The sequence below is a fragment of the Acidovorax sp. SRB_14 genome (genome assembly GCF_012932145.1).
GTDB lineage: Bacteria > Pseudomonadota > Gammaproteobacteria > Burkholderiales > Burkholderiaceae_C > Simplicispira.
On sequence record NZ_MWOK01000004.1, the window covers coordinates 111831 to 167678 of the forward strand.

50 protein-coding genes, 1 pseudogene and 1 riboswitch (1 of these 52 cut by a window edge) are annotated in these 55848 nt (G+C 68.6%); of the genes and pseudogenes, 20 read left to right on the plus strand and 31 right to left on the minus strand.

The annotated features are described in order from the left end of the window. Positions 1–165 (minus strand): annotated as a pseudogene (locus B2J86_RS04710) (hypothetical protein) (its annotated part extends 147 nt beyond the left edge of the window); the annotation flags it as partial. A 259-nt stretch (positions 166–424) separates the two neighbouring features. Between B2J86_RS04710 and B2J86_RS04715 the strand changes: the two are divergent. Beyond that, the gene (locus B2J86_RS04715) at positions 425–1681 is read left to right on the plus strand and encodes a multifunctional CCA addition/repair protein (RefSeq protein WP_169634214.1); all 1257 of its coding nucleotides are present in this window, start codon (positions 425–427) and stop codon (positions 1679–1681) included. A 22-nt stretch (positions 1682–1703) separates the two neighbouring features. On the opposite strand, the gene trxC is transcribed toward B2J86_RS04715, so the two are convergent. The 4 genes from trxC to B2J86_RS04735 form a co-directional block, all read right to left on the minus strand. Beyond that, positions 1704–2138: a thioredoxin TrxC gene (gene trxC, locus B2J86_RS04720; protein ID WP_169634215.1), complete on the minus strand. Its 435-nt coding sequence runs from the start codon at positions 2136–2138 to the stop codon at positions 1704–1706. A 75-nt stretch (positions 2139–2213) separates the two neighbouring features. After that, on the minus strand, positions 2214–2990 hold the full coding sequence (locus tag B2J86_RS04725; RefSeq protein ID WP_169634216.1) for an ATP-binding protein: 777 nt from the start codon (positions 2988–2990) through the stop codon (positions 2214–2216). After that, positions 2987–4426: a bifunctional UDP-N-acetylglucosamine diphosphorylase/glucosamine-1-phosphate N-acetyltransferase GlmU gene (gene glmU / locus B2J86_RS04730; protein ID WP_169634217.1), complete on the minus strand. Its 1440-nt coding sequence runs from the start codon at positions 4424–4426 to the stop codon at positions 2987–2989. The genes B2J86_RS04725 and glmU overlap by 4 nt, the downstream gene beginning before the upstream one ends. Positions 4427–4516: 90 nt before the next feature. Then, positions 4517–5275: a Crp/Fnr family transcriptional regulator gene (locus tag B2J86_RS04735; RefSeq protein WP_169634218.1), complete on the minus strand. Its 759-nt coding sequence runs from the start codon at positions 5273–5275 to the stop codon at positions 4517–4519. 124 nt (positions 5276–5399) lie between these two features. Here B2J86_RS04735 and B2J86_RS04740 point away from each other — a divergent pair, with 124 nt between their 5' ends. Beyond that, on the plus strand, positions 5400–5801 hold the full coding sequence (locus tag B2J86_RS04740) for a BLUF domain-containing protein (RefSeq protein ID WP_169169555.1): 402 nt from the start codon (positions 5400–5402) through the stop codon (positions 5799–5801). 106 nt (positions 5802–5907) lie between these two features. On the opposite strand, the gene B2J86_RS04745 is transcribed toward B2J86_RS04740, so the two are convergent. After that, positions 5908–6306, minus strand: coding sequence for a DUF2917 domain-containing protein (locus B2J86_RS04745; protein WP_169169556.1), 399 nt, complete (start codon positions 6304–6306; stop codon positions 5908–5910). A gap of 87 nt (positions 6307–6393) precedes the next feature. Here B2J86_RS04745 and B2J86_RS04750 point away from each other — a divergent pair, with 87 nt between their 5' ends. Further along, on the plus strand, positions 6394–7410 hold the full coding sequence (locus B2J86_RS04750) for a LysR substrate-binding domain-containing protein (RefSeq protein WP_169169557.1): 1017 nt from the start codon (positions 6394–6396) through the stop codon (positions 7408–7410). Positions 7411–7482: 72 nt separating this feature from the next. Here B2J86_RS04750 and tyrS read toward each other — a convergent pair whose 3' ends face one another. Then, positions 7483–8715: a tyrosine--tRNA ligase gene (gene tyrS / locus B2J86_RS04755; protein WP_173024837.1), complete on the minus strand. Its 1233-nt coding sequence runs from the start codon at positions 8713–8715 to the stop codon at positions 7483–7485. A gap of 191 nt (positions 8716–8906) precedes the next feature. Between tyrS and B2J86_RS04760 the strand changes: the two genes are divergently transcribed. Together B2J86_RS04760 and B2J86_RS04765 are read left to right on the plus strand one after the other, a co-directional pair. Continuing rightward, complete coding sequence (locus tag B2J86_RS04760; RefSeq protein ID WP_169169559.1) at positions 8907–10268, plus strand: M23 family metallopeptidase; 1362 nt, start codon at positions 8907–8909, stop codon at positions 10266–10268. A gap of 61 nt (positions 10269–10329) precedes the next feature. Further along, positions 10330–11439, plus strand: coding sequence for an anhydro-N-acetylmuramic acid kinase (locus tag B2J86_RS04765; RefSeq protein ID WP_173024838.1), 1110 nt, complete (start codon positions 10330–10332; stop codon positions 11437–11439). Positions 11440–11525: 86 nt separating this feature from the next. On the opposite strand, the gene erpA is transcribed toward B2J86_RS04765, so the two are convergent. The 4 genes from erpA to B2J86_RS04785 all read right to left on the minus strand — a co-directional run bounded on the left by erpA (position 11526) and on the right by B2J86_RS04785 (position 14992). Beyond that, entirely contained in the window at positions 11526–11888 is a 363-nt protein-coding gene (erpA, locus tag B2J86_RS04770; RefSeq protein ID WP_169169561.1) for an iron-sulfur cluster insertion protein ErpA, read from the minus strand. Between the two features lie 239 nt (positions 11889–12127). After that, positions 12128–12520, minus strand: a complete 393-nt coding sequence (gene rpsI / locus B2J86_RS04775) for a 30S ribosomal protein S9 (protein ID WP_169169562.1) — start codon at positions 12518–12520, stop codon at positions 12128–12130. A gap of 11 nt (positions 12521–12531) precedes the next feature. Beyond that, a complete protein-coding gene (rplM, locus tag B2J86_RS04780; protein ID WP_169169563.1) occupies positions 12532–12960 on the minus strand; it encodes a 50S ribosomal protein L13 in 429 nt (142 codons plus the stop codon). A 229-nt stretch (positions 12961–13189) separates the two neighbouring features. Next, on the minus strand, positions 13190–14992 hold the full coding sequence (locus B2J86_RS04785; protein ID WP_173024839.1) for a serine/threonine-protein kinase: 1803 nt from the start codon (positions 14990–14992) through the stop codon (positions 13190–13192). Between the two features lie 238 nt (positions 14993–15230). Between B2J86_RS04785 and B2J86_RS04790 the strand changes: the two genes are divergently transcribed. Continuing rightward, a complete protein-coding gene (locus B2J86_RS04790; protein WP_173024840.1) occupies positions 15231–16127 on the plus strand; it encodes a 23S rRNA (adenine(2030)-N(6))-methyltransferase RlmJ in 897 nt (298 codons plus the stop codon). Positions 16128–16142: 15 nt separating this feature from the next. Here the strand turns inward: B2J86_RS04790 and B2J86_RS18355 are convergent, their stop codons facing one another. The 5 genes from B2J86_RS18355 to ahcY all read right to left on the minus strand — a co-directional run bounded on the left by B2J86_RS18355 (position 16143) and on the right by ahcY (position 20994). After that, on the minus strand, positions 16143–16481 hold the full coding sequence (locus B2J86_RS18355) for a septal ring lytic transglycosylase RlpA family protein (RefSeq protein ID WP_206041737.1): 339 nt from the start codon (positions 16479–16481) through the stop codon (positions 16143–16145). 358 nt (positions 16482–16839) lie between these two features. Further along, complete coding sequence (locus B2J86_RS04800) at positions 16840–17436, minus strand: OmpW family protein (RefSeq protein WP_169169567.1); 597 nt, start codon at positions 17434–17436, stop codon at positions 16840–16842. Between the two features lie 125 nt (positions 17437–17561). Next, positions 17562–18458: a methylenetetrahydrofolate reductase [NAD(P)H] gene (gene metF / locus B2J86_RS04805; protein ID WP_169169568.1), complete on the minus strand. Its 897-nt coding sequence runs from the start codon at positions 18456–18458 to the stop codon at positions 17562–17564. Then, positions 18455–19453, minus strand: coding sequence for a TlyA family RNA methyltransferase (locus tag B2J86_RS04810; protein WP_169634224.1), 999 nt, complete (start codon positions 19451–19453; stop codon positions 18455–18457). The genes metF and B2J86_RS04810 overlap by 4 nt, the downstream gene beginning before the upstream one ends. A 107-nt stretch (positions 19454–19560) precedes the next feature. Further along, entirely contained in the window at positions 19561–20994 is a 1434-nt protein-coding gene (gene ahcY, locus B2J86_RS04815) for an adenosylhomocysteinase (RefSeq protein WP_173024842.1), read from the minus strand. Between the two features lie 74 nt (positions 20995–21068). Continuing rightward, positions 21069–21153, minus strand: a riboswitch (S-adenosyl-L-homocysteine riboswitch). A 194-nt stretch (positions 21154–21347) separates the two neighbouring features. Here ahcY and B2J86_RS04820 point away from each other — a divergent pair. The 3 genes from B2J86_RS04820 (at position 21348) to B2J86_RS04830 (ending at position 24147) form a co-directional block, all read left to right on the plus strand. Beyond that, positions 21348–21581 carry a hypothetical protein gene (locus B2J86_RS04820; RefSeq protein WP_173024843.1) on the plus strand — a complete coding sequence of 78 codons (234 nt, stop codon included), beginning with the start codon at positions 21348–21350 and terminating at the stop codon, positions 21579–21581. Between the two features lie 120 nt (positions 21582–21701). Further along, entirely contained in the window at positions 21702–23336 is a 1635-nt protein-coding gene (locus B2J86_RS04825; protein ID WP_173024844.1) for a peptide chain release factor 3, read from the plus strand. Between the two features lie 10 nt (positions 23337–23346). Then, a complete protein-coding gene (locus tag B2J86_RS04830; protein ID WP_173024845.1) occupies positions 23347–24147 on the plus strand; it encodes an HAD-IIB family hydrolase in 801 nt (266 codons plus the stop codon). Positions 24148–24303: 156 nt separating this feature from the next. Here the strand turns inward: B2J86_RS04830 and B2J86_RS04835 are convergent, their stop codons facing one another. Continuing rightward, on the minus strand, positions 24304–25593 hold the full coding sequence (locus B2J86_RS04835; RefSeq protein WP_254067973.1) for a hypothetical protein: 1290 nt from the start codon (positions 25591–25593) through the stop codon (positions 24304–24306). A gap of 94 nt (positions 25594–25687) precedes the next feature. Then, complete coding sequence (locus B2J86_RS04840; RefSeq protein ID WP_173024847.1) at positions 25688–26674, minus strand: tripartite tricarboxylate transporter substrate binding protein; 987 nt, start codon at positions 26672–26674, stop codon at positions 25688–25690. A 148-nt stretch (positions 26675–26822) separates the two neighbouring features. On the opposite strand from B2J86_RS04840, the gene B2J86_RS04845 reads away from it, so the two are divergent. Beyond that, positions 26823–27731: a LysR substrate-binding domain-containing protein gene (locus tag B2J86_RS04845; protein ID WP_173024848.1), complete on the plus strand. Its 909-nt coding sequence runs from the start codon at positions 26823–26825 to the stop codon at positions 27729–27731. 21 nt (positions 27732–27752) lie between these two features. Here B2J86_RS04845 and B2J86_RS04850 read toward each other — a convergent pair whose 3' ends face one another. After that, positions 27753–28721, minus strand: coding sequence for a tripartite tricarboxylate transporter substrate binding protein (locus B2J86_RS04850; protein ID WP_169169577.1), 969 nt, complete (start codon positions 28719–28721; stop codon positions 27753–27755). Between the two features lie 128 nt (positions 28722–28849). Next, positions 28850–29281 (minus strand): Lrp/AsnC family transcriptional regulator, encoded by a 432-nt coding sequence (locus B2J86_RS04855; protein WP_173024849.1) that lies wholly within the window; start codon positions 29279–29281, stop codon positions 28850–28852. A 114-nt stretch (positions 29282–29395) separates the two neighbouring features. On the opposite strand from B2J86_RS04855, the gene B2J86_RS04860 reads away from it, so the two are divergent. After that, positions 29396–30460 carry an ornithine cyclodeaminase gene (locus B2J86_RS04860; RefSeq protein WP_173024850.1) on the plus strand — a complete coding sequence of 355 codons (1065 nt, stop codon included), beginning with the start codon at positions 29396–29398 and terminating at the stop codon, positions 30458–30460. Positions 30461–30640: 180 nt separating this feature from the next. Here the strand turns inward: B2J86_RS04860 and B2J86_RS04865 are convergent, their stop codons facing one another. The 7 genes from B2J86_RS04865 to B2J86_RS04895 all read right to left on the minus strand — a co-directional run bounded on the left by B2J86_RS04865 (position 30641) and on the right by B2J86_RS04895 (position 36081). Then, a complete protein-coding gene (locus tag B2J86_RS04865) occupies positions 30641–31315 on the minus strand; it encodes a hypothetical protein (protein ID WP_371736151.1) in 675 nt (224 codons plus the stop codon). Continuing rightward, a complete protein-coding gene (locus B2J86_RS04870; protein ID WP_173024851.1) occupies positions 31312–32025 on the minus strand; it encodes an SCO family protein in 714 nt (237 codons plus the stop codon). The genes B2J86_RS04865 and B2J86_RS04870 overlap by 4 nt, the downstream gene beginning before the upstream one ends. 9 nt (positions 32026–32034) lie before the next feature. After that, positions 32035–32646: a cytochrome c gene (locus B2J86_RS04875; RefSeq protein WP_169634233.1), complete on the minus strand. Its 612-nt coding sequence runs from the start codon at positions 32644–32646 to the stop codon at positions 32035–32037. A 16-nt stretch (positions 32647–32662) separates the two neighbouring features. Beyond that, positions 32663–33307: a cbb3-type cytochrome c oxidase subunit II gene (locus B2J86_RS04880; protein ID WP_169634234.1), complete on the minus strand. Its 645-nt coding sequence runs from the start codon at positions 33305–33307 to the stop codon at positions 32663–32665. Next, positions 33297–34949 (minus strand): cbb3-type cytochrome c oxidase subunit I, encoded by a 1653-nt coding sequence (locus tag B2J86_RS04885; protein WP_169169643.1) that lies wholly within the window; start codon positions 34947–34949, stop codon positions 33297–33299. The genes B2J86_RS04880 and B2J86_RS04885 overlap by 11 nt, the downstream gene beginning before the upstream one ends. Positions 34950–35162: 213 nt before the next feature. Further along, a complete protein-coding gene (locus B2J86_RS04890; RefSeq protein ID WP_169169642.1) occupies positions 35163–35483 on the minus strand; it encodes a cytochrome C oxidase subunit IV family protein in 321 nt (106 codons plus the stop codon). 25 nt (positions 35484–35508) lie between these two features. After that, positions 35509–36081 (minus strand): cytochrome c oxidase subunit 3, encoded by a 573-nt coding sequence (locus B2J86_RS04895; RefSeq protein WP_371736154.1) that lies wholly within the window; start codon positions 36079–36081, stop codon positions 35509–35511. 249 nt (positions 36082–36330) lie between these two features. On the opposite strand from B2J86_RS04895, the gene B2J86_RS04900 reads away from it, so the two are divergent. From B2J86_RS04900 to B2J86_RS04935, 8 genes are all read left to right on the plus strand, one after another. Beyond that, positions 36331–36756, plus strand: coding sequence for a cytochrome c (locus B2J86_RS04900; protein ID WP_169169640.1), 426 nt, complete (start codon positions 36331–36333; stop codon positions 36754–36756). Positions 36757–36801: 45 nt separating this feature from the next. Further along, a complete protein-coding gene (locus B2J86_RS04905; RefSeq protein WP_169169639.1) occupies positions 36802–38235 on the plus strand; it encodes a cbb3-type cytochrome c oxidase subunit I in 1434 nt (477 codons plus the stop codon). A 3-nt stretch (positions 38236–38238) separates the two neighbouring features. Beyond that, a complete protein-coding gene (locus B2J86_RS04910; protein WP_169169638.1) occupies positions 38239–39075 on the plus strand; it encodes a CbbQ/NirQ/NorQ/GpvN family protein in 837 nt (278 codons plus the stop codon). Then, on the plus strand, positions 39068–40081 hold the full coding sequence (locus tag B2J86_RS04915; protein WP_169169637.1) for a 4Fe-4S binding protein: 1014 nt from the start codon (positions 39068–39070) through the stop codon (positions 40079–40081). The genes B2J86_RS04910 and B2J86_RS04915 overlap by 8 nt, the downstream gene beginning before the upstream one ends. Further along, complete coding sequence (locus B2J86_RS04920; protein ID WP_173024853.1) at positions 40081–41916, plus strand: nitric oxide reductase activation protein NorD; 1836 nt, start codon at positions 40081–40083, stop codon at positions 41914–41916. Before B2J86_RS04915 ends, B2J86_RS04920 begins: the two co-directional genes overlap by 1 nt. A gap of 334 nt (positions 41917–42250) precedes the next feature. After that, the gene (locus tag B2J86_RS04925; protein WP_173024854.1) at positions 42251–43696 is read left to right on the plus strand and encodes a cytochrome ubiquinol oxidase subunit I; all 1446 of its coding nucleotides are present in this window, start codon (positions 42251–42253) and stop codon (positions 43694–43696) included. Next, a complete protein-coding gene (cydB, locus tag B2J86_RS04930; protein WP_173024855.1) occupies positions 43686–44693 on the plus strand; it encodes a cytochrome d ubiquinol oxidase subunit II in 1008 nt (335 codons plus the stop codon). Before B2J86_RS04925 ends, cydB begins: the two co-directional genes overlap by 11 nt. Further along, on the plus strand, positions 44674–44823 hold the full coding sequence (locus tag B2J86_RS04935; RefSeq protein ID WP_173024856.1) for a DUF2474 domain-containing protein: 150 nt from the start codon (positions 44674–44676) through the stop codon (positions 44821–44823). The genes cydB and B2J86_RS04935 overlap by 20 nt, the downstream gene beginning before the upstream one ends. 135 nt (positions 44824–44958) lie before the next feature. On the opposite strand, the gene B2J86_RS04940 is transcribed toward B2J86_RS04935, so the two are convergent. Together B2J86_RS04940 and uvrA are read right to left on the minus strand one after the other, a co-directional pair. Next, positions 44959–45468, minus strand: a complete 510-nt coding sequence (locus B2J86_RS04940; RefSeq protein WP_173024857.1) for a hypothetical protein — start codon at positions 45466–45468, stop codon at positions 44959–44961. A 163-nt stretch (positions 45469–45631) separates the two neighbouring features. Continuing rightward, a complete protein-coding gene (gene uvrA, locus B2J86_RS04945; protein ID WP_173024858.1) occupies positions 45632–51493 on the minus strand; it encodes an excinuclease ABC subunit UvrA in 5862 nt (1953 codons plus the stop codon). 188 nt (positions 51494–51681) lie between these two features. Between uvrA and B2J86_RS04950 the strand changes: the two genes are divergently transcribed. Beyond that, on the plus strand, positions 51682–52797 hold the full coding sequence (locus tag B2J86_RS04950; RefSeq protein ID WP_169169630.1) for an ABC transporter substrate-binding protein: 1116 nt from the start codon (positions 51682–51684) through the stop codon (positions 52795–52797). 108 nt (positions 52798–52905) lie between these two features. Here the strand turns inward: B2J86_RS04950 and B2J86_RS04955 are convergent, their stop codons facing one another. Together B2J86_RS04955 and B2J86_RS04960 are read right to left on the minus strand one after the other, a co-directional pair. After that, positions 52906–53916 carry a porin gene (locus B2J86_RS04955; protein WP_169169629.1) on the minus strand — a complete coding sequence of 337 codons (1011 nt, stop codon included), beginning with the start codon at positions 53914–53916 and terminating at the stop codon, positions 52906–52908. A gap of 226 nt (positions 53917–54142) precedes the next feature. After that, positions 54143–55825: an MFS transporter gene (locus B2J86_RS04960; protein WP_169169628.1), complete on the minus strand. Its 1683-nt coding sequence runs from the start codon at positions 55823–55825 to the stop codon at positions 54143–54145. Positions 55826–55848 lie beyond the last annotated feature (23 nt).

Genomic DNA, 55848 nt, shown 5'->3' on the forward strand with positions numbered 1-55848 from the left:
CTCGCTCACGCCCAGCTGTGCCGCCAGGTCCAGCGCCACGCGCCGCATGGCACGCTGCGAGAGCATCCACATGGCGCCGAAGGCATCCCAGGCGGCGGCGGCCTCCTGCGCCTTCTCCCGGTCGGCCAGGATGTCGCTCAGGGGCCGGGCCAGGATGTCCTGCAAACCGTCGACCTGCTGCTGCAGGTGCTCGGCGCGCTCCTGCTACTGCGCCGCCGGGGGCGCGGCGTTTTGCGGGTCTGCGGGCAGTGGCAGGCTGCCGTCGGGGTTCGGTGAAACGATGGTGAGGGCGGGGGTAGACGGCATACGGAACTCCAGGGGACAGCCGGGGCGCAGGGGCCCGCAATATACCGGCAGGCCAGCGCCCCTGCGGGGCGCGGTGGTTCCGGAGGGAGCAGGCCGCGTGCGCCCTACACTTGCTGCCATGCAAATTTTCATGGTGGGCGGCGCGGTGCGCGACCGGCTGTTGGGCCGCCCGGTCAACGACCACGACTGGGTCGTGGTGGGCGCCACGCCCGAACAGATGGTGGCGCGCGGCTACCTGCCGGTGGGGCGCGACTTCCCGGTCTTCCTGCACCCCGAGACGCGCGAGGAATACGCGCTGGCGCGCACCGAGCGCAAGAGCGGGCGCGGCTACCGCGGCTTTGCCGTGCAGGCCTCGCCCGACGTGACGCTCGAAGAAGACCTGGCGCGGCGCGACCTTACTATCAATGCAATAGCTGTCAGCGCAGACCCAGCAAGCGATGGAGGCCATTTTGACCCCTATGGCGGCGCGCGCGACCTGCGCGAGCGCGTGCTGCGCCACGTCACCGACGCCTTCCGCGAGGACCCGGTGCGCATACTGCGCGTGGCGCGCTTTGCGGCGCGCTTCACCGACTTCACGGTCGCGCCCGAAACCCTGCAGCTCATGCGCGAGATGGTCGCGCACGGCGAGGCCGACCACCTGGTGGCCGAGCGCGTCTGGCAGGAGCTCGCGCGCGGGCTGATGGAAGACCAGCCCTCACGCATGTTCGCGGTGCTGCGCGACTGCGGCGCCCTGGCCGTGCTGCTGCCCGAGGTCGATCGACTCTGGGGCGTGCCGCAGCGTGCCGACCACCACCCCGAAGTCGACACCGGCGTGCACCTGATGCTGGTGCTCGACATGGCAGCGCGCCTGCAGGCGCCGCTGGCCGTGCGCTTCGCCTGCCTCACGCACGACCTGGGCAAGGGCACGACGCCGGCCGAGCTGCTGCCGCGCCACCTCGGCCACGAGCAGCGGAGCAGCAAGCTGCTCAAGGGCCTGTGCGAGCGCCTGCGCGTGCCCACCGACTGCCGCGAACTGGCCGACGTGGTGGCGCGCGAGCACGGCAACATCCACCGCAGCGGCGACCTGGGCGCGGCCGCGCTGGTGCGGCTGATCGAGCGCTGCGACGGCATCCGCAAGCCCGGGCGCTTCGACGCCATCGTGCTGGCCTGCGAATGCGACGCGCGCGGGCGGCTGGGTCTGGAGGGGTCGCCCTACCCGCAGCGCGCACGGCTGCGGGCGGCGCTGGCGGCGGCGCAGTCGGTTGCTACCAGTGTGATAGCTGCACACGCAGCAGCGGCGGGCGTGACAGGCAAAAAAGTGGGGGAAATGGTCCACGCTGCGCGCGTGCAGGCCGTGGCCGACTGGCTGGCGCAGGCCCCCGCCGCGGCCGGCTGAGGTCTGCCGTTTTTCTGCGCCGTCAGGCCAGCGACCGCACCCAGCGCACGATGTCCGCCGCGCCCAGGGCGCCCGAGATGCGTGCGGCCTCGCGCCCGCCCTGGAACAGCACCATGGTCGGGATGCTGCGGATGGCGTAGGGCGCGGCCACCTGCGGGTGCGCCTCGGTGTCGAGCTTGGCCAGGCGCACCTGCGGTTCGAGCTCGCGCGCCGCCTGGGCGAAGGCCGGCGCCATCTGCCGGCACGGCCCGCACCAGGGCGCCCAGAAATCGACCAGCACCGGAATGTGGCTGCGCTGCGTGTGTTTGCCAAAGCTGGCGGCGTCGAGTTCGAGCGGCGCGCCGGTGAACAACGGGCGGTGGCAGCTGCCGCAGTCGGGGCGGCTTTCCAGCTGCGCGGCCTGCACGCGGTTGGTGGTGTGGCAGTGGGGGCAGACGATGTGCAGGGCTTCGGTCATGGCAGGGTTTCCAACAGGGCGATGCGACAGACATCGGGCCGGGCGCGCGCAAATTCAAGCGCGCGCGGCGCAGCGTCAGCCCGGAAAGCGCACGCGCACCGTGCAGCCGGCGCCCAGCGCCGCCGTGGCCTGGGCCTCGCCGCCATGGCGCCGGGCGATGGCACGCACCGCCGCCAGGCCCGCGCCGACGCCCTCGAACTCGGTCTCACGGTGCAGGCGCTGGAACACGCCGAACAGCCCCGCCGCCTGCGCCGCATCGAAGCCCACGCCGTTGTCCTGCACGCTCAGCGTGGCGCCGGTGCCGTCGGCACTGCGCTCCACGCCAATGGCGATGCGCGCGGGCGCGCGCCCCGGCGTGAACTTGAGCGCGTTGCCCAGCAGCTCGGTCAGCAGCTGGCGCAGCAGGGCCGGGTCGCCGTGCAGCACGGCCGCCGCGGGGGCGATCTGCCACGCGACGGCGCGGCCCCGGGCCAGCGGCGCCACGGCAGCCTGCGCCTGTGCCACCAGCTCGGCGAAGGCCACCGGCTGGCGCTGCAGCGGCGCGCGCGCGATGCGCGACAGCGCCAGCAGGCCGTCGAGCATGCGACCCATGCGCCGCGCCGACTGGTCCATGGTGGCCAGGAAACCCTGCGCCTCTTGCAGCTCCTCGCCCTGCAGGCCGCAGTCCTGCAGCAGCTCGGCCACCAGCGGGCCGTAGGAGGTGATGTGGCGCAGCGGCGCGCGCAGGTCGTGCGAGACGGCGCGCAGAAAGTCCTCGTGCGCGGTGCGCAGCTCGGCCAGTTCGCTCTCGCGCGCAAGCAGCAAGGCCTGCGCCTGTTCCAACGTCAGGTCGGCGCGCCGCTCCGGCGTCATGGCTTGGGCTGTTTGGCCGGGCGCTGCCAGTTGGCAATGCCCACCTGCTTGCCGCGCGCCACGCCCAGCGTGCCCGGGGGCACGTCCTTGGTGAGGGTCGAGCCGCCGCCCACCGTCGCGCCCGCACCGAGCGTGATCGGTGCGACCAGCACGCAGTTGCTGCCCACATGCACGTCGGCCTCGATCACCGTGCGGTGCTTGTTGGCGCCGTCGTAGTTGGCGGTGATGCTGCCAGCGCCGTAGTTCACGCGCTCGCCCACGGTGGCGTCGCCCAGGTATGCCAGGTGGTTGGCCTTGGCGCCGTCGGCGAGGGTGCTGTTCTTGACCTCGACGAAGTTGCCGATGTGCACCTCGCGGCCCAGCTGCGCGCCGGGGCGCAGGCGCGCGAACGGGCCGACCAGCGCGCCCTCGCCCACGGCCACGCCGGCCTGTTCCCCATCGATGTGGGTGTAGGGGTGGATGACGGCGCCGGCGGCGATGCGCGCATTGGCGATGCAGCAGTGCGCGCCGATCTGCACGCCCTCGCCCAGCTCCACATGGCCGGTGAAGATGCAGCCGGCGTCGATCTCGACGTCGGCGCCGCAGACCAGTGCGCCGCGCACGCCCGAGCGCCGGTCGTCGCGCAGGTCGAAGCGCGCCGGGTCGGCCAGGCGCACGCCCTGCTCCATCAGGGCACGGGCCTGGCGCAGCTGGTGCGCGCGCTCGAGCCCGGCCAATTGCACGGGGCTGTTGACGCCCTCGACCTGCAGCGCGTCCGCAATGCGGTGGGCGACCACGGGCACGCCGTCCCGCACCGCCATCGCGACGATGTCGGTCAGGTAGTACTCTCCCTGGGCGTTGTCGTTCGACAGGCGCGCGAGCCAGGGCGCGAGCCGCCCGGCGGGCACGGCCAGGATGCCGCTGTAGACCTCATGGATCGCGCGCTGCGCCTCGCTCGCGTCCTTGTGTTCGACGATGCCCTGCACCGCGCCATCGGCAGCGCGCACGATGCGGCCGTAGCCCGTGGGGTCGGGCAGCGTGACGGTGAGCAGCGCCAGCGCGCCGCCGGGCGCGCCCTCGGACGCGGCGACCAGCGCGCGCAGGGTCTCGACCTGCGTCAGCGGCACGTCGCCCGAGAGCACCACCACCGTGCCGTCGCCGGCCAGCAGCGGCACCGCCTGCTGCACCGCGTGGCCGGTGCCCAGCTGCGGCTCCTGGCGCGCGAATTTCAGGTCAAAAGTGCCTGCAGCGCTTGTCCAGCCTGTGCTGGTAGCTTCTACTTCTGTAGCACCGTGGCCGGTGATGATGACCGCGCTGCGCGGCGCCAGCTGCGCCGCCGTATCGAGCACATGCTGCAGCAGCGCGCGGCCGGCGAGCCGGTGCAGCACCTTGGGGCGGCTGCTTTTCATCCGCGTGCCCTTGCCCGCGGCCATGATGAGAATGTCCAGTGGTGTCATGAAAATTTCCGTCGTCTCGACTGGCCCCTGCGGCCCGCCGCCCCCACGGCGGCACGCGCCCGGCGGCAGGCGCAATTATCGGCTGCGCGGCTACAGCAGCGGCACGCGGCGCGGCGGCAGGTCGTAGTACTCGGCCACACGCTCCAGCGCGCGCGGGTTGGGCAGGCGCAGCCGGCCCTGGGCGATCTCGTGCAGGCCGAGCTTGGCCAGGCGGCGCAGCGTCTTGTTGGTGTGCACCAGCGACAGCCCGAGCGCATCGGCGATGTGCTGCTGATTGATCGGAAAGGGCACGCTGGCGTCCTCCACCAGCCCGATGCGTTCGAGCCGGCGGTACAGGTGGATCAGCAGCATGGCCACGCGCTCGGTGGCGTTGCGCTGCCCGGCGGTCAGCAGGTTTTCGTCGACGAAGCTCTCGCCGCGCGCCGACAGCCACGTGATGTCGTAGCCCAGGCGCGGCTCGGCGCGGAACAGGTCCCACAGCCGCTCGCCGGCGAACACGCACAGCGCGCAGTCGGTCACCGCCTCGACGCCGTGCGCGGCGTCGTCGCCAAACTCCTGCTGCAGGCCGACCAGGTCGCCCGGCAGCACGAAGTTGAGGATCTGCCGGCGCCCGTCGCTCAGTGTTTTGTAACGAAACGCCCAGCCCGCATAGAGCGTGAATAGTTTGCCGTTGGAGACATGCTCGCGGATCACGGCCGCGCCGGCCGGCACCGCGACCGTGCCGCTGCGAAACGATTCGATGAATGCCAGCTGCTGCGGCGTCACCGCAGTGAACGCATCGTTGCGGCGCAGCCGGCAGTCGGCGCAGTCGCGCGGCGGGCAGGTGTGGGCAAGGGCATCGGCGCTCATGGTGCGCGGATTCTAGGGCCGCCGCAGCCCTGGGGCATGGTGCGGCACAGCCCGCAGCGGGGCCCATCTCTGCTGTGTCTTTTGACATTGCGGCGCGCCGCCGCGCTCCCTACATTGGCCCTCTATGGCCTCTTCCCTCACGACCCTCTACCAGGTGCTCTACGTCAGCCTTCTCGGGCCCGACGTGCCGATCAGCGCCGTGGCCGACATCGCCGGCCATGCGCGCGCGGCCAATGCGCAACGCGACATCACGGGCCTGCTGGTCTTTGACGGCGGGCGCTTTTGCCAGCAGCTCGAAGGCTGGAAAAAAGATGTGCTCGCGCTGACCGAGCGCATCCGCCAGGACCCCCGCCACACCGGCGTAACCATCCTGCACCACGGCCCGCTCGCGGCGCGGCGCTTTTCGGGTTTCAGCCTGGCCTTCAGCGCCGTGGAAGACGCCGACACGCTGGCACAGCTCGAACTCCTGGACGGCGAGGCGGCCCTGCAGGCGTTTGAAGCCATGCGCGACAGCGTGCTGCTGTGAGCCGCCCGCAGGCACAGCGCGACCCTGCGCCGTGGGCTGCGTCAAAAAGGGCTGCCAGCGCTGACTGCAGCCGCGCTGGCAGCGCTTGGGGCGTGGAAGCGCGTCGTCAGGCGCAGCAGGCGCCCTGCTCGCCCTCAACCGTCCCGTGGCGCTGCCACCACCGGCGCAGCGCCTGCAGGCGCGACACGCTGGCGCCGGCGAGGCCGCCGAGCTGGTAATGCACTCCCTCGGGCCCCACGGGCTCCAGCACCACCTGCTGACCCGGCACCAGCCACAGCGTCTGGCCCGGCGCGACAAACACGTCCGCCGACTGCGCGGCCTCGCCGTGCGGCCCCGCGCCGAGCGTGACCCAGGCCTGGCCGCGCGCGACGCGCAGCGCCACCGGCTCGCGCGGCCGCAGGCTGCGCGCACTGCCCGCGCCGAGGCGGCACAGCGGCGCAGGCAGTGATCCGGCCGTGCCCCGGACCGCTGATTGTTGCGAATTCAGAATAGTCGATGCAGCCATGGCCATCTCCAAGCAAACCCTATGAGGCCCTAATAGTGATGGCAGCTAGGCTGGACGTCCAATGAAAAGCAATGCCATCATTCATTCATGAACCGCATCAATCAACCTGCGGCCCCGGCGCCGCTGTCGGCCGTGGCGCTGCGCACGCGCCCGATCGCCGCGGGCCAGTTGCGCGCCTTTGTGGCAGTGGCGCGGCAGCTCAACTTCCGCGCCGCGGCCGACGACCTGGCGCTCACGCAGTCGGCAGTCAGCCGCCAGATCCAGGCGCTCGAAGACGACGTCGGCGTGCCGCTGTTCCTGCGCCACACGCGCGCCGTCGAGCTCACCTCGGCCGGCGCGCAGCTGCTGCGTGCGGTGGCGCCGGCGCTCGAACGCCTGGACAGCGCCGTGCGCCAGATCCGCCAGACGGCCGGACGCAAGAGCGTGGCCATCACCACCTGGGCCTCGTTTGCGTCGATGTGGCTGATTCCGCGGCTCGAGCCGTTCCAGCACGAACACCCCGACATCGACATCCGCATCGACGCCTCCGACACCTGCGTCGACCTGGACACCGCCGACGTCGACCTGGCCCTGCGCTACAGCGTGCCCGGCTTCCACCTGCGCGGCGCGCAGCGCCTGTTTGGCGAGCAGCTGGCCGTGGTGATCAGCCCGTGGCTGCTCAAGAGCGGCGCCGTGGTCGACACACCTGCGGACGTCGCAGGCTTCACCCTGATCGAGGCGGCCGACGTCCACCGCACCCAGCAGCTCGACTGGCTCACGTGGCGGCGCTGGTTCGAGATGCACGGCATGCCCGCCGTCCAGCCCAAACGCTGGCTGTACTTCAACTACGCGCACCAGATTGCCCAGGCCGCCCTGACCGGCCAGGGCCTGGCCCTGGCCCGGCTGCCGCTGGTGGCCGACAGCCTGGCGCGCGGCGACCTGGTCGAGGTGCTGCCGGCGCACCGACTCGACTCGCCGCTGGCCTATTGGCTGCTGGTGGGCCCGCGCAGCGGCCAGCGCCCCGAGGTGCAGGCCTTTTGCGCCTGGCTCGCGCTGCAGGCGCAGGCCACGCGCGCGGCCATCGGCGATGTGCCGGACACCGACCTGAACGACGACCTCGGCTGATGCCCTGTCAATTCAATAGCTGCCAGCGCTTACGGCACCAGCGTCAGAGCCCGATTTCATTAAAAATGCGCCTCAGGCCAGCGTGACGCGCGCAAACTTGCGCTTGCCCACCTGCACCACATAGCAGCCCGCGGCCAGCTTCAGCCCGCGGTCGCTGACCACGCTGCCGTCCACGCGCACGCCGCCGCCGTCGATCAGGCGGTTGGCCTCGCTCGTCGAAGGTGCCAGGTTCGCCTGCTTGAGCAGCGCACCAATACCCAGCGGCCCGCCCGACAGGCCCACCTCGGGGATCTCGTCGGGAATGCCGCCCTTGCTGCGATTCATGAAGTCCTGCTCGGCGGCCTCGGCCGCGGCCGCGCTGTGGAAGCGTGTGGTGATTTCCTTGGCCAGGGCCACCTTGGCCTCCTTGGGGTTGCGCCCGCCCGCCACCTCGGCCTGGAGCTGCGCGATCTGTTCGAGCGACTGGAAGGACAGCAGCGTGTACCAGTCCCACATCAGCGTGTCCGAGATGCTCAGCACCTTGGCGAACATGGTGTTGGGGTCTTCCGTGATGCCGATGTAGTTGTTCTTGGACTTGGACATCTTGTCGACGCCGTCCAGGCCCACGAGCAGCGGCATGGTGAGCACGCACTGCGGCTCCTGGCCATACTCCTGCTGCAGGTGGCGGCCCATGAGCAGGTTGAAGGTCTGGTCGGTGCCGCCGAGTTCGAGGTCGGCCCGCAACGCCACCGAGTCGTAGCCCTGCATCAGCGGATACAGGAACTCGTGCACGCTGATCGACTGGCCGGTCGAGAAGCGCTTGTGGAAATCCTCGCGCTCCATCATGCGCGCCACGGTGTACTTGGCGGCCAGCGAGATCATGCCGCTGGCGCCCAGCGGCTCGCACCACTCGCTGTTGTAGCGGATTTCGGTGCGCGCCGGGTCCAGCACCAGGCTGGCCTGCTGGTAGTAGGTTTCGGCGTTGGCCTTGATCTGCGCGGGCGTGAGCGGCGGGCGCGTGCTGTTGCGGCCCGACGGGTCGCCGATCAGGCTCGTGAAGTCGCCGATCAAAAAAATGACCTGGTGGCCCAGGTCCTGCAGCTGGCGCATCTTGTTGAGCACCACGGTGTGGCCGATGTGGATGTCCGGCGCCGTCGGGTCCAGGCCGAGCTTGATGCGCAGCGGCTGTCCCGTGGCCTCGGACCGCGCCAATTTCTTCGCCCACTCGTCCTGCGGCAGCAGCTCCTGCGCACCGCGCAGCGAGATTTCCAGCGCCCGTCCTACACCATCGGAGACAGCAGATGTTGTAACAACAGATTGATTCATAAGGGTTTCCTTGGGTGTCCGATGTAGGAGGTTGGCTATACTTCGCCCCACCTTGCAGTGGCGGATTCTAAGTGTGGCCGCCTTTTCGACCCGTTCGAACGGCTGCTTCCTGACAGTTTGTGCGCTCCGCGGCCCGGCTCCACCACCGGCCCTGGCTCCCGCGGACACACGCCCACCCTGGGGATCACTCCTTGACACACGGTTTCACCACCGCCAGCCTCGCTTTGCTAGAGCGGCTGTCCCACAGCATCCAGAAACACCCCAAGCGGCTGACCGCCGTGCTCGCAGCCATGCTGCTGACCGGCGGCGGCGGCGCTTTTGCCGTCGCGTCGTTCGGGCCCGACCCCGTCGACCTGCCCGTGCGCCTGGTCGAGCAGCCCGTTGAATCGCTGGCCAGCGGCGCCTCGCTGGCCGACCTGACCGAAGGCCCCGGCTTCTCGCTCTACCGCTCAGACCAGGTGCGCAGCAGCGACACCCCCGAGTCGCTGCTGCAGCGCATGGGCGTGGCCGATCCGGCCGCCGCCGCCTTTTTGCGCCGCGACACGCCGGCGCAGCAAAACCTGCTGGGCCGCAGCGGCCGCCTGGTCTCGGCCGAGACCACCGACGACCACCGCCTGCTGCGCCTGACGGCGCGCTGGGCGCCGGACGACAGCGGCAGCTTCAAGCGCCTGGTGATCGAAAAATCGGGCCATGGCTTCGCCTCGCGCATCGAAACGGCGCCCCTGGCCACGTCGAGCCGCCTGGCCGGCGGCGTGATCCGCAGCTCGCTGTTCGCCGCGACCGACGCCTCCAACATCCCCGACACCGTGGCCGTGCAGCTCGCCGAGATGTTCTCGGGCAGCATCGACTTCCGCCGCGCACTGCGCCAGGGCGACCGCTTCTCGGTGGTCTACGAAACGCTCGAAGCCGATGGCGAACCGCTGCGCAGCGGCCGCGTGCTGAGCGCCGAATTCCACAACAACGGCAAGACCCACCAGGCGGTGTGGTTCCAGGAGACTGCCGCCGCCCAGGGCGCGTACTACACGCTCGACGGCCAGAGCCTGCGCCGCGCCTACCTGAGCTCGCCCGTGGAGTTCTCGCGCATCTCCAGCGGCTTCAAGATGCGTTTTCACCCCATCCTGCAAAAATGGCGCGCCCACCTGGGCACCGACTTTGCGGCGCCCACCGGCACCACCGTGCGCACCGTGGGCGATGGCGTGGTCGAATTCGCCGGGGTGCAGAACGGCTACGGCAACGTCGTCTACATCAAGCACCGCAACCAGCACGTCACCGTCTATGCGCACCTGAGCCGCGTCGACGTGCGCACCAACCAGGCCGTGGACCAGGGCCAGACCATCGGCGCCGTGGGCGCCACGGGCTGGGCCACGGGCCCGCACCTGCATTTCGAATTCCGCGTGAACGGCCAGCAGAAGGATCCGATGGCCATCGCCCAGCAAAGCGAATCGGCCGCGCCGGTGTCCGCCGCAGCCCGCCCGGCATTCAACCGTATCGCCGCGGTGATGCGCACGCAGCTGGCATCGGCCGAGCTGATCCAACAGGCCAGCGCCGACTGACGCTGCAGCGCGCCGGCGGGACCTGTCCCGTCCCGCGGCGGCCCATGCCCCACCCCATCCCATGTCCGAGTGGTACATCGGCCTGATGTCGGGCACCTCGCTCGACGGCATCGACGGCGTGCTGGCCGATTTTTCGGCATCACAATGCACGGTAACGCACTACCAGTCTGCGCCGTTAGCTCCTGAATTAAGAGCAGATCTGCTCGCCCTCAACACCCCCGGCGCCGACGAGCTGCACCGCGCAGCCCTAGCGGGCAATGCGCTCGCGCGCGCCTATGCCGGCGTGGTGCACGCGCTGCTGGCGCAAAGCGGCCTCCAGGCCACGGACGTGCGCGCCATCGGCGCCCATGGCCAGACGGTGCGCCACCGGCCGCAGGAGTTCGACGGCACCGGCTACACCCTGCAGCTGGGCAACCCGGCGCTGCTGGCCGAACTCTGCGGCATCGCCGTGGTGGCCGATCTGCGCAGCCGCGACGTCGCCGCCGGCGGCCAGGGCGCGCCGCTGGTGCCAGCCTTCCACCAAAACGTTTTTGGCCAGCCCGGCCGCGCCACCGCCGTGCTGAACCTGGGCGGCATGTCCAACCTCAGCGTGCTCGCCGCCCAGGGCCAGGTGCTGGGCTTTGATTGCGGCCCCGGCAACGCCCTGATGGACCACTGGTGCCTGCAGCACACCGGCCAGCCTTTCGACGCCGGTGGCGCCTGGGCGGCCAGCGGCCAGGTGATGCCAGAGCTGCTGCACGCCTTGCTGGCCGAGCCTTTTCTGGCCAAGCCCCCGCCGAAGAGCACGGGGCGCGACCTGTTCAACCCACCGTGGCTGGCAACGCGGCTGGCGCCCTTTGCCCAGGCGCGCGCTGCCGACGTGCAGGCGACCTTGACCGAATTCACCGCCAGCGCCTGTGCCGCGGACGTCGTCCGCTACGGAGGCGACAGCAACACGCTGATCGTCTGCGGCGGCGGTGCGCTCAACGCGCAGCTCCTGCAGCGCCTGCAGGCCCTGCTGCCAGGCATGGCGGTGGCGTCATCGCAGGCCCACGGCCTGCCGCCGCTGCAGGTCGAGGCGGCGGCGTTTGCGTGGCTCGCGCGCCGCGCCCTGCGCCACGAAAGCGGCAACCTGACGCGCGTCACCGGCGCCGCCGGAGCGCGCGTGCTCGGAGCGGTCTACCCGGCCTGAGGACCTGGGAGTGCGGGCCCTGCAAAAGAAGCAACCCAAGAAAAAGCCGCCCGTGGGCGGCTTTTCATCTGCCGTGCAAGCGGGGCTTAGGAGAAGCTCGAACCGCAACCGCAGGTCGACGTCGCCTGGGGGTTCTTGATGACGAACTGGGCGCCCTGCAGGTCTTCCTTGTAGTCGATCTCGGCGCCCACCAGGTACTGGAAGCTCATCGCATCGATCAGCAGCGACACGCCGTTCTTGGTCATCACGGTATCGTCGTCGTTGGCGATTTCATCGAACGTGAACCCGTACTGGAAGCCCGAGCAGCCGCCGCCCTGCACAAAAACGCGCAGCTTCAGATCGGGGTTGCCTTCCTCGGCAATCAGGTCCGCCACCTTGGCCGCCGCGCTCTCGGTAAAGATGATCGGGTCGGGCATTTGGGGGGGGATGTTTTCAGCAACTGCGCTCATGGGGCACTCCAATTCAGGGTTTCGGGGCAAATCCTACTGCAAACCGCCAGAAGTGCGGGCCCCCCGGTTGTTTGACGCCAAATCCAGTGGGGGTTTTTCTCCCGGCAGGCGGGCAGTATCCCTGCGGCACAGATGGTGGCGTGGCGGCGCATTTCCAGCCTCTGGCGCCATCGCCGCAAAACAAAAAGCCGCCGCAAGCGAACTTGCGGCGGCTTTTTTGGCAGGCAGAAACCAGCGGATTAGCGCTTGGAGAACTGCTTGGCGCGGCGGGCAGAGTGCAGGCCGACCTTCTTGCGTTCCACTTCGCGCGCATCGCGCGTCACGAAGCCGGCTTGGCTCAGTGCGGGCTTGAGTGCTGCGTCGTAGTCGATCAGGGCGCGGGTGATGCCGTGGCGGGTCGCGCCGGCCTGGCCGGACTCACCGCCGCCGTGCACGTTGACCATCACGTCGAAGGTTTCGGCGTGGTTCGTCAGCATGAGGGGCTGCTTGGCGATCATGATCGAGGTTTCACGGCCGAAGTAGGACTGGATGTCCTTGCCGTTGACCGTGATCTTGCCGCTGCCTTTTTTCAGAAACACGCGGGCGACGCTGGACTTGCGACGGCCGGTGCCATTGTTCCATTCACCAATCATCTCAAGGCTCCTTACAGTTCCAGCACTTTGGGCTGTTGGGCGGTGTGGGGATGCTCTGCACCAGCGTACACCTTGAGTTTCTTGATCATGGCGTAGCCAAGCGGGCCCTTGGGCAGCATGCCCTTGACAGCCTTTTCCAGCGCGCGGCCGGGGTGCTTGGATTGCATGTCGCGGAAATTGGTGGCCGTGATGCCGCCCGGATAACCCGAGTGGCGGTAGTACACCTTGTCGGTGGACTTGGTCCCGGTGACCTTGATTTGCGCTGCGTTGATGATGACGATGAAGTCACCGGTATCGACGTGAGGCGTATAAATGGCTTTGTGTTTGCCGCGCAGACGGAGGGCAACTTCGCTGGCTACCCGGCCGAGCACCTTATCGGTGGCGTCAATCACAAACCACTCGTGCACGACCTCAGCGGGTTTGGCGCTGAAAGTTTTCATGAGTTTTCTCTTTCGAGGGTTTGACCAGCCTGGAACAGGGGCTGGCGTCCTGGGGACTCTTTTCCACGGTCGGTGCTTCTCTTCAACGGAAACCTCTTAGGTGGCACTTGCAGGCAAGGCCTGCACTTCGCCGCGGAGTCACGCAAGCGCTGCGAAGCCCGCCATTATACAAAGGCAAGCCCGGCTGTGCGCATTTCTTGTACAGAGGCCCGTCCAGGGGCCGCGCGCGTCAGTTGCCGAAACGCGTGTCGGCCTGCAATTGCACGCGGCGGCGGTGTTCCACGCAGATGGGCGTGGCCGCGAACGCGGGCTTGGGGCATTCGCGGTACAGGCAGGCGCTTTGCGTGAAGAAATTGGTATTGACACAGGGCTGGTGCGCGGCCTCGTGGCGTGGGCGGGATGGCGCCAGCGGTGGCGGCGCGCCGGCAGAGGCCGGCGCGCGCGCAGGCTCGCGCGCCACCTCTGGCTGCGGCACCCGGGACGCCTTGGGAGGAATCCGCACGGGAGCCCTCGGCGCCGCTGCCGGGTCTGACGCCTCGACAAACGCCGGTGCGGGGCCCGCAGGCGCTGCCGCGGCCACTGCCTCCACCACCGCTGCCTCGGTGGCGGCGACGGCCGGCTCCTGCGGCACGGGCACAGAGGCGGCAGGCGCGGCGGGCTCGGCCCATTCCGTGATGATGCCATCCTGCGGTGCGGTCTGCGGCGCACGCCGGCCCCAGCCATAGCCGCCGGCCACGGCCACGATCAGCACCACGCCCGCGAGCCACGCCCAGGCGCGCTGCAGCTTCGCGCTGCGCAGCGGTTCTGGCGCGGACTGGCCGGCTAGCTTGGCGAGTGGCCTGGGATTTGCGCCTTCCGCTGCGCCCTCGGCGTCCGGAACCACGAGATCGAGGGCCTGCACGCCCTCCCCGGATGGGGGCACAGCCCCCCCAAGGGCGGTGTGCGGCGCCACCGGGCGCGCAGACAGCGTCGCCGCCAGTGGCACGCCAGCCGAGTCCAGGCCAGGCCCGGCCAGCGCCCCAGCGGGCTGGTGCGCCGGCCCCACCCAGATATCGCCGAGCTGCGCGCGGAAGTCGAAGTGCTCGAGCGGGCCCGGAGGCGCCACCATGGCCATGGTTTGCAAAAATGCGTCGATGTCCTGCGGCCGGTCTTCGGACCGCAGCGCCAGCGACTGGGAAATGGCGGCAACGAAAGCCGCAGAGTACTCTTGGCCAAATTGCCGGCCCACGGTCTTGGCGACCCGGGCAAACGGCACCATGCGGTCGCGGATGGAACGCAGCGTAGACGGCATGGGCGCCTCGTTGCACAGGCAGCCGTGCACCACGGCGGCCAGCGAATACAGGTCGCTCCACGGGCCCTGCGGCATGTCGGCGTCGCCGTCGGCGTATTGCTCTATGGGGGCGTAATGAACCTTCAGGACCGCGGTGTGCCGCTGGTCGCGGTCATTGATGGCATGGCGCGCAGCCCCCAGGTCCAGCAGCACCGGCGGGCCGACGTCCTGCAGAAAGATATTGTCCGGCGAGATGTCGCGGTGCAGGGTCTGGCTGCCGTGCAAGGTGCGCAAGGCGTCCAGCACCGACCACAGCACGGTGCGCAGCCAGGCCTCGGGCGGGGGCGTGCGCATCTGTGCACGCGCCTGCTTGAGCGTCATGCCCCGGTACAAGGGCATGACCATGTAGGCCGTGTTGTTGGCTTCCCAGAAACGGAAGACCTTGACCAAGGACGGATGCTCGAACTGCGCCAGCATCCGCGCCTCGCCGACGAACGATTTGAGGCCCGCCTGATAGGCCTGCTCGTCGCTCGACGAACGCACCCACAGCGACTGGCCTTCGGTGCGCCCGGCCAGCGCCGCGGGCAGGTACTCCTTGATGGCCACCGTGCGCAGCAGCGAATGGTCGAAGGCCTGGTAGACCACGCCAAATCCGCCCACCCCCAGCAAGGAGCACACCTCGAACTCCGCCAGGCGCGTGCCCGTAGGCAGTGCGTCCACATGGCGCACGGCAGGAGCGGAAGCAGCGAGGGGGTCGGTCATGGGCGTGCAGTTCGACGTTTAAGAACAATAACATACCGTTGGTAACGATCAAATCGCCAGTGGCTGCGGGCGCCATCATCGGCCATTCCTGCGGACCTCTGGCAACAAACCGCATCCGGCTCTGCGAGCCGCCGCCCTGGCTGCGGCAAGTCGTTCCTGGACCCCATGAGGGCGCAAGGCGCAAACCCGCCCATGGCACGCGCGCGGACCAGCCCCGGCCGGTGGTTACCATAGCGCCATGTTCAGTTACCGCCACGCCTTTCACGCAGGCAACCACGCCGATGTGCTCAAGCACACCGTGCTGATTGCCACCTTGCAATACCTCACCGAGAAGGACGCGGCCCTCACCGTGCTGGACACCCATGCGGGCGCCGGCCTGTACCGGCTCGACGGCGACTACGCCAAGACCAGCGCCGAAGCCGCGGGCGGCATCCTGCGCCTGGGCGCGCCCGGCGCCGCCACCGCCGCACCGCTGGCCCCGGCCCTGCAGGCCTACATCGACCTGGTGCGCGCCTTCAACAGCAGCCCCAGCACCAAGGTCTACCCGGGCTCGCCCTTCATCATCCAGCGCCTGCTGCGCGCTCACGACAAGCTCAAGCTGTTCGAACTGCACCCGGCCGACCTGCGTGCGCTCGCGGGCAACGTGGCCCAGCTCGAGGCCGGCCGCCAAGTCGCCGTGCTGCACGAGGACGGCTTCGATGGCATCAAGAAGTTCCTGCCCCCACCAGCCCGCCGCGCGCTCGTGTTGTGCGATCCCAGCTATGAAATCAAGAGCGACTACGGCAAAGTGCTTGACATGGTTGCGGATGCGCTCAAGCGCTTTGCCACCGGCACGTATGCCGTCTGGTACCCCATCATTCCGCGCCCCGAAGCACACGACCTGCCACGCCGCCTCAAGACCCTGGCCCAGAAGGTCGGCAAGGGCTGGCTGCACGCCACGCTGACCGTCAAGTCCAGCAAGATCACCGAAGACGCCGCAGGCGAGGTCAAGCGGCCCGGCCTGCCCGCGAGCGGCATGTTCGTGGTCAATCCGCCGCACACGCTCAAGGCGCAGCTCAAGGACGCCCTGCCCCAGATGGCCGAGCTGCTGGGCCAGGACAAACACGCCACGCACACGCTCGAAGCGGGCAGCTGAACGCGCCCCTGCCGCTCAGGTTGGCGGGCAGTCCTTCTCTTCCGGCTCCAGCACCGTCAGTACCACCGGCTTGGTGCCGCGCCCGAGCATGTCCAGCGCCCGGGCGGCGGCGCGGCTGAGATCGATGATGCGGCCGGCCGTGTGCGGTCCCCGGTCGTTGATGCGCACCTGCACCACCTTGCCGTTCACCAGGCTGCGCACGCACACCTGCGTGCCAAACGGCAGCGAGGGGTGCGCGGCCGTGAAAGCGTGCATGTCGAAACGCTCGCCACTGGCCGTGCGGCGGCGGTGCAAGGAGGCGCCATACCACGAGGCCTGTCCCTGCTCCTCGGCGCGCGCAGCGGGCGCTTCCACCGCGTCCCCCGCCGCGCTGTCGGCAGGACGGGGGGCGGGCAGGGGCCGGGGCGGCCGAGGCGATGCAGGGGCCTGCGGCGCGGCCGGCGCCGCTTGCGCGGGCCCGGGAGCAGGGGCAGTCGCTGGCCCAGCGCGATCGCCCAGGGCGCAGCCCTGAACCAGCAGGGCGCCCGCGCAAGCGAGCACGGCGCAGCCCGCGGCGAGCGGAGAAAAACGGCCAGTGGCCAGGGAAAAACAGCGAATGAGGGCAGGCAACAAGCGCCAAATGGTAGCGCAGGCCAAAAAAATCCCCGCCGAAGCGGGGAAGGGACCTCGGCCGCTGGCCGGCGGCCGGTCGGGGCCGGCTACCGGCCGGAGCTCAGAAACGCCAGCCCAGGCCCACGCCGAACAGCACCGGATCGACCTTGAAGGTGCCGATCTTGGCGCCGGCAGCGGATACATCGGTGCGGATGTAGACCTTCTTCACGTCGAAGTTGAGGTACAGGTTCTTGGCGACCGGCACGTCCACGCCCACCTGCAGCGCGGGGCCGTAGCTGTTGCGGTCCACGGTCACGCCGGCAGGCAGGTTGACCGCGCTCAGGCGCGTGTAGTTGACGCCGGCGCCAACGTAGGGCTTGAACGCACCGAGGTTGGTGAAGTGGTATTGGGCGGTCAGCGTGGGCGGCAGGTGCTTGAACGAGCCGATGGCGGCGCCGTTCGAGTACAGCGTGTGCTTCTGCGGCACGGTCAGGATCAACTCGACGGCGACGTTCTTGTTGAAGAAGTAGCTGATGTCGACCTCGGGCAGCCACTTGTGGTTGGCCGACAGGCCCAGGCCGGTGGTGTCGCTGTTGTCGCTGCTCAGGTGCACGGCGCGTGCGCGCACCATCCAGGGGCCTTCGGCGGCCTGCTGGGCCACGGCGGCGGAGCTCAGGACAGTGCCCAGCAGGGCGGCGGCGATGGCGTGTTTTTTCATGTCTTTCATCCAAAGAAGTCCGGGGACAATCCCCAATGGCTATTGAATGACCGATGCGCTACGGCACGGTTGACCTGTATCAATCCGTGTCGGCCGGTGGCATAAAAACATCACTCCCAGTAGGCCTATTGGCCCTCGCCGATCCCAGGCAGGCCCAGCCCCAGGCGGCGGCAGATCTCCAGCGTGGCCGCGCTCTGGTTCATGGTGTAGAAGTGCAGTGCTGGCGCCCCGCCCTCGCGCAAGCGCGCGCACAGCTCGGTCACCACGTCCAGCCCGAAGGCGCGGATAGAGGCCGTGTCGTCGCCAAAGCCCTGCAGGCGCAGCCGGATCCAGCGCGGGATCTCGGCGCCGCAGGCGTCGGAAAAGCGCATCAGCTGGGTCGATCCCATGATGGGCATGATGCCCGGCACGATGGGCACCTCGAGGCCCAGGCGCTGGGTCTCCTCGACGAATCTGAAGTAGGCGTCGGCGTTGAAGAAATACTGCGTGATGGCCGAATCGGCGCCCGCGCGCACCTTGGCGGCAAAGGCCTGCAGGTCGGCCTCGGGCGAGCGCGCCTGCGGGTGCACCTCGGGGTAGGCCGCGACCTCGATCTGGAAGCCGCGCCCCGTCTCGCTGCGGATGAATTCCACCAGATCGCTCGCGTAGTGGAACTCGCCGCCCGCGCCGTAGCCGCTGGGCAGGTCGCCGCGCAGCGCCACCAGGCGCTTGACGCCCATGGCCTGCAGCTGGGCCAGCTCGCCCCGCACCGAGGCGCGCGTGGCGCCGATGCACGAGAAGTGCGAGGCCGCGCTCACGCCTTCGGCCAGGATGTCGCGCACCGTGGTGAACGTGCCCTCCTGGGTCGAGCCGCCCGCGCCATAGGTCACGGAACAGAACTGCGGCTGCAGCGCATACAGCTGCTGGCGCACCGCGCGCAGCTTGTCGGCGCCCTCGGGCGTCTTGGTCGGAAAAAATTCCACGCTGACGGGAAACGGCGCACTCGGCGCCCCGCCTGCGTGCGTCGGGTTCGTTGCGCTCATGCGCCCCTCCTGGCAAAAACAAAAAACTCCCGGTTGCCGTCGCCGCCGTGGATCGGGCTGTCGAGCCAGGCCTGCACCTGCAGGCCCAGCGCGGCGCAGCAGTCGCGGATGCGCTGCTCGACCACGGCGTACAGCGCCGCATCGCGCACGATGCCGCCCTTGCCCACCTGCCCCGGTTGCAGCTCGAACTGCGGCTTGACCAGCATCAGCAGCGCGCCCTCCGGCGCCAGCAGCGGCACCAGCGCAGGCAGCACCAGCGTGAGCGAGATGAACGACAGGTCGCCCGTCACCACATCGAACAGCGGCGTGGTGTCAACGCCCGCGCACTCGGGGCGGCGGCGGCGCTCGACGGGCAGCGTGCCCGCTGCGCGCGCCTTCGCCTTTTCGGCGCGCTCGGCCTTGAAGCGCTCGATGTCTCGGTCCTTGGCGTCGTCGCTGTCGTCGTATTCCTCGTCCACCAGCCCGCCATTGCGCATCCAGCTGTAGGGCGCCTCGGGCTGGGTCTCGTTGTCGTCCACCTCCTCGATGACCTCGGACAGCGCCAGCTCGCAGTCCTGCTGCAGGGCGCCCGGTGTGAGCCCCCGCGCGTTCACGCCTTCGACACAGATGACGCGCGGGTCGCTGCGCAGCCGCTCGTGCAGCTGACCGTGGCCGACATCAACACCGACCACCTGTGCCGCGCCCTGCTGCAGCAGGCAGTCGGTGAAGCCGCCCGTGCTCTGGCCCACGTCCAGGCAGCGCAGGCCGGCCACGGACAGGGACGTGGCCTGGAGCGCCCCTTCGAGCTTGAGGCCGCCGCGCGAGAGGTACTGTGCCTCGGCGCTGTCGAGCAGCCGCACCTCGGCCACGCTCGGGATGTCGTCACCGTTCTTCGCCACCTTCTGCCAGGGCGCGCGCGGCGACAGGCGCCACTCCACACCGGCCGCAATCAGCCGCTGCGCCTGTGAGCGCGTGGCCGCATGGCCAAAATCCACCAAAAAAACATCTGCGCGCATGCATCACTCTCTCGCCCACGGGCGATAGTTTTATATCAAATTGGCCTCTAGCCCTTGCTCCGTATGCGCTGATAGCTCCTAAAAACGCATCAGCCAAGGGCGCCGGATCAGTAGCGGTAGGTGTCGGCCTTGTAGGGCCCGGTCTTTTCCACGCCGATGTAGGCGGCCTGCGCGTCGGTCAGCTCGGTCAGCATGGCGCCCACTTTCTTCAGGTGCAGGCGCGCCACTTTCTCGTCGAGGTGCTTGGGCAGCACATAGACCTTGCCGGTCTGGTACTCGTCGGGCTTGGTGAACAGCTCGATCTGCGCAATGGTCTGGTTGGCGAACGAGGCGCTCATGACGAAGCTCGGGTGGCCGGTGGCGCAGCCCAGGTTCACAAGGCGCCCCTTGGCCAGCAGGATGATCTTCTTGCCGTCGGGGAAGCGGATGTGGTCGACCTGGGGCTTGATCTCTTCCCACTCGTACTTCTCGATCGACGCGACGTCGATCTCGTTGTCGAAGTGGCCGATGTTGCAGACGATCGCCTGGTCCTTCATGGCAAGCATGTGCTCGTGGCGGATCACGTCGCGGTTGCCGGTGGTGGTCACGAAGATGTCGGCCTTGTCGGCGGCGTACTCCATGGTCACGACCTTGTAGCCTTCCATCGCTGCCTGCAGCGCGTTGATCGGGTCGATCTCCGTCACCCAGACCTGGGCCGACAGCGCGCGCAGCGCCTGCGCCGAGCCCTTGCCCACATCGCCGTAGCCGGCCACGCAGGCCACCTTGCCGGCGATCATCACGTCGGTGGCGCGCTTGATGCCGTCGACCAGCGACTCGCGGCAGCCGTAGAGGTTGTCGAACTTGCTCTTCGTCACCGAGTCGTTGACGTTGATCGCGCGGAACAGCAGCGTGCCCTTGGCGCTCATTTCATTGAGGCGGTGCACGCCGGTCGTCGTCTCTTCGGTCACGCCGATGATCTCGGCGGACTTGCGCGTGTACCAGGTCGCGTCCACGGCCAGCTTGGCGCGGATGGCGGCGAACAGGATGGTTTCTTCCTCGCTCGTGGGGTTGCCCAGCACCGAGAGGTCTTTCTCCGCGCGCTGGCCCAGGTGCATCAGCATGGTGGCGTCGCCACCATCGTCGAGGATCATGTTCGGGCCTTCGCCTTCAGTGCCCTGGGCGCCGAACTCGAAGATGCGGTGCGTGTAGTCCCAGTAGTCGGCCAGCGACTCGCCCTTGATCGCGAACACCGGCGTGCCGCTGGCGGCGATGGCGGCGGCGGCGTGGTCCTGCGTCGAGAAGATGTTGCACGAGGCCCAGCGCACCGTGGCGCCGAGCGCCTGCAGCGTCTCGATCAGCACGGCGGTCTGGATCGTCATGTGCAGGCTGCCGGTGATGCGCGCGCCCTTGAGCGGCTGGCGGGCGGCGAATTCCTCGCGGATGGCCATCAGGCCGGGCATCTCGGTCTCGGCGATGCGGATTTCTTTGCGGCCCCAGTCGGCCAGGGCGATGTCGGTGATCGCGCAATCGGCGTTCAAGTTGGTATTCAGGCGTGCGTTCATGGTGTGCTCCAAAACGAATTCAGGAAAACCACTTGCCGGGGGAGAGAAAGAAAAGCCAAGCTCACCACACGAGAAGTGGATGAGCGTCGTTGCGGGGGGGACAGGTTCCGAGCCTCACGCCCCACGCTGGTGGGAGGCGCTGCAACGCTCCTCGGAAAAGCTGGCCATTTTAGTACAGCCGCACGGCAGACCCGGCTCAGTCCGCGTGCAGCGCAGGGCCACAGCCGACACCTGCGCGGTCGGCATTCCTACAGCCGGGGCGCGCCGATGCCCTTTCAATCGACAGCGTGATCCCGGCCGATCCCTGTGACCGGCATTTCGTTCCACCTTCTTGAAGAGAAAGAATCCCCGCCATGAAAAAACTGATCTCCATCGCCATCGCCTCCATCGGCCTGGCAGGCCTTGCGGCCTGTGACGTGAAGAAAACCCAGGAAGGCAATGTCACGTTGCCCAAGTACGAGGTGGAAAAAACCCAGTCGGGCGATGTCACGCTGCCCAAATACGATGTCAAGACGCCGGACGTCCACGTGACCACGGAAGAGAAGACCATCACGGTGCCCAAGGTCGAAGTCACGCCGGCCAAGTAAGCGGCGCCCCGGCCGCGCGCCACGCGGGGCGCGGCCCGCGGCACACGACGCGGGGATAATCGCGCGGTCCCAACCTTTTTTGACCGTGCCGCCCGCTTCGCTGCGCGGCCCCTCCCCTGCATGTCCGCACCGTTCCTTGCCGAGACCCGGCGCCGCCGCACCTTTGCCATCATTTCCCACCCCGACGCGGGCAAGACCACGCTGACGGAAAAGCTGCTGCTGTTCTCGGGCGCGATCCAGATCGCCGGCGCCGTCAAGGGCCGCAAGGCCAGCCGCCACGCCACGTCCGACTGGATGGAGATCGAAAAGCAGCGCGGCATCTCGGTGGCCAGCTCGGTCATGCAGATGCTGTACCGCGACCATGTCATCAACCTGCTCGACACGCCCGGCCACAAGGACTTCAGCGAAGACACCTACCGCGTGCTCACCGCCGTCGACTCGGCGCTGATGGTGATCGACGCGGCCAACGGCGTGGAAACGCAGACGCGCCGCCTGATCGAGGTCTGCCGCCAGCGCGACACGCCCATCATCACCTTCGTCAACAAGATGGACCGCGAGGTGCGCGACCCGCTCGACATCCTCGACGAGGTCGAGCGCGAGCTGGGCATGCCCTGCTGCCCCATCACCTGGCCGGTGGGCCAGGGCAAGTCGTTCGGCGGCATCATCAACCTGCGCACGCAGAGCATGACGGTGTTCACCCCGGGCAGCGACCGCGGCCCGAAGGACTTTGAAGTCATTCCCTTAGCGGAGGCCGACAGGCTGCGGGCACGCTTCGGCCAGACCTTTGACCATGCGCTCGAGAGCATGGAACTGGCCGTCGGCGCCTCTGCCGCCTGGGACCACGAGGCCTTCCTGGCCGGCAAGCTCACGCCCGTGTTCTTTGGCTCGGGCGTCAACAACTTCGGCGTGATGGAAGTGCTCGACGCGGTGGTGGACATGTCGCCGCCGCCGGGCCCGCGCGTCAGCACGCTGCAGGTCCACAAGCAGCCGGTCATCAAGACGATCCACCCCGAAGACGAGGGCTTCTCGGGCGTGGTCTTCAAGGTGCAGGCCAACATGGACGCCAACCACCGCGACCGCATCGCCTTCGTGCGCCTGGCCTCGGGCAAGTACACGCCCGGTATGAAACTCAAGGTGCAGCGCACCGGCAAGGAACTGCGCCCGACCAGCGTCGTCACTTTCATGAGCCAGCGCCGCGAGGCGGTCGAAGAAGCCTATGCCGGCGACATCATCGGCTTCACTACGCACGGCGGCGTGCAGCTCGGCGACACCATCACCGACGGCGCGGCGCTGCAGTTCACCGGCCTGCCGTTCTTCGCGCCCGAAATGTTCATGACCGTGGTGCTGAAGAACCCGCTGCGCACCAAGCAGCTGCAGCAGGGCCTGGCCCAGCTCGGCGAGGAAGGCGCGATCCAGGTGTTCAAGCCCGACGCGGGCGGCAACATGCTGCTGGGCGCCGTCGGCCAGCTGCAGTTCGAGGTCGTGCAGCACCGCCTCAAGACCGAATACGACGCCGACATCCGCCTTGAAGGCTGCCAGTACACGGGCGCGCGCTGGATCACGGCCGACAGCAGCGCCGACCTGCGCGCCTTCACCGACGCCTACCCGCTGCGCCTGGCGCACGACGCGGCCAACACCCTGGCCTACCTGTGCACCTCGCCGTACGACGTGCGCCTGGCGCAGGAGCGCTTTCCGAAGATCCACTTCCACCCGCTGCGCGAGCACGCGGGCCTGGCGCTGGACACCAACCACTGAGCGCGCCGCCATGACAGCCTTCCTGCGCGCTCTGAGCGAATGGCCCGCGCCGGCCCCCGGCGAGCTGCTGGGCGTGCTCACCGACATCGACGACACGCTGACCACCGACGGCCTGGTGCCGCCGCCCGTGGTGCAGGCGCTGGCCGACCTGCACGCGGCGGGCCTGCATGTGGTGCCGATCACGGGCCGCCCCGTGGGCTGGAGCGAGCCCTTTGCCCAGGCCTGGCCCGTAGACGCCATCGTGGCCGAGAACGGTGCCGTGGCGCTGCGCCGCAATGCCGGCGGTGGCCTCGACCGGCTCTACCAGCAGGACGAGGCCACGCGCACGCGCAACTTTGCGCGCATGCAGCAGGTGCTCGCCGAGATGGAGGCCACGGTGCCCGGCGCCGTGCGCGCCACCGACTCGGCCGGGCGCGAGACCGACATTGCGATCGACCACAGCGAATTCACGCACCTGCCGCAGGCGCAGATCGACCAGTGCGTGGCCCTGATGCGCGCCGCCGGCATGAACGCCACGGTGAGCAGCATCCACATCAACGGCTGGTTCGGCGCGCACAACAAGCTCGAAGGCGCGCGCTGGATCGTGCGCACGCTGTTCGGCAAGGACCTCGACGCCGACCTGGAGCGCTGGGCCTACATTGGCGACTCGACCAACGACCAGCTGATGTTCGCCCACATGCCGCACAGCTTTGGCGTGGCCAACATTGCGCGCTTCGTGCCGCAGCTGGCGCACCTGCCGCGCTACGTCACGCCGAGCGAGCGCGGCGACGGCTTCATCGAGCTGGTGCAGGCCATCTTGTCCACGCGCTGAAGCGCGCTATCCAAGGCATAGCTACCAGCGCCGGCATCCGTTGGCTTTGGGCAGTAAAAGTGCTTGAAACCCGCGCCCGCACTGTGCAGGCAGCTCCTGCAATTGAAAAAGCCCGCACGGCCTCCACCGTGCGGGCTTTTTCATGGCGTGCCTGCTTCAGGCGCCGACGATGGACGACACGTCGAGGATGTACATCTGGCGCTGGCCTTCGTGCACCGAGTCGATGCACACCTGGCGGCCGTCGCGGCTCCAGCGCGGGTGCAGGTCGCAGCGGTTTTCCTTGCTCAGATCGGGCGTGGCGTAGAAGCTGCCGAGGTTGCGGCGCTCGCCGGTCTGCATGTCGAACAGGAACAGGAAGCGCTCGTGCGTCTGGTCGTCCGGGTAGGTGTCACTGAGCATCCAGCGCGTGCTCACGGGCGAGAAGGTCATGTGGCCGTTCTCCACCAGCACGCCGCGGCCGATCACCTGCACGGCGCCACCGTCCACATCGTGGTAGAGGTGGTAGTGGATCTCGCCCGCGTGCGGGCCCCAGACGATGATGTGCTCGTCGTCCTGCCACAGCGGGTGCGAGATCTGGTATTCGGACTTTTCGTAGTCGAACGTGCCGACGGCGCCGGGGTCGAAATCGTCGGCCAGCTGGGGCAGCGGGTGGTCCGAGCATTCGAGCAGGCGCATGCCCGAACCGTCGGGGTTCATGGTGACCAGGCGGTGCAGGAAGCAGGTCTCGTCCTTCACGCGCTCGGTCCAGCGGTGCAGGAACAGGATGCGCGAAGAGGCCGGGTTGACTTCGATGTGGCTGACCCAGTGGATCGCCTTGTCCATCGACGGTACATGGTGGAAGGCCTTGAGCTGGGCGTAGCTGACCAGCAGCTGCGCCGCGCCCGTGGCGACGTCCATGCGCCAGATGCCGTCGTCCGCAGGCGCCAGCGGCAGCTCGCACGGGCCGCCCGCTTCGCTGTAGCCGATGGTCTCGTGCGTCACGTACAGGCGCCGGTAGTCGACCGACAGCGCCCAGGCGCTGCTGGGCGCGACCACGTAGACCGGCATCGGCAGCACGCGGCGCGCTTGCGTGTCGATGTCCACCACCACGGCGCCAAAGCCCGGGTAGCGCGCCGCTCTGTCGCCCGTGCGGTCGTTGTAGACCAGCTGGCGGCCCGGGACGCCGTCGAGCCACTGCAGCTGGCTGCCCATCTGCCAGTTCCAGGCATAGGTCTCGCCCACGGCGTGGAAGCGGTCGCCGTCCCCGGTGTCGAAGTAGCCGATCGTGGCCTTGGCATCGGGCGTCAGGAGCTGGTCCATCCAGGGCGTGCGCTGGCCGGCCACCAGGCGGTTGCCGCGGTCCCAGTTGGACTTGTTGTAGTAGCCAAAGAAGTGGTGCTGGCTGCCGTCGCCCACGCGGCGGCAGGGCACATACGGGACGGCGGAGGCGGGGGTGTCAGGGGTCATGGGAATCAACAATGCAACAGCAAAAAAGCATCTGCCCGGCAGCGGGCCGGGCAGCACAAGGCACAGGGGGCGCCAGCGCGGCCCGTGTGCGCGTTCAATCGGCCGAGACGTGCCCTTCCTGGATCACGCGGTCCCAGCGGGTCTTTTCGCTGGTCACGAACACCTTGGCGTCGGCCAGGCTGTTGGCCACGGCGCTCATGCCCTGGTCTTCGAGGCCCTTGCGGAACTCGGGCGTGTTGACGACCTTGCGCACGTCGGCGCTGATCTTTTCGACCACGGCCTGCGGCACCTTGGAGGACACGGCCACCGTGGTCCACGAGGTCGCTTCGAAGCCGGAGACGCCGGCCTCGGTGGCGGTCGGCACGTCGGGCAGCGCGGCCAGGCGCTCCTTGCCCGTCACCGCCAGCGCGCGCAGCTTGCCGCCGCGGATGTGCGAGAGCACGGTGGGCGGGTTTTCGAACATCAGCTGGATCTGGCCGCCCAGCAGGTCGTTGAGCGCGGCCGAGCTGCCGCGGTAGGGCACGTGCACGATGGGCGCGCCCGACTGCAGCTTGTAGAGCTCGCCCATCATGTGCACCGACGAGCCGACGCCGGCCGAGCCGAAGTTGACCGTGCCCGGCGCCTTCTTGGCCATGTCGGTGAGCTGCTTGAGGTCCTTGGCGGGCAGCGCGGGCGAGGCCACGACGACGTGCGGCATTTCGGCCAGCACGGTCACCAGGCGCAGGTCGGTGGCGGGGTTGTACGGCAGCTTCTTGTAGATGCCGTAGGCCGCGTGCAGGCCGATCGAGCCCACCATGAGCGTGTAGCCGTCGGCCGGCTGGTCGACCACGTACTTGCCGCCCAGGTGGCCGCCCGCGCCGGGCTTGTTCTCGACCACCACCGGCTGGCCCCACAGGCGGCCGAGCCGGTCGGCCAGCATGCGCGCCTGCACGTCCGAGCTGCCGCCGGCCGTGAACGGCACGATGATGCGCACGGTCCGGGCCGGGAAGGCCGGCTCGGCGGCCGTGGCTGCGCCCATGGCGCCCAGGCCCAGCGCCAGCGCGCCCAGTGCCACGCTCCTGCGGGTCCATTGCATCTTCATGTGTGTCTCCTGTTCGGCCGGTTCCGGCGCGCCATGGTTGGGAAAAATGCAGTGTAGGAGCCGTTGGGGATTCTTGAAAATTCAATTTCTTCGGTCACCCATACCGTTTTGATATACATTGCGCGGCGTCCCCCCACCCTGCTCCGCCATGCCGCGCCCCCTGAACTTTCGCCAGATCGAGGCCTTTCGCGCCGTCATGCAGACCGGCACCACGACGGCCGCGGCCGCCATGCTGCACACCACGCAGCCGTCCATCAGCCGGCTGCTGGCGCAGATGCAGTCGGCCTCGGGCCTGAAGCTGTTCGATATCCAGAAGGGCCGGCTGCGCCCCACGCACGAGGCGCGCGAGCTGTTCCAGACCGTGCAGCGCCACTTTCTGGGCCTCGAGCGCATCGAGCAGAACGTGGCCACGCTGCGCCAGTCGGGCACTGGCGAGCTGCGCCTGGGCTGCACGCCCGCGCTCGGCCTGAGCGTGATGCCGGCCGTGGTGCACGCCTTTTTGCAACAACACCCGGACGTGCATGTCAGCCTGCAGACCATTGGCACGCCACAGCTGCGCGAGGGCCTGCTGCACGGCCAGTTCGACCTGGCGCTGAGCACCATGGCCATGCGGCATCCGCAGCTCGATGCGACCACGCTGCACCGCGGCAACGCCGTCTGCGTGATGCACCCGGCCCACCCGCTGGCCGCGCGCAAGGCGCTGCACGTGTGCGACCTGCAGGGCCAGGTGCTGCTGACCCTGCACGCCGACGACGAGATCTATCTGCAGCTGCAGGACACCATGCAGCAGCATGGCATCGCGGCGGCCTCCACGGTCGAGACCACCTATTCCGCCACCATCTGCATGCTGGCCGCGCAAGGCACGGGCGTGGGCGTGGTCAACCCGTATGTGGCTGCGGTGTTTGCGCCGCAGCTGCGCACCGTGCCGCTGCAGCCGCGCTGCCCGGTGGAAGTGGTGCTGGCCTTCCCGCCGCAGTCCGCGCCCTCGGCCATGGCCGAGCGCTTCGCGGCCCTGCTGCAGGCGCATTTCGCGGCACTGCGCGGCGCGGCCGGCTGAAGCGCTGCGGGCGCGGCGCCGTTATTGCGCCTTCGCCAGGCCCAGCTTCTCGATCAGCGCCTTCTCGCGCGCGAACGTGTCCTGCGCGAACTTCTGGTAGGCGGCGCTGCCCATGTACATCGGCACCATGTCGTAGCGCGCCAGGGCCGCCTTGTAGGCGTCCTGCTCCATGGCCTGCTTGAAAGCGTCGTGCAGGCGCTTGACCACCGCGGACGGCGTGCCCTTGGGCGCGCCGATGCCGAACGGCGAGTTCTGCACGATGTCCAGGCCCAGCTCCTTGAGCGTGGGCGCATCGGGGAACTTGGCCAAGCGCTCGGCGCCCCAGGTGTTGAGCACGCGCAGCTTGCCGGCCTCGACCTGCGGGGCGAAGCCCGTGGAGTCGGCCGCGGCCATGATGTTGCCGCCCAGAATGGACTGCATCAGGTCGGCGCTGCCCTTGTAGGGCACGTGCAGCAGTTCGATGCCGAGCTGCTGCGCGATCAACTCGGTCGTCAGGTGCGGACTGGTCATGGTGCCGGTCGAGCCGTAGCTGAGCTTGCCCGGGTTGGCCTTGGCCCAGGCGACGAAGTGCGTCCAGGTCTTGAGCGGCGAATCCGCCGGCACGACGATGCCGAACGCGTAGCCGGTGACGTTGATCACGTAGCTGATGTCCTTGACCGGGTCCCAGTTGATCTTGGTGGTGTAGGGCAGGCGGAACACACCGAGCGGGATCTGCGCCACGGTGTAGCCGTCGGCGGCGGCCGTCTGCAGCGCCTGCGCAGGCAATGTGCCGCCAGCGCCGGGCTTGTTGTCGACGATCACCGGCTGGCCCAGGATGCGGCTGGCGTTGTCGGCCAGCGCGCGCATGGTGATGTCGGTCGGGCCACCGGCCGGGAAGGCAATCACGAGCTTGATGGGCTTGGTCGGGAACCCGGTGGCCTGGGCCTGGGCGCCGAGGGCGGTGGCGACCAGGGCGGTGGCACCGAGTTGGATGAGATGGCGGCGCTGCATAGCGTCTCCTTGTGTCAGGGTGAAAAAAGAAGCGAGGCCGCATTGCAGCGCACCTGCGGCGGCCGCGATAGGCCGAAAACCCTGCCCTGCTGTCGCCCAGGCGCCAATGCCGCCCCGGCGCGGCCCGCTCAGGCCTTGTAGGTCGACAGCAGGATGCTGGTCTCGGTGTTGGCAATGCCGGGCGTCTGGCGGATGCGGCCGAGCGCGCTGTCGAAGGCCTCGAGGCTTTCGGCGCGCAGCTCGGCCACGATGTCCCAGCGGCCGTTCGTGGTGTGCAGCGTGCCGACCAGCGGCTCGCCGCGCAGCGCGCGGATGACCTCGGGGGCGGCATTGCCTTCGACGGCGATGCTCATCCAGGCGCGGATGCGCTGGGGCTCTGAGTCGGGCCGCAGCCGGACCGTGTAGCCGACGATGACGCCGCTGTCTTCGAGCTTGCGCAGGCGGTTCTGCACCGTGCCGCGCGACACGCGCAGGCGCTGCGCCAGCGTGGCGACGGGCGTGCGCGCGTTGGCGCACAGGATGCCGAGGATTTCGCGGTCGGTGTCGTCCATCTTGCCCATAACGCCAGCTCCCTGAAGCATTTCGCTATTTTTATCCGCATTTGTGCCGTTTTGCTGGCTATGTGTTGGCACAGCACCGCGCCAGAATCGGGCAACGCCCCCGGAGACGCTGCCATGACCCGCCTGATTGACCTGCCCACGCTCGCCCACCTCGTGCACGGCATCGGCGTGCCGCGCTTCATGGCCCTGCTGGCCGAGCGCATCGAAGCCGACTTTGCGCGCTGGCCCGCATTCGACAAGTCAGCGCGCACCGCGAGCCACAGCGCGCGCGGCGTGATCGAGCTGATGCCGGTGGCCGACGCCACGCACTACAGCTTCAAATACGTCAACGGCCACCCGTTCAACCCGGCGCAGGGCCTGCCCACGGTGATGGCCTTTGGCGTCCTCGCCGAAGTGGCCACCGGCTATCCGCTGCTGCTGGCCGAGCTGACGCTGACCACCGCGCTGCGCACCGCCGCCGCTTCGGTCGTGGCGGCCCGCGCGCTGGCGCGGCGCGATAGCCGCAGCATGGCGCTGATCGGCAACGGCGCGCAAAGCGAATTCCAGGCGCTGGCCTTCCACGCGCTGCTGGGCATCGCCGAGCTGCGCGTGTTCGATGTGGACCGTGCGGCCACCGACAAGCTGGTGCGCAACCTGGCGGCCGCCGCGCCGGCCTTGCGCGTGCGGCGCGCGGCCTCGACGGCCGAAGCCGTGCGCGGCGCCGACATCGTCACCACGGCCACCGCCGACAAGGCGCGCGCCACCATCCTCACGCCCGGCATGGTCGAGCCCGGCATGCACCTCAACGCCGTCGGCGGCGACTGCCCCGGCAAGACCGAGCTGCACGCCGACGTGCTGCGCGGCTCGCGCATCTTTGTCGAGTACGAGCCGCAGACGCGCACCGAGGGCGAGATCCAGCAGCTCGCGGCCGACCACCCGGTCACCGAGCTCTGGCGCGTGCTCACGGACCAGGCGCCGGGGCGCCGCCATGCGGGCGAGGTGACGGTGTTCGACTCGGTCGGCTTTGCATTGGAGGACTTCTCGGCCCTGCAGGTGCTGCACCGGCTCGCGCACGAGCGCGGCGTGGGCCGGGACATCGCGCTCGTGCCCACCGACGGCGATCCCAAGGACCTGTTTGGCCGCATGCACCCGGCCGCCGCAGCGCCGCGCCTGCGCCTGCGCCTGCGCAGCGTGGCCTGAAGGCCAGACGATCACGCCCGTGGGCGCAGCCCCATCGATGCGCCTGCCCCTCTGCCTGCGGCCCGCCTATTTCAAGCAAAAATGGGCTGTAACGGTTATCCAGTAAGCGTCTGCAGCTATATTTTCAGGAGTGACGAGCGCTCCAGCGCACCGCGCAAGGCAGATCGCACACTGTGCGCCTCAGGCCGCCGCACTGTCGCGCATGACCATGCGCCACGCCACCTGCGCCAGCCAGGCCACGGCCAGCAGCGCGGCCACGCCCACCAACCAATGCCCCAGGCGCTCCTGGTCGCCCAGCAGATAGGCGTTGCAGACGCGCGTGGGCGAATCGATGTAGAGCTGTCCCACCACCGCGGTCATGGGCAGCACATTGCCCAAAAAGAACCCCTGCACCACCAGCCCCGCCGGCCGCCACGACAGGCGCAGTGCGGCACCGGCCAGCGCCAGCGCGCCGCATTTGGTGGTTTCAACGGCCGGGCTGACCAGCGCCAGGTCGAGCACGCGCGGCACCATCAACAGCGCCAGCACCAGGGCCGCAGCCCACAGGCCGGTGATGCCGTACGCGTTCCAGCGCGCCACGCGCGCACGGGCGCTGCTGCCCAGCCCCGCCAACAGCAGCGCGCCGGCCAGCATCCACAGCGGCGCCTGCAGCAGCATGTGGCGCCACATGCTGGCTTCCAGGGCGTGGCGCGCCGCCGGCAGGGCCAGCAGCGCCAGTGCCAGCGCGCCCGCTGCCGCCTGGTGGGCGGGCGTGGCGTGCCTGCCTGCGCGCGCCACCAGACCTGCGGCAGTCGCACCCCACCGCGCACCGCAGGTCGCAGGCGCAGGGGTCTGCAAGGTGGCGCGGTGCGTCACGGCGCACCCCCTGGGGGGCTGGCGGGGACAGCGGCCCGCGTGGCCACGGTGGGTGCGGCACCACGGGCCAGGTGGCGCGCATAGTTCAGCGCCAGTTCCAGCTCGGCCATGTCGAACACATGCACCAGCCGCCCGGCGGGGTCGATGACGAGCAACGCGGCGTTGTGTTCGAAGTCGCCGCGCCCGTCGGGCACCACAACCACCTCCCAGCGCCGCAGCAGCTGCGCCCGTTCGGCCGCGTCGGGCACGCGCAGGAACTGCCACACCGACGCGTCGGCGTGCAGCTGCCGGCCATAGGCCTGCAGCGCAGCGGGCGTGTCGTGCGCCCCATCGAAGCTCAGCGACAGCAAGCGCACCGCCGCAGGAGGCGCCCCTGCGGGCGTGCCGCCAACGGCAGAGCGGTCCTGCAGCAACTGCGCCTGCAGCTGCTGGAAGCTGCTGCCCAGCGACAGGCACACGTTCTGGCAGCGGGTGTAGATGAAGCCGGCGATGGTCACGGCCCCCGGTGGCGCGGCCAGCCACTGCGGCAGCGGCCGCGGCGTGGTGCCGGGGCCGTCCACCTGCACAGGTGGCGCGGCCACGGGCTGCAGCGCCACTTCGAGGCGGCGCGCGCCCTTGGCGGTCCAGACCTGGAAGTCGTGCGTCAGCCAGGCGGCCGAGGCGTAGGCCGTGAGCCCCAGCGCCCCACTGAGAAAGGCGGTGCGCAGCATGCCGAGCGCTCAGGTGGGCTTCTCGGCGGCCAGGGCCTTGAGCGCGGCGCCGCCTTCGAACGGCGTGGTGCGCGTGCTGGCCTTGCGCTCCTGCCCGAACAGCTCGGGTGGCAGCGGGTCCGACTTGTTCGACCAGCTGCTGCGGATGTAGCTGGCGACGGCCGCCAGCTCGGCATCGCTCAGCTGCTGGAACGCCGGCATGGCGCCCTTGTAGGTGGTGCCGGCCACTTCGATCTCGCCCTCGACGCCGTGCAGCAGGATGTTGGCCAGCGTGCGCGCATCGCCATGGACCCATTCCGAACCATCGAGCGGCGGGAACACGCCCGGCAAGCCCTTGCCCGTGGCCTGGTGGCAGGCGACGCAGTTCGCCGTGAAGATCTGCTTGCCGTCCACTGCCGCCCCCGGCGCCGCAGGTGCCGGGCCAGACAGGTCGGCCACGGTGCGGCGGTCGCCCAGGGCCGAATTGCCAAACGGGTCGGACATCAGGATATAGAGCACGCCAAACGCGACCATGGCCAGCACCAGGCCGGCCACGATCAAGGGCATGGGCTGCGAGCGCTCCTCGGGCTCTGCGTTTTCGCGCTGCTGGGCGCGGTAGCGGGGGTCGGGTTCGTTCGGCATGGGCGCCTCACAAGGTTCAGTAGGCCGCTGCCGGCGCGGCGTCTGCCGGGAGCGGCGCCGCCGTGCCGGCCGCGGCCTTGGGTGGGGGCGGCAGCACCGGGTAGGTGTGGTTGAGGCCCTGCATGTACTTGACCAGGTCCAGCGCCTCGGGCCGCGCCACCACGACACGGCCAAATGGACCCGCGCCGGGGGGCAGGTTCACCACCTCATCGCCGGGCTCGGCCGCGTCCTTGACCTCGAAAAGGAAAGGGTAAGCCGGCATGATCGAGCCCGGCGCATAGGCGCGCGGCTGGTACAGGTGGCCCAGGTGCCAGTCCTTGCTGGGCTGGCGCGCGCCGATGTTGAACAGGTCGGGCCCGGTGCGCATGCTGCCCAGCAGGTGCGGCTTGTCATAGAAATAATCACCCGGCACCGAGGCGCGGCCCCAACCGCGCTCGTGGTCAGGCCCGAGGTTGCGGTCGCGTGGCTGCTGCGTGTGGCAGTAGACGCAGCCGTTGGCGATGTAAACGGCGCGCCCGCGCAGCTCGGCGCTGGTGTAGGGCTTGAGCCCCTCGGGCGGCACGACGTCGCGCACCTGAATATAGGGCATTACCACCAACGCAGCCGTGGCAACGGCGAGCGACACCATGGCGCCGGCCGCCAGCTTGACTTCATTCTCCATGGACGGGCTCCAGCGCCTTGTGCGGCGAGAACAGTGCCGCGCCCGTGCGCGTGGGGCCAAACCGCAGCACCATGGCCAGGAAGTGGCCGACAAAGATCAGGTGGCTGAGCACCATCAGTGCGCCACCCACACTGCGCCACTGCAGGTAGGGGATGGTCAGCGTGACCGAATCCATGAACGGCCGCGTGCCGTCGAGCATGGCCTGCCCCTGCAGCCAGCCACCGACCGTCAGGCCGATGAAATAGATGCTGATGCCGATGGCCGCGAGCCAGAACTGCAGCGTGATCAGGCGCGGGTATGGCCACTCCCAGTTCAGCACGCGCGGCATCATGAAATAGATCGCGCCGAACAGCACCATGGTGACGAACGCGTAGGCGCCCAGGTGCGCATGGGCCACCGTGAAGTGCGTGAAGTGCGCCACCTGGTTGACGCTGCGCAGCGCCTCGAAGGAGCCCTGCATCGACGACAGCATGTACATCAGGCCGCCAAACATCATGAAGCGCAGCGTGGGCGAATGGCGCGCCAGATGCATGCGGCCCCACATGGTGCCGGCCATGTTGATGGTGAAGGCCGTCACCGGAATGATCATCATCATGCTCTGCACGATGGACAGCGTGGTCAGCCAGCCGGGCACGGGCCCGCCGATCAGGTGGTGGCCGCCGACCTGGCCATAGAAGAAGGCCAGCGTCCAGAAGCCCAGGATGGACAGGTTGTACGAGCGCACCGGCCGCCCGATGATCTTGGGCAGAAAGTAATAAATGGCGCCTACGGCGACCGGCGTGAACCACAGCCCCAGCACATTGTGGCCGTACCACCAGTTGGTGGTGGCCTGCTGCACGCCGGTGTGCACCCCGGGCAGTTTGCCGATGAGGAACAGCAGTGCAATCCACAGCAGCGCTGCCACCATGTACCAGACGCTCACATAGAGCGACTCGACCTTGCGGTTGACCAGCGTGTAGAGCACGGGCCCGATGATGCACAGGAAGCCGGCGACGATGAAGGTGCCGATCTGCCAGGGAATCTCGAGGTACTCCATGCCGTCGGTCCAGCCCGAACCGATGGCGCCGATGGCGCTGGCAATGCCGGTGTTGATGAGCGCGCCGCCCAGCATGACCCACATGGCCCCCAGCAGCGGCGTGCGCAGCAGGCGCGGCAGCAGCCACACCATGACGCCCAGCGCCGCGTTGGTGATCCAGCCATACAGCACGGCAGTCAGGTGGATGGTGCGGATGCGTCCGAAGGTGAGCCAGGCCTCGCCCACCAGCCAGTCGGGCATGTGCAGCTTGAGCGAAGAAGTCAGCCCCGCCAGCGAGCCCAGCACCAGCCAGAAGCAGGCAAAGGCCATGAACATGAAGACCGGAAAGGCGCTCGATTGGTCCGCCTCGACGCGGTGCAGCAGCTCGTCGGGGTCGGCGACATGCAGGTCGCTGCCGGGTTCGATGGCGGCAGCCTGCAGGCGGCTGCGCGCCGCGCCGGACACCGTGGGGTCGTCCACCCGGCCGACCTCGCCGCGCGCAAAGATCACCGAGGCCGCCCTGGGGTTCTCGACCAGCAGCCCCTTGCGCATCGACCAGATGAACACGAACAATCCTAGAAGAGACAGCAAAAACGCGCCCAACAAACTCAGTATCGCGCTGTCCATGGCAGCATTCCTTTGCAGGTAGCCCGCACCGGTGCATGAACGCCTGCGGCCAATACGGAAGCACAGGGATACAGAAACCGCACACGCTTGTGCATGTGCTACGCGTTCACGGGAGGTCTCCAAAAATCCATTTTGCGCTCCGCTTTTGGGCAAGGCAATAACCCTTCCCAACCCCTGCGATCCGACAGCACCGCCCGCGCCGGCGCGCGGCGCTCACCAGCGACCGACCCAGTACGCCAGCGCGATCAACGCCAGCACCAGCGCCAGCCAACCGACCACCAGCCAGCGCCACAGCGCTGGGGCGTGCCGCAGCTCCAGAAACTCCAGGATCACCAGCAGGCCCTTGGCAAACGACAGCGCGCACAGCGCCAGCACCGGCACCATCGATCCGGCGGCCACCGGCAGCTGCGCGCCGCCCAGCCAGTAGGTGGTGGCGGTGATGGCCAGCAGCGCCAGCCAGGCCCGCGTCAGCGCCGCGCTGGCGGCCGGGGCGGCGGGTTCAGAGCGCGGCGGGGGCAGTGGGGAAGCGGGCATGGCAAAAATCCTGGGGCTATGTCTTTCAGCGCATCACATAGACCAGCGGGAACAGCACGATCCAGAGCAGGTCGACCATGTGCCAGAACGCGGCGCCGGTCTCCAGCGCGTGGACGTCGTGGGCGCCATAGGCGCCGCGCCGCGTCTTGGCCCACAGGTAGGCGAGCGCCAGCATGCCCACGAGCACGTGCAGGAAGTGAAAGCCCGTCAGCATGAGATAGAACAGGTAGAAGGTGTTGGACGAGAAGTCCACGCCGGCGTCGATCTTTTGTGCGTATTCGGCGAGCTTCACGGCCACGAAAGCCGCGCCGCAGGCCAGCGCCGCCAGCAGCCAGCGCGCGCCGGCCGCCGACGCGCTGCGCTGCACCGCACGAACCGCGCACGCCACGCACCAGCTGCCGGTGATGAGCAGCACGGTGTTGGCCGCCCCGGCCTGCCGGTTCAGCGTGTCCTGGCCGGCATTGAACAGCGCCAGCTCGCGCGTGCGCGCAAACGCAAAGGCCACGAAAAGTATCGCGAAGGTCAGCAGCTCGAGCAGGATGACCAGCCACACGCCCAGGTCGCCGCGCAGGCGGGGCGCGGCGGCCGTGGACGGCACGGAGGTAGCGGCCGGAAAAGGGCGGGCGGGAACAGCGGGAAAGCGCATCGGGCGAGCGTCCAGTCAGGGAACCTGCAGGGCAGAAGCGCCGCCCGCAGGCAACGCCGTGCCCGCATTCTGGCCGCATCTGTGGCCGAAATGCACAGCCTCCACAATAAGATTCATAAAGCATGAACCTTATTGATGTGCATCAAACGGACGGCGCGGCGGATTCATACGATGGCCTCTCATCACTGCATGAGGTACACCATGAGTCAAGGCTTCACGAGCCAAATGGCGCGCAACATCTTTTATGGAGGATCTTTGTTCTTCATTCTGGTGTTTCTGGCGCTGGTCTTCCACACTGAAACCAAGATCCCCGAACGCTCCAAGTCGGGCGACATCACGCCGGCCGTCGTGCGCGGCAAGCACCTCTGGGAAACGCGCAACTGCATCGGCTGCCACACGCTGCTGGGCGAAGGCGCCTATTTCGCGCCCGAGCTGGGCAATGTCTACGAGCGCCGCGGCCCGGACTTCATCAAGGGCTGGATCAAGGCCATGCCCACGCACACGCCGGGCCGCCGCCAGATGCCGCAGTTCAACTTCACGGAAGCCCAGCTCGACGACATGGTCGAGTTCCTGCGCTGGACCAACGGCATCAACACCGAGAAGTGGCCGCCGAACATCGAAGGCTGAGCGCCCCACCCCGTTGAGGCCCCATCCACCCCCCAGGAAACCCCTATGCAACCCGCAACCCTCAAATACCAGTCGCAGGCCGTCGCGAAGCTGTACTTCATCGCCGCGCTGGGCCTGTTCACCGGCCAGATCGTCTTTGGCCTGACGCTCGGTCTCCAGTACGTGATCGGCGACCTGATGTTCCCGGCCATTCCGTTCAACATCGCCCGCATGGTGCACACCAACCTGCTGATCGTGTGGCTGCTGTTCGGCTTCATGGGCGCCGCCTATTACATGGTGCCCGAAGAAAGCGAAACCGAGCTGTGGAGCCCGCTGCTGGCCAAGGTCCTGTTCTGGGTGTTCCTGCTGGCCGGGGCCGCCACCATCCTGGGCTATCTGCTGGTGCCCTATGCCGCGCTGGCCGAGATGACCGGCAACGACCTGCTGGCGACCATGGGGCGCGAGTTCCTCGAGCAGCCGCTGCCCACCAAGGTCGGCATCGTGCTGGTGTGCCTGGGCTTTCTGTTCAACATCAGCCTGACCGTGCTCAAGGGCCGCAAGACTGCCATCACGCTGGTGCTGCTGATGGGCCTGTGGGGCCTGGCGCTGCTGTTCCTGTTCAGCTTCGTCAACCCCAGCAACCTGGTGCGCGACAAGATGTACTGGTGGTTCGTGGTACACCTGTGGGTGGAAGGCACCTGGGAGCTGATCATGGCGGCGCTGCTGGCCTTCGTGCTGATCAAGACCACTGGCGTCGACCGCGAGGTGATCGACAAGTGGATGTACATGATCGTCGCCTTCGCGCTGATCTCGGGCATCCTGGGCACGGGCCACCACTTCTACTTCATCGGCTTGCCGGGCTACTGGCACTGGATCGGCGGCGTGTTCTCGGCGCTCGAACCGATTCCCTTCTTCATGATGACGCTGTTCGCGTTCAACATGGTGCAGCGCCGTCGCCGCGAACATCCCAACCAGGCCGCCGTGCTGTGGGCCGTGGGCACCGCCGTCATCGCCTTCCTGGGCGCGGGCGTCTGGGGCTTCATCCACACGCTCAGCTGGGTCAACTACTACACCCACGGCTCGCAGGTCACGGCCGCCCACGGCCACCTGGCCTTCTACGGCGCCTACGTGCTGGTGGTGCTGGCCATCATCAGCTATGCCATGCCCATCCTGCGCGGCCGCGAAGCCAACCCCCTGCACGCCCAGCGCGTGGAGATGTGGAGCTTCTGGACCATGAGCATCGGCATGGCCGTCATGGTGCTGGCGCTCAGCGGCGCCGGCATCCTGCAGGTGTGGCTGCAGCGCATGCCCACCAGCGGCGCCATGTCGTTCATGGCGACGCAAGACCAACTGGTGTTCTTCTACTGGGTGCGCGTGGCCGGCGGCGTCATGTTCCTGCTGGGGCTGCTGACCTACCTGTCGAGCTTCTTCATCGGCGCCTCGGCCGACGAGGAAGGCCAGGCCCGCGCCATCCCCGGCGTCCGCCTGCAACGGGCCTGAGCCATGGCACCCGTCCTTTCTGCCACCGCGCCAGCCGCAGGCGCCAGCGCCGCCCGCGTGCCGTTCTATGCCGCGCAGGGCAGTGAATGCGCGCTGTTCGAACACTGCTTCGAGCAGCAGCTGCCACTGCTCATCAAAGGCCCCACCGGCTGCGGCAAGACGCGCTTCGTCGAGCACATGGCGGCGCGGCTGGGCCGCCCGCTGATCACCGTGTCCTGCCACGACGATTTGAGCGCGGCCGACCTGGTGGGCCGCCACCTGATCGGCCAGGGCAACACGGTCTGGGCCGACGGGCCGCTGACGCGCGCGGTGCGCGAAGGCGCGATCGTCTACCTCGACGAGGTGGTCGAGGCGCGCAAGGACACCACCGTGGTGCTGCACCCGCTGGCCGACGACCGGCGCGTGCTGCCGATCGAGCGCACCGGCGAACTGCTGCAGGCGCCGCCCGAGTTCATGCTCGTCATCTCGTACAACCCCGGCTACCAGAACCTGCTCAAGGGCCTCAAGCCCAGCACGCGCCAGCGCTTCACCGCGCTGACGCTGGACTACCCCGCGCCCGCGGTCGAGCGCGCGATCCTGGAACGCGAAGGCCGGGCCACGCCCGCGCTGGCAGCGCGCCTGGTGCAGCTGGCCCAAGCCTTGCGGCGCCTGAGCGACCACGACCTCGAAGAGACCGCCAGCACGCGCCTCTTGGTGATGGCGGCGCGCCTGGTGGCCTCGGGCCTGCCGCTGCGCGCGGCCTGCCGCGCCGCCGTGGTCGATGCGCTGAGCGACGACAGCGACACGCTCGCGGCCCTCGACGAGGTGGTGCGCGCCGTGGTGGGCGACGACGATGCCTGACTGCGGTGGCTGCGCCAGCGCCGCCCGCTGCGCCACCGGCGCTGCGGGCGCTGCGCCGCCGCCGCTGTCCCTGCGCCGCACCCAGCAGCTGCAGCGCCGGCGCCGCGGACTGCAGCTGTCTTTCTTTGCCGTGTTCCTGCTCGCGCCCGCGCTCAACCTGCTGCGCTTTGACCTGACCGAGACCCAGCTGTGGGTACTCGGTTTTCGCTGGTCGCTCGGCATCGATGCCTTCGTGCGCGGCGAGGCCACGGCGGTGCAGACCGCGTGGGCCATCACCTGCCGCGGCATCCTGCCCGCGCTGGCCCTGGTCGTGGGCTTTCTGGCCGTGGCCTACCGCTTTGGCCGCCTGTACTGCGGCTGGCTGTGCCCCCATTTCTCGCTGGTCGAAACCCTCAACGGCCTGCTGCACCGCGCCACCGGCAAGCTCAGCCTGTGGGACAAATCGCCCACGCCGCGCCCCGGCCGCACGGCCGATAAACGCTGGTGGCCGGTGTTCCTGGCGGCCTGCCTGCTGTGCGGCTTCGCCTGGGCGATCACGCTGCTGACCTACCTGCTGCCGCCCGCGCTGGTCTGGGGCCACCTGGTGCACGGCACGCTCACGCCGAACGAGGCGCGCTTCCTGGCCATGGGCACGCTCGTCTTCACGCTCGAATTCACGCTGGCGCGCCACCTGTTCTGCCGCTACGGCTGCGCCGTCGGCCTGTTCCAGAGCCTGGCCTGGATGGCCAACCCGAAGGCGATGGTGGTGTCGTTCACGCGCAGCCGCGCCCGCGAGTGCAAGACCTGTGACGCGCCGCGCGGCAGCGCCTGCGACCACGCCTGCCCCATGCGCCTGAACCCGCGCAACATCAAACGCATGATGTTTGCCTGCGTGCAGTGCGGCCAGTGCCTGCAGGCCTGCGACAGCACGCAGACCGACCAGGGGCGCACGCCGACGCTCGAATGGAAGATCGGCGTCGATGCGGTGCGCGAAACCCTGCGCCAGCGGCGCGAGGAGAACCCCTGATGGAAGAATGGATGGGCCAGTGGTGGCACCGCGCGGTCACGCGCCTGGCCGAACCCGACCGCGCCGCGGTGCAGGTCACGCTCGAAGAGATGCGCCGCAGCCTGGCCCTGCTGTACCGCGCCGGCGGCGGCGACGCCGGGGTGCGCGTGGCGCCCGTGGCCGACAGCCGCCACGGCGGGCCGCGCGGCTGGCTGCAGCGCCTGGCGGGCAGCGGCATCCGCGTGCCGTTGCCGGTGCTCGACTGGGAAACGCTGGCGCTGCCGGCGCAGCTGGCGGTACTCGACAGCCGCGAACTCAACCGCGACCTCTACCTGTGGCTGGCCGCGCTGGCCGCCGTGTTCGAGGCGAGCGGCGACTGGATTGCCGACAACCGCGCCGCCACCGCGCGCGCGCTGCAGCGCTTTGCCGGCCTGCGCAGCCGCCACCAGCGCCTGTTGCAAGCCCACCTGGTGCAGCGCCCGCCCCTGGCCAGCCTGCGCGCCGACGCCGTGCCGTTCGAGGCCGCGGTGCAGGCAGCGCTGCGCGGCGAAGACCACGGCCCGCTGTTCGTCACGCCGGCCCAGGTGGCGCCCGTGTGGCTGTGGCTGGACGCCGGGCTCAGTGCCCCGCCCGCCCCCGGCAGCGCCCCGGGCAACGGCCCTGAGAACGCCACGCGCCCCGACGCCGACGCTGCCGCCCCGGAACGCCAGCGGCGCAGGCGCTCGCGCCGCGTCGAGCACGAGAAAGTGCACAACCCGCTGCTGGTGGCCGCCAAGGTCGAGGCCATCACCACCTGGAGCGAGCTGGTGCGCCTGGACCGCGGCACCGACGACGAGGCCGACCCCAACGCAACCGCGGCCGCCAACGACATGGACACGCTGTCGCTGGCGCGCGGCGAGCAGACCACGGCATCGCGCATCAAGTTCGACCTGGACCTGCCCAGCGCAGCGCACGACGACCTGCCGCTCGGCCCCGGCCGCAAAACGCCCGAGTGGGACTGGCGCCGGCGGGCGCTGCTGCCCGACCACTGCGCGGTGCAGTGTTCCGTGGCGCGCCCCGGCGCACCGTACACGCCACCGCCGACACTGCGCGCCACGGCGCGGCGCGTGCGCCGGCGCCTCGAAGCGCTGCGCGCCGCGCCGCGCTGGCAGGGCGGCCAGATGCTGGGCGATGAATTCGACATCGACGCCTGGGTGCGCTTCCGGACCGAGGCCTGCAGCGGCGCGCGACACAGCGACGCGCCGCCGGTGTACCTGCGCCGCCAGCGCAGCGAGCGCAGCCTGGCGACGCTGCTGCTGGCCGACCTGTCGCTGTCGACCGACGCCTATGCCACCGACCACGCGCGCGTGATCGACGTGATCCGCGACGCGCTGTACGTGTTTGGCGAGGCGCTGTCGGCCACGGGCGACGCCTTCGAGATGCTCGGGTTCAGTTCGGTGCGGCGCCAGCATGTGCGCATCCAGCACCTCAAGGGCTTTGGCGAGCGCTGGAACGACACCGTGCGCAGCCGCGTGGGCGCGATCAAGCCCGGCTTCTACACGCGCATGGGCGCCGCGCTGCGCGATGCGACGCGGCGCCTCTCGGCCCGCCCCGAGCGCCAGCGCCTGCTGCTGGTGCTGACCGACGGCAAGCCCAACGACCTCGACGTCTACGAAGGCCGCTACGGCCTCGAAGACACGCGCCATGCGGTGCAGGAAGCGCGCGAGGCCGGCCTGGTGCCGTTCTGCGTCACCATCGACCGCGAGGCGCACGACTATCTGCCGATGCTCTTTGGCAGCCAGGGCTATGCGCTGGTGCGCCAGCCCCAAGACCTGGTACAGCGCCTGACCCAGGCCTGGGCGACGCTGGCACGCTGAGCCCGGCAGTTCCGCTTTCCGCAAAAAACCAAGCCGTCCCGCGCAAGCCCTGCGCGGTTGAATGGTCGAGTTCACGGGCTGGCGTCGCGGGACCGAACGCTTTGTCTTTGGGCGCGGCCGGCCCATGCGCGCCCCCCAGGGACGCCATCGCTCCCCGGCCGTGCCGTCCAGCGGGCGCTCCAGTGCGCGGCCCGAATCGCTCGCCCGCCGGTCGATTTCGACGCATTTGTCGGCATTGGACTACAGCCTGTCGGGCGCCAGGCGACGCATGATTTTCGTGCTGTCGTTCACAGCTGGCCTGAAGGGGCGAAGCTCAGCCACACGAGGCACCGACATGACTTCATTGATGCTCGCCCGGATCCAGTTCGGTTTCACGATCTCGTTCCACATCTTGTTTCCAGCCCTGACCATCGGGTTGGCGAGCTATCTGGCGGTGCTGGAGGGCCTGTGGCTGCGCACGGGCCGCAAGGTCTACATCGACCTCTACCAGTTCTGGATCAAGGTGTTTGCGGTGGCCTTCGGAATGGGCGTGGTGTCGGGGCTGGTCATGGCCTACCAGTTCGGCACGAACTGGAGCAACTTTTCACGCTTTGCCGGGGGGGTCACGGGCCCGCTGCTCGCCTACGAGGTCCTGACGGCCTTCTTCCTCGAAGCCGGTTTTCTCGGCGTGATGCTGTTCGGGCGGGACCGTGTCGGGCCGGCGCTGCACTTCGTGTCGACGTTGGCGGTCGCGCTCGGAACGCTGGTCTCCGCCACCTGGATCCTGGCCTCGAACAGCTGGATGCAGACGCCCCAAGGCCACGAGATCATCCACGGGCGTGTCGTACCGGTCGACTGGCTGCGCGTGGTCCTGAACCCATCGTTTCCCTATCGCCTGGCGCACACCGTCGTCGCCTCGTACCTTGCGACCGCGCTCATGGTGGCGGGTGCCGCAGCCTGGCACCTGCTGGCGGGCCGCGACAACACCCGTGTGCGCACCATGCTGTCCATGGCCCTGTGGATGCTCCTGGCGGCCGCGCCGATCCAGGCGCTCATCGGCGACCAGCACGGGCTGAACACGCTCGAACACCAGCCCGCCAAGCTGGCGGCGATCGAGGGCCACTGGGAACGCACGCCCGAAGGCGCCGGGGTGCCGCTGAAACTGTTCGGCTGGCCGGACATGGAGGCGGAGGTGACGCGCTACGCGATCGAGATTCCCCGGGCCGGCAGCCTGCTGCTCGCACACAGCTGGGACGGGCAGATACCGGCGCTCAAGGACTTTCCGCCCGCAGACCGGCCGAACTCGACGGTGGTGTTCTGGACGTTCCGCGCCATGGTGGGGCTCGGTGTCCTGATGATTGCACTGGCCTTCTGGGGGCTGTGGCTGCGCCGGGGGCAGCGCATCTTCTCGCACCGCGCCTTCCTGCGCTTTGCGCTGGCGCTGTCGCCGGCCGGCCTGGTGGCGATCCTTGCAGGTTGGCTGACGACGGAAGTAGGCCGGCAACCCTGGATCGTGTATGGGGTCATGCGCACTGCCGAGGCGGTGTCGCCGCAGCATTCCGCGTCGCAGGTGGGCTTCACGCTCGGCCTCTTCGTGCTCGTCTATTTCGCGGTGTTCGGCGCGGGAACGGCCTATGGGCTGCGCCTGATCCGAAAAGGGCCCGCGAGCAACGGCGGCGACGCCCCGGTGCACGGTGGACCGGGGGAGCCGCGCCAGCCGATGCGCCCGCTGTCGGCGGCATCGGAGGGCATGGACGCAGTGGATGCGCTCGCAGCACCGGAGGTTCCCCATGGGCATTGATCTTCCTCTCATCTGGGCCGTCATCATTCTGTTCGGCATCATGATGTACGTGGTGATGGACGGCTTCGATCTGGGCATCGGCATCCTGTTCGCGCTCGTGCCCGCGACGGCGGACCGCGACGTGATGATGAACACGGTCGCCCCCGTGTGGGACGGAAACGAAACCTGGCTGGTGCTCGGCGGTGCGGGCCTGCTCGCGGCCTTCCCGCTCGCCTATGCGGTGATCCTCAGCGCGTTCTACCTGCCGTTGATCCTGATGCTGGTGGGTCTGGTCTTCCGCGGCGTCGCTTTCGAGTTCCGCTTCAAGGCCCACGCGGCGCGGCGCCACTGGTGGGACGCCGCGTTCATCGGTGGATCGCTGGCCGCCACGTTCTTCCAGGGCGTGACGCTGGGCGCCTTCCTCAGCGGGCTCACGGTGGTGGACGGCAACTTCGCAGGCGGCCCGTTCGATTGGATTTCGCCGTTTTCCGTGTTCACCGGGCTCGCGCTGGTGGCCGCCTATGCACTGCTCGGCGCCACGTGGCTCGTCATGAAGACTGAGGGCGACCTCCAGGAACGCATGCGCACGCTGGCCCGGCCGCTGGTGTGGGCGATGCTCGCGGTGATCGTCGCGTTGAGCGTGTGGACGCCGCTGGCCCACCCAGCCATCGCCGAGCGGTGGTTCTCGCTGCCCAACCTGCTGTACTTCGCGCCGGTGCCCCTGCTGGTGGCGGCCGTCGTCTGGCGCTTGCTGCAAACGCTGCGCGGCTCGACCCACGCCGGGCCGTTCGTCCTGACGCTGGCGCTGCTGTTTCTCGGCTACACGGGCCTGGGCATCAGTCTGTGGCCCAACATCATTCCTCCGGACATTTCGATCTGGCAAGCTGCCGGGCCGGCGCAAAGCCTGGGCTTCACCCTCGTGGGCGCGCTGCTGATCATTCCGATCATCCTGATGTACACGGCGTGGAGCTACTGGGTCTTCAGGGGCAAGGTGCGGCATGGCGACGGGTACCACTGAGTCGACGACACGCCTTTGGCTGCGGCGCTTGGCATGGCTCGTCGTTATCTGGCTGGCCAGCGTGGCTGCCCTGTTCCTGGTGGCCAGCGCGCTCCGGTACCTCATGGCAGCGGTGGGATTCTCGGCGTAGCGCGGGTGGGCCTGCAGGCCCTCCCTTTTCGGCCAACCCGACAGGCCTGGTTTGCCGCCCCCTGGAATTGGCCCATGCCGGCGGACGCAAAAAGGGCCTCTGAGGGCCCTTCTGCGCAACGGCGTGCGAAGGCCTTCAGCAGCCCGCAGGGCGGTTGGTCCGCATGGGCACGATGCCGTTGACGCGGATGGTGTTGTTGGAGCCATCGGTCGCGGTCATGGCGGTGTTCTCGAAGCGCACCTGGTCGCGGTCGCGCGCGACCACCGTGTTGTCGCTGCTGGCGATGGCGTATTCCTTGCCCGAGAAGGTCAGGAAGGCGGCATACAGGACATTCGCATTGGGCTGGTAGCGGATGTCGCCAAACGCCGTGGTGTCTGCGGCCACCTTGTTGGCGCCGTCGAATTTGAAGCTGCAGACTTCGGGCTGCGCACCGATGGGGTTCTTTTTGTCGACATCGGTGAGGTTCAGCGCGCCGTTGCCATAGATGCCGTTGATGCCTCCGAGCGTGGACGCGGTCACCGTGAGCACGCCGGGTTCGTTGCTGGGGGTCGGATCGCTGTCGTTGCCACCGCCGCAGGCGGCCAGCAGGACAGAAGCGGCCGCGGTGGCGGCGCACAGGTTGGCAAAAGGGTGGAAGGAGGTCATGGTGGGGCGTCCGGTAGGTGGATGAAACACGGAGCGACTGGGCAGATGCCGCAGGCCGCTCCTGCCTGGTCCCTATCGTCGGCGCGCACCGCCGCGCCCCCTGTGCGCGTGCGCCGGCAGTGGGCGTAGGACCGGCGCCGACACGCGCCCCGGCGGCGCCGTGTCAGCGGGACAGCACCGGCGCCAAGGCCGCGCCGGTGTGGGTGCCGCGCCGCACCACCCCTTCGGGCGTGTCGGCGGCCACGATGCGGCCGCCGGCGCTGCCGCCTTCGGGGCCCAGGTCGATGACCCAGTCGGCCTCGGCGATCACGTCGAGGTCGTGCTCGATCACCACCACGCTGTGGCCGCCATCGACCAGCCGGTGCAGCACGCGCAGCAGCTTGTCGACGTCGGCCATGTGCAGGCCCACGGTGGGCTCGTCGAGCACGTAGAGCGTGTGCGGCGCCTTGTTGCCGCGGCGTCCGACCTCGTCGCGCACCTTGGTCAGCTCGGTCACGAGCTTGATGCGCTGCGCCTCGCCGCCCGACAGCGTGGGCGAGGGCTGGCCGAGCGTCAGATAACCCAGTCCCACATCTTTCAATAACTGCAGCGGGTGCGCGATGTTCGGCATGGCGGCAAAGAAGTCCACCGCCTCGTCCACCTCCATTTGCAGCACGTCGCCGATGCTCTTGCCGCGCCAGGTCACGGCCAGCGTTTCGGGGTTGAAGCGCGCGCCGTGGCAGGCCTCGCACGGCACCTTCACGTCGGGCAGGAAGCTCATGGCGATGGTGCGTATGCCCTGGCCTTCGCAGCTATGGCAGCGGCCTTCGCCGGTGTTGAAGCTGAAGCGCCCGGCGGCGTAGCCGCGCGCCTTGGCCTCCAGGGTTTCGGCGAACAGCTTGCGCACCGTGTCCCAGAAGCCGATGTAGGTGGCGGGGCAGCTACGCGGCGTCTTGCCGATCGGCGTCTGGTCGACTTCGAGCACGCGGTCGATGGTCTCGAAGCCGGCCAAGCCCGTGCAGCCGACCAGCGCGGGCGCCCTGCCCGCGTCCATGGCGTCGCGCCCGGCCTTCGTGCTGCGCTGCTGCACCCAGGCCTGCACGTTGGTGAGCAGCACATCGCGCGCCAGCGTCGACTTGCCCGATCCGCTGACGCCCGCCACGGCGACCAGGCGGTGCAGCGGCACGCTGGCGGTGAGGTTCTGCAGGTTGTGCAGCTGCGCGCCGTACACCGTGAGCCAGCGCGTCGCTCCGTCCGTTTTTGGGTCTTTTTGGCCTGCAACGCTTGCTGTGCCTGCGATGTCAGCTATGGAATCAGGAGTCATGACAGGCCTGCGCGCCTGCAGCGGGTGGCGCATGGCGTGCAGCAGGTAGCGCCCGGTCTGCGAATCCGCCGCACCGGTGATGTCGGCCACGCGGCCCTCGGCCACCAGCCGGCCGCCGCGCTTGCCGGCGCTCGGACCGATGTCGATGATGTGATCGGCGCGCCGGATCGTGTCTTCGTCGTGCTCCACCACCACCAGGGTGTTGCCCTTGCTGCTGAGCTGGTGCAGGGCGTTGAGCAGGATCTGGTTGTCGCGCGCATGCAGGCCGATGGTCGGCTCGTCGAGCACATAGCACACGCCCTGCAGGTTGCTGCCCAGCTGCGCGGCCAGGCGGATGCGCTGCGCCTCGCCGCCGCTGAGCGTGGGCGCACCGCGGTCGAGCGTGAGGTAGCCCAGGCCCACTTCTTCAAGAAATTCGAGCCGGCTCTGGATCTCGGGCAGCAGGTCGCGCGCGATCTCGGCCTGGCGGCCCGTGAGCGCCAGCGCAGCCGCCCAGGCGCGGATGTCGGTCACCGACAGGCGCGCAATGTCGGTGATGGCCACGCCCGCGCGCCCGCTCGCGGCGTCTTCGCCAAACTGCACGGCGCGCGCCGTGGCGTTCAGCCGCGTGCCGTGGCAGGTCGTGCAGGCCAGGCCTTCGACGTCTTCGACCTCGGGCTCGGCAAAGGTCTGCTCGCGGCCCTTCTGGTCGTCGGCCAGCACCGAGTCGTCGAACACCTTGCGCTGCTCTTTGGTGAGCTGCACGCCCGTGCCGACGCAGTCGGGACACCAGCCGTGCTTGCTGTTGTAGCTGAACAGGCGCGGGTCGAGCTCGGCATAGCTCGTCGCGCAGACCGGGCAGGCGCGCTGGGTCGAGAACACCTGCAGCCGCCCGATGCCCGCGGTCGGCAGGCCGCCCTCCAGCGCCTCGGCCAGGCCGTCGAGGTGCGAGAGCACATGCACCACGCCCTTGCCGTGCGTGAGCGCCTGCGCCAACGCGATGCGCAGCAGCGCCTCGTTCTCGGGCCGCACATCGAGGCTCATCACCGGCAGCTCGATGGTGTGCTCCTTGAAGCGGTCGAGGCGCGGGAACGGCGCCGTCTGCACGAAGTGGCCATCGACGCGCAGGTGCGTGTGGCCGCGCGGGCGCGCCCAGTCAGCCAGCTCGGTGTAGACGCCCTTGCGGTTCAGCACCAGCGGAGCAAGCAGGCCGATGTGCTGGCCGCGGTAGTTCTGCAGCAGCTGCGCGGCGATGCTGTCGGTCGTTTGCGGCTGCACCGCCGCGCCGTCGTGCCTGCAGTGCTGCACGCCGAGCTTGACGTAGAGCAGGCGCAGATAGTGCCAGACCTCGGTGGTCGTGCCGACGGTGGACTTGCGGCCGCCGCGCGAGAGGCGCTGCTCGATCGCCACGGTGGGCGGAATGCCGTAGACCGCATCGACTTCGGGGCGCCCGGCCGGCTGCACGATGCTGCGCGCATAAGCGTTGAGCGATTCCAGGTAGCGGCGCTGGCCTTCGTTGAACAGGATGTCGAACGCCAGCGTGGACTTGCCCGAACCGCTGACCCCCGTGACCACACTGAACTGGCCGCGCGGAATGCTGACGCTTAGGCCCTTGAGGTTGTGCTCGCGCGCGTTCACGATGTCGATGGTGTTTTTGGCCTGCAGCGCTCTGCGGTACTGCGCCTGCAGCTCTCTTTTAAGGAGCACCGAAGTGTCTTCGTGCACCGCATGGCCCGCCGCGCCGATAGCCTGCGCGTAGTCGCGCAGCGCCGCGCCCGTGTGCGACGTGGCGTGTTCGCGCACCGCCTCGGGCGGCCCCTCGGCCACGACCCAGCCGCCGGCGTCGCCGCCCTCGGGGCCGAGGTCGATCAGCCAGTCGGAGGCAGCGATCACGTCGAGGTTGTGCTCGATCACGACCAGCGAATGGCCGGCGTCGAGCAGCTTGCCGAACGCGCGCATCAGCTTGGCGATGTCGTCGAAATGCAGGCCGGTGGTCGGTTCGTCGAACAGGAACAGCGTGCCCTTGCGCGCCAGCGGCTGGCGGCTGTTTGACGCGCTTTTGGCCGCGCCGGCCAGGAAACCCGCGAGCTTGAGCCGCTGCGCCTCGCCGCCGCTGAGCGTGGGCACGGGCTGGCCGAGCTTCACGTATTCGAGCCCGACATCGACGATGGGCTGCAGCGCGCGGACCACGTCGCGGTCTTTGGCGAACAGCGCCACGGCTTCGCTCACGGTGAGGTCGAGCACGTCGGCCACGTTGAGGGCCTTGCCGCCGCGCTCGATCGCCACCTGCAGGATTTCGGGCCGGTAGCGCTTGCCGTCGCAGTCGGGGCAGCGCAGGTAGACGTCGGAGAGAAACTGCATCTCGACATGCTCGAAGCCCGAGCCGCCGCAGGTCGGGCAGCGCCCGTCGCCGCTGTTGAAGCTGAACTTGCTCGCCGTGTAGCTGCGCTCGCGCGCGAGCGGCGCTGTGGCGAACAGCTCGCGCACGGTGTCCCAGGCGCCGACGTAGCTCACGGGATTCGAGCGCGCGGTCTTGCCGATCGGCGACTGGTCGACGAACACCACGTCGTTCAGGTGGTCGGCGCCGAGCAGGCGCTCGAATGCGCCGGGCGTTTCGGTGGCCTTGCCGAAGTGGCGCTGCAGCGCCGGCGCCAGCACGTCCTGGACCAGGCTCGACTTGCCCGAGCCGCTGACGCCGGTGATGGTGACCAGGCGCTGCAGCGGAAACTCGACCGCTACGTCCTTGAGGTTGTGCTCGCGCACGCCTTCGAGGATGAGGCGCGGCGTGGCGTCCGTCACGCGGCGCGCAAACGGTGCGCCGACCCGCTTGCGCCCGCCGAGGTACTGGCCCGTGAGCGTGTCGGCGCTGCGCAGCGCCTCGGGCGTGCCGTCGAACACGATGCGCCCGCCGCGCTCGCCCGGACCGGGTCCGAAGTCGATCACGCGGTCGGCCGCGAGCATCACGGCCGGGTCGTGTTCGACCACCACCAGGGTGTTGCCGGCATCGCGCAGGCGCAGCATGGCCTCGGTGATGCGGTGCATGTCGCGCGGGTGCAGGCCGATGCTGGGCTCGTCGAGCACGAACAGCGTGTTGACGAGCGAGGTGCCGAGCGCCGTGGTCAGATTGATGCGCTGCACCTCGCCGCCGCTGAGCGTGCGGCTTTGCCGGTCGAGCGTGAGGTAGCCGATGCCGACGTCGCACAGGTACCGAAGGCGCGTGGTGATTTCCGCGTGCAGCAGCTTGAGCGCCTGGGCGTCGCCGCTGCGCGCGTCGGCCGGGGCGGTTTTTGCCTCAAAACCGGCCGTAACGATTGCCCTGTCTGCGCTGTCAGCTATTGAATCAGGAGTCTCTGCGCTGGCCATGCGGTCGAAGAAGCGCCGCAATCGGTCGATCGGCAGCAGCATCAGGTCGTGCAGGCACAGGCCCGGCAGGGCTTCGAGCTGGGCGCGGCTCCACTGCACGCCCTGCGGCAGGAAGCGCTGCGCGGGCGGCAGCACGGCGTCGGCGTCCGCCTGGCTGCCGATGCGCCACAGCAGGCTCTCGGTCTTCAGGCGCGCGCCGCCGCAGCTGGGGCACGGCGTGTAGCTGCGGTACTTGGACAGCAGCACGCGGATGTGCATCTTGTAGGCCTTGGTTTCGAGGTACTCGAAGAAGCGCTTGATGCCGTACCACTGCTGGTTCCACTTGCCGTTCCAGTTCGGCGAGCCCTGGATGACCCAGTGCTGGTGCTCGTCGCTGAGGCGGTTCCACGGCGTGTCGCGCGGGATGCCGGCGGCTTCGGCGTGGCGCAGGAGGTCGTCCTGCGCTTCCTTCCACGCGGGTGTCTGCAGGGTCTTGATGGCGCCCGCGCGCAGCGTCTTTTTGGCGTCGGGGATCACCAGCCCGTAGTCCACGCCGATCACGCGTCCAAAGCCGCGGCAGGTCTCGCAGGCGCCCACCGCCGAGTTGAACGAGAACATCGACGCCAGAGGCTCGCTGTAGCGCAGGTCGCTGTCGGGGCAGTGCAGGCCGGTCGAAAACCGCCACACCTCAGGTTCGCCGCCGTCGGCCAGCCGGTAGACATTGAGCCGCCCGGCACCGCGCTTAAGCCCCACCTCGATCGCCTCGATGGCGCGCGCTTTTTCAGTGTTGCCGAGGCGAAAGCGGTCGGCCACCACGTCAAGCAGCTTGATGCCGCCCGATTCGCGCTCCGCCTGCACCTTGGTAAAGCCGCTGGCCGACAGCCACTGCGCGACTTCGTCGGCGCTGGTGTGGGCGGGCAGCTCCACGGGGAAGGTCAGCACGATGCGCGGATCGCCGGCGGCAACGCACAGGCGCTGCAGCTCGGCGTAAATGGTCTCGGGCGAATCGTGGCGCACGGGCTTCGCGGTCTGGCGATCGAACAGCTGGCCGGCGCGCGCGAACAGGAGCTTGAGGTGGTCGTTGAGCTCGGTCATCGTGCCCACGGTGGAGCGCGAGCTGCGCACCGGGTTGGTCTGGTCGATGGCGATGGCCGGCGGCACGCCATCGACCTTGTCCACGGCCGGCTTGTCCATGCGGTCGAGGAACTGGCGCGCGTAAGCGCTGAAGGTTTCGACGTAGCGGCGCTGGCCCTCGGCGTAGAGCGTGTCGAACACCAGGCTGGACTTGCCCGAGCCGCTCGGGCCGGTGACCACGGTGAGCTCGCCGGTGTGGAGGTCGAGGTCCAGGTTTTTCAGGTTGTGCTGGCGCGCGCCGCGGATGCGGATCAGTCCCTGGGTCATGGCAGACGGTCTTTCTGGGGGTAGGCGGAACATTCTAGAAGCCCGCCACACCGCCGGCGCCCCAGGCTCCGAATGGCCCCAGCCAGGGCTTGCGCCGGCGCAAGCGTGCGCCGACATCGCGCAAACCCGCTCACGCGCGCGCCTGGTTCTCTCCTAGACTGGGTCTTTTTTCACGGCAAAGGCAAGGCATGAATCACTGGAAGAGCTTCTGGATGGGCACAGCGTGCATGGCGTGGCTGGTGGGCGCAGCCCAGGCCCAGATCCTGGTCGGGCAGACGGTGGGCATCAGCGGCTCGGCGGCGGCCACCGTGAAGGAGTCGATGGGCGGTGCCGCGCTCTACATCAACCACATCAACGCCCAGGGCGGCGTGGCCGGCCAGAAGATCGAGGTGCTCTCGCTCGACGACAAGTTCGACCCGAAGCTCACGCTGGACAACACGCGCACCCTGATCGAGCAAAAAGGCGTGATCGCGCTGTTCATGACCCGCGGCACCCCGCACACCCAGGGCATCCTGCCGCTGCTCGAGCAACATGGCGTGCCGCTGGTGGGGCCGTCCACCGGGGCCATGGTGCTGCACCAGCCGCTGCAGAAGTACATCTTCAACGTGCGCGCGCCCTACCAGCGCGAGGTCGAAAAGGCCATCACGCACCTGAACACCCTGGGCGTGCAGCGCATCGGCGTGGTGCACGTGGACGACAGCTTTGGCGCCGACGGCCTGGCGGGCGCCCTGGCGGGCTTCAAGGCCAACCAGATCGAGGCCTTGTTCGTCGAGAAATTTGACCGCGCCAAGCCCGACTACAGCGCGCTGGCGCCGCGCGTGTCGCAAAAGCAGCCCCAGGCGGTGATCTTCATCGGCACGGGCGCCGCCGTGGTCGATGGCATCAAGGCGCTGCGCGGCGCCGGGGTGACGGGGCAGATCGTGACGCTGTCGAACAACGCCTCGGGCGGTTTCGTCAAGGCCCTGGGCGAACAGGCGCGCGGCGTGGTGGTGACCCAGGTGTTCCCATCGGAGCGCTCGATGAGCTACCCGGTGATCAAGGAAGCCATGGCACTGGCCAAGGCCCAGCACACCGGCGCCCTCACGCCCGCCATGGTGGAGGGCTTCGTGAACGCGAAGGTGCTGGTCGAGGGCCTGCGCCGCGCCGGCCCCAAGCCCGACCGCGCCCGCCTGCATGCGGCGCTGGAAAGCATGCGCAAATATGACCTGGGCGGCCTGGAGCTGAGCTACAGCAGCACCAGCCATACGGGCCTGGACTTTTCCGACCTGTCCATCATCGGCCAGGACGGCAGCTTCCGGCGCTGAGCCCGCCCGCGCAGGGATGCAAAAAAGGCCTCACACCTTCGCAGGTGTGGGGCCTTTGGCTTCCAACCCTGCCAGGCGGGCGGGCACACGGCCCGCCTGGCAAAGGCATCAGAAGTTGTGGCGAACGCCGACGGCGAGAGAACTGAAGTCCTGGCCAGAAGGCGCGCTGTAGTTTGCGTTCGCGCTGTTGTTCACGCGGGTGTAGTAGCCGTACACCTTGGTGCGCTTGCTCAGGTTGTAGTTGTAAGCCAGGGTGTACTGCGTGGCTCCCGAATCGGCCACATTGCTCCACTTATTGGCACGGCCCACGTTCAGGTGGAACTCGGAAGCGCCCAGGGCGTACATACCGGCCAAGCGGAAGTTGTTGCGGGTACCTGCACCGGTCGAAACCAATTGGTTCGCATCCTTGTTGCGCTGGTAGTAGCCACCCACCGTGAACTGGCCAATGGTGTACAGAGCGCGCAGCCCGAACTGGTTGTTGCTGTTCACCGCGCTGTAGCCAGCGCCCAGGGCCAGGGGGCCCATGTTGTAGTTGGCAGCCAGGTCGTAGCCGTTCTTGCCGCCGGAGGTTTGCTCGTGCAGGTTCACGGCAGCATCAACGGTCAGTCCGCCGAAGCTGGGGGTGCGGTAGCCCACCTTGTTCTTGGTGCCCAGGCCACCGAACCACACGGGGTCGTAGTACAGGGCGTCAGACGACGAACCGGTGTCGTGGTTGTGCATGCTGACGTAGTCGGCAGTGGCGTAGTAGGACTCGGGCGTGAAGTTGCCCAGGCGCACCATGCCGAAGCCGCCGGACAGGTTCACTTCGCTTTGGCGGCCAAAGGTGATCCCGCCGTTGGAACTGGGAAGGCCGGGCCAGCCCGTGCCAGCGCCGGTGTCCGAAGCAAAGCCGCTTTCGAGCTGGAAGCCAGCCTTCAGGCCGCCGCCCAGGTCTTCCGTACCCTTGAAACCAAAGCGCGAGGAGTTGTTGAAGAGGCCATTGACCTTGGTGTCACCTGTTTTTTGGTGTTCCACGGTGGTGTTCACGCGACCATACAGAGTGACGCTGCTCTGCGCGAGGGCAGCGCTGCTGCCCACAACTGCCAGCAGGGCCAGCAACAAACGACTTGGGTTTTGCATGTGATTTCCTTGAATGATCTTGACCATCGATGGGTAGGGCACGGTCTGCAGTTTTTGACTGATCAGTCCAAGGTGCATCTACCATCAAAATTTTAGGTTCAACCGCACTTCAGACCACAGTTTGGCGACGCCTTCATGACCAAAGTGATGCGTGGGCGCCACACGGGGACGCTTTGCGTCGCCCGGTTCTGCCGCTGGCCCCGCAATGGGACCAGCGGCAGCGCACTCAGTCGTCGGCGTAGATGTCCACGTCCTTGGTGTCGCGCAGGAACAGCGTGCCCACCACCAGCGTCATGCCGGCAATGATGATGGGGTACCACAAGCCGCTGTACATGTTGCCCGTCTGCGCCACGATGGCGAACGACATGGTGGGCAGCAGGCCGCCGAACCAGCCATTGCCGATGTGGTAGGGCAGGCTCATCGAGGTGTAGCGGATGCGCGTCGGGAACATTTCCACCAGGATGGCGGCAATGGGACCGTACACCATGGTCACCAGGATCACGAGGTAGGTCAGGATGACGATCATCATGACCTTGTTCATCTTGGCGGGGTCGGCCTTGGTCGGATAGCCGTCGGCCTTGAGCGTGTCGGCCACGGCCTTCTTGAACTCGGCGTCCTTCTTCTTGGCTTCGTCGGCGGCCAGGCCCTTCGACGCGTAGCTCGGGATGGTCACGTCGCCGATCTTGATGACCGCAGGCGTTCCGGCGGGTGCGTCTTCGCCGTCATAGCTGACCGAGCCGGCGGCCAGCACCTGCTTGGCGATGTCGCACGAGCTCGTGAACTTGGCCGTGCCCGTGGGGTTGAACTGGAACGAGCACTCCCTGGGGTCGGCCACGACCACGACCTTGTTCGCAGCCTGCGCCTGGGCGAGGTCGGGGTTGGCCGCTTCGGTCAGGGCCTTGAACACCGGGAAGTAGGTCAGCACGGCCAGCAGACAGCCCAGCATGATGATGGGCTTGCGGCCGATCTTGTCGGACAGCGTGCCAAAGATCACGAAGAACGGGGTGCCGATCAGCAGGGCCGCGGCGATCATCAGGTTGGCCGTGACGGCATCGACTTTGAGCTGCTGCGTCAGGAAGAACAGCGCATAGAACTGGCCCGTGTACCAGACCACGGCCTGGCCGGCCGTGAGGCCGATCAGCGCCAGGATGACGATCTTGAGGTTCTTCCACTGGCCGAAGGACTCGGACAGCGGCGCCTTGGAGGTGCGGCCCTCGGCCTTCATTTTCTGGAAGGCCGGCGACTCGGACAGCGACAGCCGGATCCACACCGACACCCCCAGCAGCAGGATGGACAGCAGGAACGGAATGCGCCAGCCCCAGTCGACAAAAGCTTCCTCGCCCATGAACGTGCGCGTGCCCAGGATCACCAGCAGCGACAGAAACAGGCCTAGCGTGGCCGTGGTCTGGATCCACGAGGTGTAGGCGCCGCGCTTGCCGTGCGGCGCGTGCTCAGCCACGTAGGTGGCGGCACCGCCGTACTCGCCGCCCAGTGCCAGGCCCTGCAGCATGCGCAGCGCGATCAGGATCACCGGCGCCGCCACGCCGATGCTGGCGTAGGTCGGCAGGATGCCCACGATGAAGGTGGACAGGCCCATGATCAGGATGGTGACCAGGAAGGTGTACTTGCGCCCGATCATGTCGCCCAAGCGACCGAACACCAGTGCGCCGAAGGGCCGCACGATGAAGCCGGCGGCAAAAGCCAGCAGCGCAAAGATGAACGCCGACTGCGGATCGAGGCCGCTGAAGAACTGCTTGGCGATGATGGCGGCGAGCGAGCCGTACAGGTAAAAGTCGTACCACTCGAACACGGTGCCGAGTGACGAAGCGAAGATGACTTTTCGCTCCTCTGCTGACATCGGCCTGGGAGCCGGGTGGCCGGCACCCAGGCTGGCGGCATTGATGGCCATGGTTTTGTCTCCTAAGTTTTATG

Bases quoted from the DNA above. Each gene is read 5' to 3' on its own strand.
- B2J86_RS04715 (WP_169634214.1), top strand. From the start codon at position 425: ATGCAAATTTTCATGGTGGGCGGCGCGGTGCGCGACCGGCTGTTGGGC.
- trxC (WP_169634215.1), bottom strand. From the start codon at position 2,138: ATGACCGAAGCCCTGCACATCGTCTGCCCCCACTGCCACACCACCAAC.
- B2J86_RS04725 (WP_169634216.1), bottom strand. From the start codon at position 2,990: ATGACGCCGGAGCGGCGCGCCGACCTGACGTTGGAACAGGCGCAGGCC.
- glmU (WP_169634217.1), bottom strand. From the start codon at position 4,426: ATGACACCACTGGACATTCTCATCATGGCCGCGGGCAAGGGCACGCGG.
- B2J86_RS04735 (WP_169634218.1), bottom strand. From the start codon at position 5,275: ATGAGCGCCGATGCCCTTGCCCACACCTGCCCGCCGCGCGACTGCGCC.
- B2J86_RS04740 (WP_169169555.1), top strand. From the start codon at position 5,400: ATGGCCTCTTCCCTCACGACCCTCTACCAGGTGCTCTACGTCAGCCTT.
- B2J86_RS04745 (WP_169169556.1), bottom strand. From the start codon at position 6,306: ATGGCTGCATCGACTATTCTGAATTCGCAACAATCAGCGGTCCGGGGC.
- B2J86_RS04750 (WP_169169557.1), top strand. From the start codon at position 6,394: ATGAACCGCATCAATCAACCTGCGGCCCCGGCGCCGCTGTCGGCCGTG.
- tyrS (WP_173024837.1), bottom strand. From the start codon at position 8,715: ATGAATCAATCTGTTGTTACAACATCTGCTGTCTCCGATGGTGTAGGA.
- B2J86_RS04765 (WP_173024838.1), top strand. From the start codon at position 10,330: ATGTCCGAGTGGTACATCGGCCTGATGTCGGGCACCTCGCTCGACGGC.
- erpA (WP_169169561.1), bottom strand. From the start codon at position 11,888: ATGAGCGCAGTTGCTGAAAACATCCCCCCCCAAATGCCCGACCCGATC.
- rpsI (WP_169169562.1), bottom strand. From the start codon at position 12,520: ATGATTGGTGAATGGAACAATGGCACCGGCCGTCGCAAGTCCAGCGTC.
- rplM (WP_169169563.1), bottom strand. From the start codon at position 12,960: ATGAAAACTTTCAGCGCCAAACCCGCTGAGGTCGTGCACGAGTGGTTT.
- B2J86_RS04785 (WP_173024839.1), bottom strand. From the start codon at position 14,992: ATGACCGACCCCCTCGCTGCTTCCGCTCCTGCCGTGCGCCATGTGGAC.
- B2J86_RS04790 (WP_173024840.1), top strand. From the start codon at position 15,231: ATGTTCAGTTACCGCCACGCCTTTCACGCAGGCAACCACGCCGATGTG.
- B2J86_RS04800 (WP_169169567.1), bottom strand. From the start codon at position 17,436: ATGAAAAAACACGCCATCGCCGCCGCCCTGCTGGGCACTGTCCTGAGC.
- metF (WP_169169568.1), bottom strand. From the start codon at position 18,458: ATGAGCGCAACGAACCCGACGCACGCAGGCGGGGCGCCGAGTGCGCCG.
- B2J86_RS04810 (WP_169634224.1), bottom strand. From the start codon at position 19,453: ATGCGCGCAGATGTTTTTTTGGTGGATTTTGGCCATGCGGCCACGCGC.
- ahcY (WP_173024842.1), bottom strand. From the start codon at position 20,994: ATGAACGCACGCCTGAATACCAACTTGAACGCCGATTGCGCGATCACC.
- B2J86_RS04820 (WP_173024843.1), top strand. From the start codon at position 21,348: ATGAAAAAACTGATCTCCATCGCCATCGCCTCCATCGGCCTGGCAGGC.
- B2J86_RS04825 (WP_173024844.1), top strand. From the start codon at position 21,702: ATGTCCGCACCGTTCCTTGCCGAGACCCGGCGCCGCCGCACCTTTGCC.
- B2J86_RS04830 (WP_173024845.1), top strand. From the start codon at position 23,347: ATGACAGCCTTCCTGCGCGCTCTGAGCGAATGGCCCGCGCCGGCCCCC.
- B2J86_RS04835 (WP_254067973.1), bottom strand. From the start codon at position 25,593: ATGACCCCTGACACCCCCGCCTCCGCCGTCCCGTATGTGCCCTGCCGC.
- B2J86_RS04840 (WP_173024847.1), bottom strand. From the start codon at position 26,674: ATGAAGATGCAATGGACCCGCAGGAGCGTGGCACTGGGCGCGCTGGCG.
- B2J86_RS04845 (WP_173024848.1), top strand. From the start codon at position 26,823: ATGCCGCGCCCCCTGAACTTTCGCCAGATCGAGGCCTTTCGCGCCGTC.
- B2J86_RS04850 (WP_169169577.1), bottom strand. From the start codon at position 28,721: ATGCAGCGCCGCCATCTCATCCAACTCGGTGCCACCGCCCTGGTCGCC.
- B2J86_RS04855 (WP_173024849.1), bottom strand. From the start codon at position 29,281: ATGGGCAAGATGGACGACACCGACCGCGAAATCCTCGGCATCCTGTGC.
- B2J86_RS04860 (WP_173024850.1), top strand. From the start codon at position 29,396: ATGACCCGCCTGATTGACCTGCCCACGCTCGCCCACCTCGTGCACGGC.
- B2J86_RS04870 (WP_173024851.1), bottom strand. From the start codon at position 32,025: ATGCTGCGCACCGCCTTTCTCAGTGGGGCGCTGGGGCTCACGGCCTAC.
- B2J86_RS04875 (WP_169634233.1), bottom strand. From the start codon at position 32,646: ATGCCGAACGAACCCGACCCCCGCTACCGCGCCCAGCAGCGCGAAAAC.
- B2J86_RS04880 (WP_169634234.1), bottom strand. From the start codon at position 33,307: ATGGAGAATGAAGTCAAGCTGGCGGCCGGCGCCATGGTGTCGCTCGCC.
- B2J86_RS04885 (WP_169169643.1), bottom strand. From the start codon at position 34,949: ATGGACAGCGCGATACTGAGTTTGTTGGGCGCGTTTTTGCTGTCTCTT.
- B2J86_RS04890 (WP_169169642.1), bottom strand. From the start codon at position 35,483: ATGCCCGCTTCCCCACTGCCCCCGCCGCGCTCTGAACCCGCCGCCCCG.
- B2J86_RS04900 (WP_169169640.1), top strand. From the start codon at position 36,331: ATGAGTCAAGGCTTCACGAGCCAAATGGCGCGCAACATCTTTTATGGA.
- B2J86_RS04905 (WP_169169639.1), top strand. From the start codon at position 36,802: ATGCAACCCGCAACCCTCAAATACCAGTCGCAGGCCGTCGCGAAGCTG.
- B2J86_RS04910 (WP_169169638.1), top strand. From the start codon at position 38,239: ATGGCACCCGTCCTTTCTGCCACCGCGCCAGCCGCAGGCGCCAGCGCC.
- B2J86_RS04915 (WP_169169637.1), top strand. From the start codon at position 39,068: ATGCCTGACTGCGGTGGCTGCGCCAGCGCCGCCCGCTGCGCCACCGGC.
- B2J86_RS04920 (WP_173024853.1), top strand. From the start codon at position 40,081: ATGGAAGAATGGATGGGCCAGTGGTGGCACCGCGCGGTCACGCGCCTG.
- B2J86_RS04925 (WP_173024854.1), top strand. From the start codon at position 42,251: ATGACTTCATTGATGCTCGCCCGGATCCAGTTCGGTTTCACGATCTCG.
- cydB (WP_173024855.1), top strand. From the start codon at position 43,686: ATGGGCATTGATCTTCCTCTCATCTGGGCCGTCATCATTCTGTTCGGC.
- B2J86_RS04935 (WP_173024856.1), top strand. From the start codon at position 44,674: ATGGCGACGGGTACCACTGAGTCGACGACACGCCTTTGGCTGCGGCGC.
- B2J86_RS04940 (WP_173024857.1), bottom strand. From the start codon at position 45,468: ATGACCTCCTTCCACCCTTTTGCCAACCTGTGCGCCGCCACCGCGGCC.
- uvrA (WP_173024858.1), bottom strand. From the start codon at position 51,493: ATGACCCAGGGACTGATCCGCATCCGCGGCGCGCGCCAGCACAACCTG.
- B2J86_RS04950 (WP_169169630.1), top strand. From the start codon at position 51,682: ATGAATCACTGGAAGAGCTTCTGGATGGGCACAGCGTGCATGGCGTGG.
- B2J86_RS04955 (WP_169169629.1), bottom strand. From the start codon at position 53,916: ATGCAAAACCCAAGTCGTTTGTTGCTGGCCCTGCTGGCAGTTGTGGGC.
- B2J86_RS04960 (WP_169169628.1), bottom strand. From the start codon at position 55,825: ATGGCCATCAATGCCGCCAGCCTGGGTGCCGGCCACCCGGCTCCCAGG.